Below are 57,671 nucleotides of genomic sequence, written 5' to 3'. Positions count from 1 at the left end.
TGCCTCGCCGATGTGATGAACTTCTATATTCTCGCTTCCTTCTAAATCCGCAATCGTCCTCGCAACTTTTATAATCCTATCGTAAGCCCTCGCAGATAGGTCCAATCTGCTTATTGCCGACCTCAAAACATCCTTAACATCCGATGATAAAGGACAGAACTCCCTTATCTGCTTGGAGTTCATATGGGCATTGAAAAAGATGTTCGTTCCGGCAAACCTCTTCGCTTGTATCTCCCTCGCCCTCATCACCCTCTCTCTTATCTTCGCCGAGCTCTCCCCTTGCGCCTCTTGAAGGAGCTTCTCCTGGGGAAGGCGAGGGACCTCTATATGGATATCTATTCTATCAAGCAGAGGACCGGAGATTTTCGCGAGATATTTGTGTATTTGCATGGGAGTGCAAGTGCAAGTCCTCGTGGCATCTCCGAAATAGCCACAGGGGCAGGGATTCATAGCCGCTACGAGAGTGAAGCGAGCGGGATAGGTAATCGTCAGCTTTGCTCTTGAGATGGAAACATATCCCTCTTCAAGGGGCTGGCGAAGGACTTCCAAGCTATCCCTACGGAACTCGGGAAACTCATCCAAAAATAAGACACCATTGTGGGCGAGCGATATCTCTCCGGGGCGTGGAACGGTTCCTCCCCCTGCCAAGCCAGCTGTTGATATGGTATGATGGGGGCTTCTGAAGGGGCGCTGAAGGATGATTGGCGTGCTATGGGAAAGAAGCCCAGCGACGCTATAGATTTTCGTGGTCTCAAGCGCCTCTTCAAGGCTCAAAGGCGGTAGGATTGTTGGCAGGCGTTTGGCGAGCATGGTCTTTCCGGAACCAGGCGGACCTATGAGAAGCACATTATGCTGTCCAGCTGCTGCTACCTCAAGGGCTCTTTTTGCGTGCTCCTGCCCCTTTACATCGCTAAAATCCAAATCGTAATTAAGGAGGTCATCTTGTGGGATAGGTTGGAAGGGGACGGGAGGGATTTCTATATCGCCCCTCAGGAATGCGATTGTCTCCGCGAGATTCGTGACGGGATAGGCGGTTATGCCCTCAACGAATGAGACCTCATTGGCATTAGCCTTGGGAATTATCAATTTCTTTCCCTCCCTTCTCGCCATCAAGGCGATTGGGAGGACTCCCGATACTTCCCGCACGGTCCCTTCCAAAGCCAATTCCCCAACGAGGATGAATTCATCCAAGTTGCGAGAATCAAGCTGGTCTGTGGCGGCGAGCAATCCCACTGCGATGCTTAAATCGTAAAAAGAGCCTTCTTTTCGGATGTCTGCGGGCGCGAGGTTTATTGTGAGGCGTTTATTGTAGGGGAAATCAAATCCGCTATTTTTAATAGCGGAACGAACTCTTTCCCTTGCTTCCTGCACCGAGGTATCTGGTAGTCCTACTACATGGAATTGTGGCAAGCCGAGGGAGGTGTCAGCTTCAACCTCAACGAGGTAAGCATCAACTCCCACGAGGACGCCGCTAAATGTTCTCGCAAACATCTTTCACTCTCCAAATAAATTTTTAAAAAATTATAAATTCAAGGGTAAAATAGAGCAATTATTTGGTAGCAAGTTATCTATTCAAATCTTGCGGAGATTAAATCCAAACGACCTTATAAACAAAGTTAGCTCTCCTTTTTCTTCATAATTAAATTGATTTGGGCAATGGCTTAAAGGTTGGGATTATTACATCCATAATAGATGTTTCAGGATAATAAGGGGAATAGTGAAGAGGCTATTGAGTGGGGATGGAGCGATTAAGGAGGATTTGGCGATAGCGAACTTCCTCCAATGCCCAAAGGGAACGGTTAGAAGAAGATTTCGCTTGGTGAAAAGAAAGCTCTGCAAATTTTTGAAATAATGAGCGAGCAAAACTCGCAAAAATGGACACATATATATTATGGAATACAACGAATGGAATCTTTCCAAGAGGAAGCGAGATGCTATTGACAGATAGGCAAAACTATTATATCATTTGTATGGTTTTCAAAGCAGGTTGGTTCAAGTGAGGGATGCCTTGAACGATATAACTCAGCATCAATACCAGGAAGACCTTGCCAAACAGAAGATGTATATCTTATACTTATGATAGCGCAGGAAGGCAAAGGAGTATGACCGATTATTTCGGCGGTCAAACAAGTTATAGCTACGACGCTCTTGGAGATTGACTTCCATAACTATTCCTTTTGAGAAGTTGTGAACGACACAATAAGGAGTCCTTCTCTCTATCTCGCTCAGACAAGATAGTATGAGATTACACGCTTTAATTACTCATTTTTCTCCGCCTACATTCGGGGATTTGGCGAAGAATCAAAGACAATTCTTCCTTGTGTGCCCACAGATTCCCTTCCTTCGGAACCTATTTAGAAGTAGGCGATTAGGGCGTTTCCTACTATAATAGGGATTTGAGTGCTAGGAGGGGAATGGAAATCGCCATTAGGAAGTATTTCGCGGGAGATTCGTTTCCTTCCCCATCAACCCACTCCGCAAAATGAAAGCGAGGAAGATTCTCTAAGAGCTCTCCTAATAACTTGTAAGCCAATTGCTTATCCGCTTCGTAAATCACTGGAAGGATATAGCCTGTGCCAGTCGCCCAGTATCCTCCGTTCATATACTTCCCCAATTCCGCCTTCACCAATAGCCTCTGCCAACCTTCCTCCTCCGCTATCTGCCTTGTAAACCCAAACCTTATTATTCTATCCCAATTCCTTAGATAAAATCCTTGAATGCTTTTCTTTATACTCTCCTCCACCACTAAGCCATAAGCGAGACCATTTCCCCATACATCAAATTGATGACAATCCTTGCTACCTGCCACGAAGCCCTCGATTTCAGGGTCGTATAAACGCCACAAATTCTCCCTGATTCCCCTCGCTAAATCTTTCCAATATTCAAGTAAGTCCTCTTCAAGATAGCCATTAAATAACTCAACCGCTCTCTGTAATCCTCTATAAATAACAAGACTGCTCATCAAGGCAAACCCAGTGATGGCTATGTTGTCTTGATAGCCAAAGCCTACATAGGGTCTTTGGGGGTCAATATAGACAAGACCACAGCTGAACGATATTTGCTCAAAGCTTCTCTTTATCACCCTTGCCCATCTTTCCTTTTGGGGGATATCTACGCCCCATTCCTCAAAGTAGCTGAGAAGCCTCGTCCAAGCGGCTGGAAGATGGACAGGCATCCTCTCCCCTATAGGACCATCATACCAGCCGGGAAACATTATAGGGAGACCATCAGGTTCAACCCTATCCGGCACCCTTTCCAAATCAACCACGCTATCTGTGAGAAATTCAATTATCCTCTGCAATTTATCCTTATTCGCAAGCTCAGGACAAACAATGTGGGGGAAAAGGAAATCGTCCGGCCAAATCCCATAATAATGCCCCTTGCTTGGAGCAATCGTCTTAATCCCACCTTTCAATTCAACGCTCGCATTCTCAGAGCATTCCAAAAGATAACCTCTCAGCTTATTGTAAGCCTCTTTTAATATTTGCTTGTCCCCTTCCATATCTAAGCCCTATATTTAGGCAGAAGGTTTTATCTCTATGGCGCAGCCGCCGTTTGTCTTCAAGGGGATTTTCAAGATGTCTCCCTTTCGAACTGCTTTTTTCTCGTGGATTATCTCCTCTGGACTATCGCCGTCCCTATAGATTTCCGCTATATATTCCCTTCCTTCCTCCAGAAATTCCAGCGATATATCTGCCTCCCTTGATATCCCACCGCCGCAAATCGCGCCTATGAACCACTTATTCCCGCTTCTCCTAGCTATGGTAACGAACCTCCCCGGATAGCCCTCAAGAAGCTTTGTATCGTCCCAAGTAGCGGGACAATCCTTGAGGAACTCTATTGCCTCTCCAATGCTTTCGTATGCCTCGGGCTTATCCGCGAGATGCTGGATGTTGGATTCAAAGACAACCGCTAAGGCAAGCTGATGGGCATAGGTGGTTTGCTTCCTCATATTGGAGAAAGTTACGGGAGTGTAATCCATTGGACCGAGAGCGTTGCGGGTAAAGGGAAGGGTGCAATTGTGTTCGGCTGTTGGTCCCTCAGACCATTTGTAATACTCCGCCCCCAAAACTCCCTCTCTCGTTAAGATATGAGGCCATCTCCTCCTCTCCCCGGAGGGCTTTGTTGCTCCATGATATACAACCATTAGTTTATACTGAAGGGCTCCTTTGGCGACCTTATCATACATTTGAATCCTTTCCTGACAATCGCTATCAAAGAAATCCACCTTCACCCCCTTAACTCCGATTCTGGACAGCCAGGAAAACTTGCTATGCAAATCCTCGTCCGTTTCCACTTCCTTATAATGATACCAGACGAATATCCCAATCCCCTTTTCTTTCGCATATTCAACTAATTTGGGAAGCCATTCCGCTTTCCAACCTTCATCACAGAGATAGTATTCCCATCCCATTTTATGAGCGAAATCAACATATTTGACCTGTGTTTCGTAGTCTTCCGTGCTATCTCCTGACAACCAAGACCAAGCGCTTCTGCCGGGCTTTATCCAGGATGTATCAGCTATCTCGCAATCGGGGTTGAGGTTCTCAATCAAAGTTGATTCAACTATATCTGCAAGGGAGCCAATCATTGCAACCCGCCAGGGGCTGTAGAAGGGAAGCTTGCTGACAACAGCGTTTTTCTGGTCGGGAGCGAAGACGACTTTCAAAATCCCATTTTCCTTATCCCCTTCAATATGGGAGCCACAGTAATCCCCGTAAACGGCGGCTTCGGTAAGGAGAAGCCAATTGTCCTTTACATTTAGGAGAACAGGCATACCAAAATTCCCCTCAAGCAACTCCCGATAGGAACGTTTGGGATAGAAAGCCTCGTAGTTGGGCGTGAAGGGATGCGCCCAGCCGATCGCGGACTCGGGAATCCTGAATCCGCTCGTCTCAAAGCTTATCTTCAACTCCCCCTCACCCGGGATATGATAGCGGTAGGCGACGCCGTCATTATAAGCACGTAAAACGAGATATAAAATGCTGAGCTTCTTCCCGAGCTTCAAAACGAGCTCATTGCAATGATTCTCGTAAATCTCCTTCTTCCTCCCAATCATCGGATATTTTTCCTCAATCGTTTTTCTTGTGAAGGAGAGAAGGGATAAATCGCGCGTGAAATCAGCCACGCTCGTGAAGATTCCCATTGGCGACTTCTCAATAAGCACTTCTCCATCCTTTTCCACCCAATATACCAGCTTCCCCTCCTCCAATTTGACCTTGAGCGATATCCTACCATCGGGAGATTTGACTTCCAGCTCATCAAATTCAAAGGGATTTGCCTTCATATCCATCTCCTCCTTTCCAGATTGATAGACTCTGACCCAATCAACATACAGGGGCCAGTTCTCACCAGAGCCAAGTATAATGAGATTTCTTTGCTTGTCAATTATGCTGAAGGTTCCCATAGGGGCTTGGGAGCTCGTGCCAGAGACCTGGGGAGGGTCGGGTAAAGAATCGGGAGAATAGCGCTGGATTATGAGGGGTTTGTTATCAAGAAACCAGATAACGCATCCCGGCTGCCAGAGGCAACCGATGATATGCCATTCATTCCAATTTATCCCCGGCACTTCAACCCTATTGTTGGAATTTTGGTAGTGAATTTTTGAATCCTGAGCACAATCGTGAATTGTCCCATAGAAGGCGCCATCGTATTTTTGATAGGGAGCGTGAAAAGCTTCAAAGAAATCCAATTCGTTCCAATGGGTGGGGTCGCCGAAGCAATGCTCAAGGGATAGACTCCAGAAGGAGGGCCAGCCACTGCTTTTCTCCGCCAAGGCTTGGTCAAAACGAATTTTCGCTTCAAAGTAGCCGAATCTAAAGACTCTGCCGGTCTTTCCTTTGACGCTATATGATGAGATTCCCCAATTCCAACGCCCAGCGTCAATTTTCAACATAGAGTTTTGCACTTTTATCCTTTCAGCAGAAGTAGGTGGGAAGCCCCAAGGAAGGTCAATATACCATTTATATCCCGGAGCACCCGTTGCCTTTATGTCTATCGTGTCAATTGAATTGAAATCGTCCCAGAAGACGAGCTTTGTATATCCCGCTTTCTCCGCAGGAGGTGGGAGCCTCTCATCGCTGATGATTTCAATCACATTGACGATAGCTCTATCTTTCTTGGATAGGAAATCAATTTGCAAGACGCCATCGGAGACCTTTATCCCTTTGAATATTTCCTCCTTGCCTTTGCTTTTCCCCTTAGCCCACCGAAAGACATCGTAGTTCCGGAGAACTGGTTTGTTTTGGATATATACATCAAAAAGCCTCATCCCGGGCTTATTGTGAATAAGCTCGGCAAATATCAATTTAACAGTATAGGTCCCATTTGGAAGATGGATGAGATAGCGCATGGGGGATTTGGGATTTTTTGCATCGCATCTGAAGCTTCTGATTGCCTGAGGATATCCGCAATCGGGCTTAACCGATTCCTTTGTGGAATAGGATAAGGAACCGTTCTTTAAATAACCCCAACCGTCCTTGGAGAAAGGCTTATCAGCAAGGGCACCGTCAACGGCATCTCCGCCGCAATTAACTTTTAGAACGAACATGGGAAGTCCTTGATTGGAGGGATGAACCTCACCGGAAGCGATAAAAATGGCTAAGAATGTAAGGATTAAGAATTGGCTGAGTTTCATCTTCATAATCGTTAGAATTATATTGATTATTTCGGAAGGGAGGAACAGAAAATGCCTGAAGTTATATTTTCCTTTGATGATGAGGATTTCATAACTCCTGAGGCTGATGAGGCGACGGAGTTCTGGGCTAAAACTTTAAGGGAAAGAGGAATAAGAGGTAGCTTCAATCTTGTGGGGGAGAGGGCGAGGGCTTTGCGGGAGAGAGGTAGGGAGGATTTGATAGAGCTTCTTCAATTCCACGAAATCAACTACCATTCCAATTTCCATTCACTCCATCCGACATTTCCCGAGTATCTTGAGGATTTGGATTGGGATAAGGGAGTTGAGGAAGTGATAAGGAGGGAGATAAAGGGGCTAAACGATTTGAGGGAGATTTTCTCTCAATCGCCGATTGCTTTCATGCAGCCGGGGAATAGCGCGACGCCACAAGTTCTCTACGCGATGTATCTATTGGGTATGCCAATAATGGAGGCGAGCTTTATTCATCCTTTAGATGGAAAGCTCGTTTGGTATTGCAATACCCTCAATGGGCTCACTTGGGATTTTGTGTTTGAAAGCCATTTCTATCTTGACAATCGGCTTGAGAAAATGAAGGAAAGCTTTAAACGATTGGAGGAAAAGCAGGGTTTGATAGTTTTGGGAACGCATCCCTGTATGTTGGTTACGAGCGAGTTTTGGGATAGCGTTAACTTCTCAAATGGGAAGAACACGCCAGAGGAGGAATACAAACCAGCCCCTCTGCGCCCGAAGGAATTCGTTTTAGATTTGATGAGGGATATTAAGGAGTTCCTTGATTGGCTCAGGGGAAGGGGAGATGTTGAGTTCATAACTTATAGAGATGTTTACGAGAGATACAAACCCTCTTCGGAATGGATTTCCTTAGAAGTCCTTCTCAGATTAGCGGAGGGGATTTTGGATGAACTGAACTACAAAATAGTTGAAAATCGCATCTTTTCCGCCTCGGAGATATTTTCCTTCTTCGCTTGGGCTATTTCTTATTATTCTTCTCATAAGGGCTTTCCCAATCGCATTCCTTATCGGCGGACAATAGGACCAGTAGAGGCGATGCCTTCCTTCAAAAGAGGGATGAAGGTGGGATTTGAAGACTTTATGAAGAAGTGCGAGGAGGTGAATAGGTATATTATTAGGCATAATAGGATTCCGGGGAAGATGAGAGTCAATGAGATGGAAGTGGGGGCAGGAAGTTTTGCTAAGGCTATGGCTAAATGCGTTCTCTCTTTGAGGGAAGGAAGGAATAAGGGTGAGCTAAGCATTGAGGAAGGAAGCGATTTCCCTCTAATTGAGAGGGAGCTAACGCTCCCTCATTACGAGGGAACCTGGCTTTATCCTAAGGGCTTTAAGGGGGAGAGGATAATAAAGCTGGTGAGATTACAGTCCTGGTCCGCAAAACCAGCTTTGTAAGTGTTAAGGAAGAGATTGACACGGCTTCCCTACGGGAGGTTCACAGTGACAAAGGAAGTTGGGAATGGGTTTTAAAAAATATCCTTTATCAGCCTTGCTTTGCCTAACTTGGGGAGGACTTCTACTACTTCAAATCTCATTGAGACTTCGCCAAGTCCTTCCTTCTGAAGATAAAGAAGGGCAACGTTCTCTATTTTCTCCCTCTTCTTGGCTGTGACCGCCTCAGCGGGTAAACCCCACTTATCAACATCTCCCCTCATCTTCACTTCAACGAAAACATAATCATCCTTATCTTTCGCTATTATGTCTATCTCTCCAATTTTCGTCCTGAAATTCGTTGCGATGATTTGATAGCCAAGCGACACGAGAAATCGCCTCGCTATCTCCTCTCCGAACTTTCCCTTCTTTACTTTATCACTCCCCACCTGCTTATCGGCCACCAGATGAAAAGCGCCCTCCCTGTTATCCTATCCCGGGAAAGAGGACCCCAAACGTGGCTATCATTGGAATCGTTCCTGTTATCCCCCATAACGAAATAGGAATTCGGGGGAACCTTATAGGGACCGAACTCATAATAGGGAGGCTCGTAGATGTAGGGCTCTTTCAAAGGCTTCCCATTTATGAACACCTTCCCATCCCTCACCTCCACTACCTCTCCAGGCAAACCAATCACTCTCTTCACGAAGTTTCTCTCTTGGATATCCGCTTGGGGTGGTGCGCGGAATACTATAACCTCTCCCCTTTGAGGGTCTCGGATGTGGAAGACGAATTTATCAGCCATTATCCTATCTCCAACTTTCAAAGTGGGAATCATTGAGCCCGAGGGGATAAGGAAAGCCTGGATGACGAAGGGATTAACGATTGCTACGACTATGCCTACAGCTAATGCTATTGATTCAAGGAAATCGGAACTCGCCCTGAGCCATTCCTCAGCTTTTTCCTTTACGAGCTCCCTTTTTGATACAGTGCTCGCCAAAGCGAGATAGAATTTCCTGACGAAAGCACGCCACCAAGCGAAGGGAATAGCGAGCAATAAACGAAGGAAGAGAGCCCCTCCACCTATCGCATAGAGCTTCCAGGACTCCCTTATCTCTCTCAGGATGGTTTGGAGGATACCCTCCATAAAATCTTTGTTATCTCTTTTCCTCTATACGGGCTGCTTTGCCCTTTCGCTCCCGCAGATAGTAAAGGCGAGCCCTCCTGATCTTCCCTCTCCTAACAACTTCTATCTTTGCGATGAGGGGGGAATGAAGGGGGAATGTCTTCTCCACACCTATCCCGTGATGGGAGATTTTCCTTACCGTGAATGTGGCGGATGCTCCACCACCCCTTTTCCTTATAACAACTCCCTCAAATACCTGTATCCTTTCCCTATCAGCCTGACGAATGATTTGGTGCACCCGAACGGTATCGCCAGGAGCGAAATCGGGCACATCCTGTCTCAGCATTTTCTCTTCAACCGAGCGAAGAAGCATGTCTCCTTTCATCTTCGCATCTTCCTTTCTTTGAAAGTCTTATGTTTTCTCAAAATTGATTTCAAATCCTCCAAGATTTCCCTCAAAATCTCAATATCTCCCTCCGAGAGGGAGGCGGAGGCTAAGAGCTCTGGACGGCGGAAAAGCGTCCTTTCAAGGGCGCGCCGCCTCCTCCATCTCGCTACCTCCTGATGATTTCCCGATAGCAGAACCTCGGGAACCTCCTCGCCCAAAAAATTCGCAGGGCGCGTGAATTGAGGGTGCTCCAAGATACCGGAGCTGAAGGATTCTTCCCTAACCGCTTCCTCCTCCGAGAGGACAGAGGGCAACAATCTAACTACAGCGTCAACTATGGCGAGAGCGGCTATCTCTCCTCCCGTGAGGACGAAGTCGCCCAGGGATATCTCCTCATCAACCCAATCTAAAATTCTATCATCTACACCCTCGTAGTGTCCACAAATTATAACAAGATGCCCCTCCTTCGCCAACTCTTCCGCAATTCTCTGTTTGAATGGTATGCCTTGAGGAGTTGTCAAGATGACCTTATGCCCCTCACATCCTTCTTTTGCGCATTCCCTCTTCACTTCCTCAAGCGCATTGTAAATCGGCTCGGGCTTGAGGAGCATTCCCGCTCCTCCGCCATAAGGATAATCATCGGTCGTCCTATGTTTATCTGTGGCGAAATCCCGCAGATTATGGAGATAAATCCTCGCAACGCCCTGCTCCTGCGCCTTTCGCATCATGCTCGTATTGATGTATGGCAGGAAGACCTGAGGGAATAGGCTTATAATGTCTATCCTCATCCTTCTTTTATCTCCTTCACAATCAGCTTTCTCTCCTGTGGAAACATCGCCACAATCCATTCCGCAACGAATGGAATGAGCACATCCTTATCGGTTAACAGGACACCGTGGGCGGGAGTGGAGATGATATCAACAACCTTGCCCAGATTCTCTCCTCCCTCGCTGTAAACCTCAAATCCGATGGGACTTTCCTCCTCTGGAAATATCTCCTCCTCTATCTCCAGATAGCTTTCCCTTAGGCGCCAAGCTTCTTTTATAGTATCTATTCCCTTGAACTTCAGAATCCACATTCCCTTGTGTTGCCAAGCTTTCTCAATCTCCACCTCCCTCGTCTTATATTGAGAGGAAAGAAAGCCCTTTCTCCCCTCAAGGAGCTTCACATCCCCCTTCTTAAGGGGCAATAACTTGATTTCGCCCTTCCTTCCGAAGGTAGAAAGGACCTTCCCGATGATTGGCATTGGGTTGAAGAGACCTATCTCCTTATCTCAACTACCTTATCGTCTTTGACGATTATCTGTGGAGGGGAGAAGATGGGGAGAGGCTCATTTTCTTTCGCCTCAACATAGGCTTCAAGAGTGGTGAGGAGGAACTCCTCTCCCTCGGGGATTGTGCGCAATCTCTCTATCCTCTGCTCCAAATCCTTTCTGAATTCCTCCCTCTCAGCCCTTTCCTCCTCCCATTGTCTGCGAAAGGCAGCTGCCTTTTGGATGTCAACTTTTTGGAGGTCAGCGAGATATATGCGGGATTGAAAATCAATCTTCTGCTGTGCTTCCTTGACCTTCTCAAGGAGTTCCTCCATCTCCGCCAAAGTTCTCTTGCGGAACTCCTCCGTCATAATGACCTTCACGATTACATTGCATTTAACGAGCGTGCTCATTGCAGAATCTCCAGCGAAACCTTCTTGCCGAGCTTAGCTGCAGCCGCCTTGAGGATTGTGCGAAGAGCGTTGGCGATGCGCCCCTCTTTCCCTATGACCTTCCCCAAATCCTCCTCAGCCACCCGCACCTCATAAACTATCGTCCTCTCCCCCTTAACCTCGGTTACCTGCACTTTTTCGGGTTGGTCAACTATAGCCTGCACCAATCTCTCAACTAACTCACGCATAGGCTATCTACCTCCGCTTAGAGCTTGTTTTCTCTCCAGGAATTTATCCCAGATTCCCTCTTTTTTGAGAAGGCTCAAAACTGTCTCGCTCGGCTGGGCGCCGTTGAGTAGCCATTTTATTATCTTCTCCTCGTCTAACTTGACGATAGGAGGTTCACGCAGAGGGTTATAATGTCCCAGCATCTCAAGGTAGGGACCTTGGGGTTTGCTTCGGGAATCCACTGCGACAACACGATAGGAGGGTCTTTTCTTGGAGCCCATCCGCAAGAGCCTTATCCTTACAGCCATCTTCTCAACCTCCTTTGGGATGAGAGTGTTTTAGCCAATTCCTTAGCTTCAAAGAATCGTTTCAAGAGGAGATTCACATCCTGAACCGTCGTTCCCGAGCCCTTAGCGATTCTTCTCTTCCTACTCGCATCTATTATTGAAGGATTCTCCCTTTCCTCTTTAGTCATAGATAGAACTATAGCCTCAAACTTCTTCAACATCTTCTCTTCCTGAGGCCCAACTTTGATATTGCTGGCGCCTGGTAAAAGAGAGATGATTTGCTCCAACGGACCGAGCTTATGCATTCTTCTCAATTCCTTGAGGAAGTCGTTGAGGGTGAAATCGGCGAAGGAAGCAAGGGGTTCCTCCTTAGTCTCCTCAAGCGTTGCTTCTATCTTCTCTATTAAACTGAGCATATCGCCCATCCCCAAAATGCGGGAGACGAGCCTATCGGGATGAAATGGTTCAAGGGCATCATATCTTTCCCCTATTCCGATGAACTTTATCGGCTTTTGAGTGACGAAGGAGAGAGAAAGAGCGGCGCCTCCTCTTGCATCGCCATCAAGTTTGGTCAAAATGAAACCGTCTACTCGTATCTTAGAGAAGCCCAGGGCGATGTTGACCGCATCCTGTCCCGTCATCCCGTCCAAAACCAAGAGGATTTCCTGGGGATTTATCGCCTTTTCCATCTCCTCTAATTCTCCTAATAGCTCATCGTCAAGATGGAGGCGTCCCTGTGTATCTATAATCACTAAATCATGGCCTTTCTCTTTAGCAAAGGAAACCCCATTTCTCGCTATATTGAGAGGGTCCTTGTCGTCAGAGGAGAAAACATCGCAGCCGATGGCTTTGCCCACCTTCTTCAACTGTTCAATGGCGGCGGGTCTGCGGACATCGGTGGCGACGAGGAGAGGTCTCTTGCCCTTTTTCTTGAAAAATAGAGCCAATTTTCCGGCTGTGGTTGTTTTACCTCCGCCCTGTAATCCAACGAGCATAATAGTTGTGGGAGGGTTGGGAGAGAGGTGGACTTCTTCTTCTTTCCCGAGGATATTTATCATCTCGTCCCTGACGATTTTTATGACCTGCTGGGCGGGAGTGAAGGAGGACATAACCTCCTCTCCCAAGGCTCTTTGTCGCACTTTATCCAGGAATTCCTTAACGACTTTATAATGGACATCGGCTTCCAAGAGGGATAGTCTCACCTCCCGCAGAGCAGAATCAATATCCTGCGGGCTGAGGCGGGCTTTCCCTCTCAGCTTATTGAAGATAGCTTGAAGCCTTGCGGTGAGAGATTCAAACATAGCGTCCTTATAGAATTATACAGGAATAGCGAAAATTGTCAAAACGAAAGGGTAAATCAAAGGAGACACACATCACATAATTTGACAAAAATAGAAAGTGTGCTGTCTATCGGCTAAATCAATTCCTCCACTTTTATTTTTTGTAAATATCTTTGGGAAGTCATATCCCGAAAGCGGGAATCTTTCAATCCCGAAGGGTTTTGATGAGCTCGTTTATGTCTTCTATTTTTTCCTCTTCTAAAAAGCGCTTTATTCCTTCCAATATCTCCTTTGGAGATTGGGGGTTGATGAGGCAGGCTGTTCCTATCTCTACCGCTGTGGCGCCTGCGATTATGAATTCCAGAGCATCCTCGGCGCTCATTATCCCGCCACAGCCTACGACTGGTATCTTCACTGCCCTCGCTACCTCGTAAACCATCCTCAATGCTATCGGTTTTATCGCCGGTCCAGATAAACCGCCCATTAGTGTCCCTATGCGAGATGAACGACTCCTTATATCTATTGCCATCGCTAAGAATGTGTTCACAAGCGAGAGCGCATCCGCTCCACCCTCCTCTCCCGCCAGCGCCGTCTCCACTATGTCAGGCGCCTGAGGGGTCAATTTGGGCATAATCCAAAGGGAGGAAGCCTCTTTCACCATCTTCACTATCCTCTTCACCATCTTCGCATCCTTGCCGAATTGAATTCCTCCCTTAGCGACATTGGGACAGGACAGATTCAACTCAAGTCCCGCTATCCCCTTCCCAACCAATTTCTCCGCCATAAAGGGAAAATCCTCCTCCCTCTCCCCCGATATGCTGACGATTATCGGCGCTCCGAGCTCTAAATAGGATGGCAATTCCTCCTTCATAAACCTTTCCAATCCAACATTTTGAAGACCTATTGAATTTATAAGACCCGCCGGTGTTTCCCATAGGCGTGGAGGAGGATTACCCTCCCTTGGATTCAGGGTTATCGTCTTCGTTATTATCGCACCTATATTATCCAATGGGAAGAGATGGGCGGATTCAAGGGAGAAAACACCCGAAGCAATCATTATCGGATTTCTCAATTTCAAATTTCCCAAGGAGACCGAGAGATTCAAAATACCACCTCCTCCCCGGGGAGAATCGGTCCATCTTTGCAGAGGATTTTATAGCCACGCTTAGTTCTCACGGCACAGCCTAAACAGGCTCCGAAGCCACAAGCCATCCTCTCCTCAAGGGAGATAAAGGAAGGGATGTAGATTTCCTTTGCTATCCTCACCACTTCTTTTAGCATAGGAACTGGTCCACAGGCGAAGATGACATCGTGCCCCCGAGATAGGGAAGAAAGCTTGTCCGTTGCCAATCCCTTTTCCCCAAAAGAGCCATCCTCAGTGAAGAGGAAGAGACGAGATGATTTCCTCAATTCATCAAGCAAGAAAAATTCTCTTTCGCTTTTCGCTCCCCAGATGAACGTGGGATGAATGAGATTTTTGGCGAGGAAATAAAGAGGAGCAATGCCGATTCCACCCGCCACGAGAAGGGGATTGCGGAAATCATCTTTTGGGAAGGAATTTCCCAGCGGACCAAGGACATCCAGTTTATCGCCCTCCTCAATCCTTGAGAGGAGATTCGTCCCCTTGCCGACTATTTTGATGAGGAGGGATATCTCGCCCTTATCTTTATCGGCGTCAAAGATACTAATGGGTCTGCGGAGGAGTGGGTCGTAGAGCTGAGAGCATCTGAGATTGAGGAATTGTCCCGGCTGGCAGTTCCTTGCTATATCGGGAGCAAAGAGACGGATTAGAAAGATATCCTCCTTAAGGAATCTTTTCTCCAAGACATCAGCGAGATGCACGATTTCCATATTTTTGCTTGATAATAATTTAATTCAAAGAGGGATTAAAGGCAAGAATTCTTATCATTTCATTGAATATCCCTACGCCTTCAGGGCTCGTCATTTTTTATTGCTTTGCTTCTAAAATTTGCATAACATATAGAAAATCAAAAAGGCTATCTTGCCTTATGAAGATTATGTTTAAATTTTTCTCTATCGCCCTTCTCTGCTTGTATACATTCGCTCAGGGGAAATGGCAGGTTCTCTCGGGGCAGGCCGATTTGCTGGATGATGTCCTCTATCTTGATAATTCCGTTGTCCTTTATTCCAATCCCGCTCCCCAAGATTTCGTCTTGGATGTGAGGGTGAAGATACTGGAAAAGAGGGAAAACGGAGAAGCCTGTATAATCATCGGAGCTGATGAAACCGCCTCCCATTTCTTCCAAATCTATTTAGACCAACCATCCAACTCCCTGAGGGCAATCTCAATGGGAGAAGGCAAAGCCTCTCCCTCAATCGCGAACATCCCTTTCAAGATAGAGATGGGAAAATGGTATGATTTGAGGATTATTCGCTATGGAACGAATATTCTCGCCTATTTAAATGGGAAACTCTATCTTTATCTTGAGGGCATAAAACTAAAGGGAAATATGGTGGGATTGAGGGTAGGCGATGGCAAAAGTGCCTTTTCCTCTTTTTCTTTGAAATCCTATGATTCGGCGAGGCAATATGAATTGGGTGGGCAAAAGATAGAGATATCCCTTCCTCCCATCGTTCAACCCCTTGAACCCTTCAAATTGCATGTCCGCTATGAAGGGAAATCTCCCCTTTCTTTCTCCCTTTTGGATGGGGAAAAACGTGAATATCGTAGGTGGATTTTGCGTCAAAATGAAGGGGAATTTGAATTAAGAGCGAGCGGAGCGCTAGGGACACATACGATAAAAATCAAAAATAAAGAAGGGAAGGTGTTAGAAGTGCCTTTTGAGGTTGACGCGATTACGAAGATTGAGACAAGAAGCGGTCTCTGGGACGAACTTTTTCGGAGTTTAAAGAAGACCGTCAAGAAGGACAGGTTTTTATTTAACATTGATGGCAATCCGGTGGCGATGAATCCCACTTGGCTGAGGGACCATATCCACGAGATGAAAGGCTATAAATGGTGGGAGGAAGATGTTCGCTCCGCCCTTGACCATTTCTTGAGGATACAACATCCCGAGGGCTTCTTCTACGAGATGATAATACCTCCCACCGACCCACATACCACTTACGTTGAGCCCAAGCATCGGATTATTGACGAGAAGAACAATTTAGCCTATGTGAGGCTGGAGATGGAAGCAGATATAGAGTATCTTATGGTTGAGGGATGCTATCAAGCTTGGCAGGCGACGGGCGATGATGAATGGTTGAAATCCGCATTGCCGAAGTTGATAAAGGGAATGGAGTATTGTATGAGGGACCCCAAAAGATGGGACGAAAAGCATCAGCTGGTTAAACGAACCTTCAGCATAGATACTTGGGATTTCACCTACGGTTATCCCGCGGATAACAGGAAAATAGAAGAGGGTATGCCGATGAGCATTATGCATGGAGATAACAGCGGAATGTTCTATGCCTCAATCCTCCTGGCGAAGATGCTGGCTGCTATTGGGGACGATAATGAGGCAAGTAGATGGAGGGAGATAGCAAGGCATTTCAAGGAGAGAACCAATCAAGTTTGCTGGAACGGCAAATTCTATACCCATCAAGTCCATTTAAATCATCCTGGTGCTCCGGGAGTTGATGAGAGGAAGATACTCAGCCTAAGCAATGCCTATGATATTAATAGGGGTCTGCCCGACCAATCTCAAGCTGTAAGCATAATAAGGGAATATAAAAGAAGGAGGGAAGAGACGAAGGGAGAATATTTCGCTGAATGGTTCAGCATCCATCCTCCCTATCCCGTCTTCAAGGCTCATGAGTGGATGAAGCCGGGGACATATATAAATGGAGGGATAGCCGGTTTCGTGGCGGGAGAGCTTGCGAAGGCAGCGCTTTGGCACGGAGAGGAGGAATATGGGGTTGATATCCTCAAAAGAATCGCTGAGAAGATAAAGGAGGATGGAGAAATAGCCTTCCTTTATACTCCCGATGGAAAGGACCAGGGCGGTGGTCCAAAGGGATGGTCGGCTTCGGCGGTCATCTCGGCTCTCATTGAAGGGCTGGCGGGCATAAGGGATGAGGATAAGCTGTTGAGGAAGACGACGATAGCTCCCCGCTGGATTCCCGCTAAGGAAAACGAGGCGAAAGTCGTTGCCCGGTATGGAGCTTCGGAAGCCTATCTCGCTTACTATTACCGCCATGAACCTAATAAGAAGGAGATAGAGATGGAAATCTCCTCAAGCGGTACCGTTCCATCTTTCCACATCCTCCTGCCAAAGGGGAGCAAGTTGAGGAGGATGGAGATTAATGGGGAGGAAGTGAGCGCGAGGATGTCGGTCATTGAGACAAGCGTTTACTGCGATTTCTCCCTTGATAAGCCTGTAGATAGGGCAAAAATACTCATCCAATATGAATAGAAAGGAGGAGATGAAAATGAGATTCCTTCCGTTGATGTTTTTGCTTGTTGTCCTTCCCCTTTTGGGGGAGGAAGTAAAGGGTCCAGTTGAGATTTTCGGAACGGTTTACGAAAAAGTGGACCCTGGACCACCCTTCAAAGAAGCGCCACGCCAGATTGAGGATTGGCAAGCCCCTCCTCCTACATCTCAGGAAAGGAAAGCTGGTTTCATTCCCTATACTCGTCCCGAGCCATTTGATATAAAACCCTGGAGCAAGCCGAAAAAAGAGGAGCGTATCGGGAAGCTTCAATGTTCCTTGGCACAGGGGGAAATGACCTCCCTTTGGTTTGCAGTCTATGCCCTTGAACCCCTTTCCAGCCTATCTATAAAAGTTCAGCCTCTGAAAAAGGGGTCCAATCCCTCCATTGAGATTCGCTATGCCCATTTCTGGGCACAGAGGACGGATTGGCGAGGTCGCACTTATTACATAACGCCCGAGCTTCTCCTCCCCGCAAGCAATGGCTATGTCCTCCTCCCCGCTAAGGGTGGAACATTGGAGAGACGCTCACTTGATATCCCTCAAGGCGAAAGCAGGCTTTTCTGGCTCACCATTAAAGCGTCTGAAAATCTTCCCTCAGGCGATTACCAATTCACTTTGAAAATCCAAGCGAAAGGGAAAAGCTCCCTCAATCTCCCCGTTTCCCTCCATATCTATCCCTTCCGCCTGCTGAAGCCCGAAAATAGGCGATGGCTCCTCTATAGCGATACTTGGCTTTGGGGAAATCTTCCCGACGAGAAGGTTTTGAGGATATTGAGGGGAATAAAGGAACACGGGATAGATGGCTTCACGGAACTTCCTTTCGGGAAGTTGGATTTGAGCGGATTGAAGGAAGGAGTTGTTAAATACGACGCTTCTCCCCTGATAAGATTTGCCAATCTTATGAAGCAGGTCGGATTCAAGGGACCGCATACCATTGGAGCTTGGGTGGAGGGCGAATGCGCTCAGGCTTTGGGGTTACAGGTTGACTTGAACAAGGAGTGGCCTGAGGAGCTTAAGCAGGCGGTCATAAAAGTAGCGAAGCGCGTTGTTGATACCCTCAAGCCGACGGAATTGGACTGGCTCTTCTATGGATGGGATGAACCTGGACCGGAGAACCTCGCCGCCCTTCAACAATATCGCTGTTGGTATGAGGGAGGTGCTAAGACATATGTCACATTCTACGATAGAGGGACATACGAGGTTGCGGGACAATGGATGACCGCTCCCTGTTTCAGCGTGGGGTTGATATACAGTGAAGAAATGGCAAAGTGGGTCAGGCATCAGTGCGATGTTAGAAGACAGAAGTTCTTCTGGTATGGTTCGGGCTGCTATTTGGGACAGGAGGGAAGAATCTTCCCTAATCGCTATCTAACTGGCTGGCTTTTCTATAAGACGAAGGCGGATGCCGAGGTGTCTTGGACATTCGTCCGTCCCCACGAAGACCCATTCAACGATTTTGACGGAATCAATGCGAACAAGGTTGAGCCAAAAGACCAGTGCACAACCTATCCCTGGTTCTCCCGACCCAACGATTATAGCAGTCTAATTGATATCATCCCCACTATCCAATGGGAAGCGATTAGGGAGGGGATAAACGATTATTGCTACGCTTATACATTGAGCAAGATGATTGAAGAAGTGAAAAAGAGGAAAGGGAAGGATTGGGAAAAGCTCGCCAGGGAAGCGGAGGAGACGCTAAGGGCTGTTGAGGAGAGCGTTCCATGGGGGAACGAGGTAGGTAAGAGAGGCTATTCAAATAAGGAGCTTATGGAAGCGAGGAGTCTCTTGGGGAAGGAGCTTGAGAGAGTGAGTTTGGCTCTAAAAGGGAAGAAGATTTCGGAGAAAAGCATAAAGAAAGAGATAAAGCTCAGCGTTCTTCTTTTGCCTCCCGAGATGGCGGAGATTTCAAGGGAAGTGCCTCTGCCCATTTTATCCATCCCTCAGCTCTCAACCGCACCGAAAGTAGACGGTGAAGTGAGGGAAGAGGAATGGATTGGGTCAAGCTCGGTTAACATGTTTTTTGACTCGGAAACGGGAAAGCCGATGCGGAAGGAGATAGAGACGAGGGCATATATCGGATACGATGATGGGGCGCTTTACATAGGTTTCATCTGCGGAGGAGATACTAAGAAGATGAAGATGGCGAAGTGGGCGAGGGATGGGGATGGAATATGGCAGGATGAGGGGGTGGAAATATTCCTCGCCTCGGCTGACGAGCCCCATCGCTATGCCCATATAATCGTCAATGCAAGCGGTTCAGTTTACGATGAGATAGTCTTTGACACGAGTTGGAATCCCGAGATAGAGGTTGGAACGAAGATAGAGGAGGAGAGATGGGAATGCGAGTTGAAGATACCTTGGGGTGTTTTGCCGAAGGGCAAAACACCCCAAATTCGTTTAAATCTTTGCAGAAATCATTCAGTCGTGGATGGGGAAACCTCTCATTGGGCTTGGTCTCCTACATTCGGCTGGTTCCATAATCCCTCCCGATTTGGGATAGCTAAACTCACGGCATCAAGCATAATACTGAGCGAGGTTGTGCCTCCCACTCTCTTCGGAGACGAATTCTTGAATCTAAAGGTCTTCAATAGAGGGAATGAGGAGAAAGAAATTTTGATTGATGGTAAGGCTCTCAGGGTTCCTCCGAGAGGCGAGGTCAAGGTGAGCTTGAAAGTGCCATCATCAATCGGCGAGCATAAATACAATCTTCGCTTGAAATATGACAATCAGGTTGAGGAGTGGCAGATTCCCTATGCCATCCCTGAGCCATTGAAAGCTTTCTCAAGGGTCATCCTGCCAAATGAGAGGGGTGAGGCGACGCTATCGGTCGCTCTGAGCGTCAGTGAGGAGCTGAAGGAGAAGAAGAAGCTCGTGTTGGAGGTTGATGGTAAAAGATATTGGCTTTCAATGGATAAAAGGGAGCAAACGATTAATCTTTCAATTTCTTCGTTTCCTGCAGAAATCAGCCTATATATCTCCGATTTTCCGGAAAAATACATAAAGGCAAGGTTAATGCAAGTCTAAAGGAAAGTTTACGAGAAGGATTTGGGATTAACGGACTAAGAGCCGGGATTGCTTCCTCGCTTCGCTCCTCGCAAAGACATCTTTCCCCTGTCATTGCGAGGCTTCCCTACGGGAAGCCTCGCAATCTCATGTTGTCCACCCGAAGACGAGAGTGGCTAAATCAACACAGGTTCGCAAAGCGAGAGCAATGGGTTATGTCCTAATCTGCCCCTCGCCGTAGACCACCCATTTATAAGATGTCAACTCCCTCAGCCCCATTGGTCCACGAGCGTGGAGCTTCTGTGTGGATATCCCTATCTCAGCTCCCAAGCCGAACTGCCCGCCATCCGTGAAGCGAGTGGAGGCATTTACATAAACCGTTGACGCATCCACCTCATCGCAGAATCTCTTCGCAGATGTCACATTTGAAGTTATTATAGCCTCCGAGTGCTTGCTCCCATACTTATTAATATGAGCGATAGCCTCGTCAAGGGAATCAACCACTTTAACTGCGAGGATTAGGGCGAGATATTCCGTATACCAATCCTCCTCCGTAGCTGGCTTTGCTTCGGGGAATAACTCCCTCGTCCGTTCGCATCCTCTTATCTCCACTCCCAACTCCATCAGCTTTTGGAGACAACGAGGAAGGAATTGGGGAGCGATATTTTTATGGACGAGAAGCGTTTCCATAGCGTTGCAAACCGAGGGGCGTTGACACTTCGCGTTTATCACTATTCTCTCCGCCATCTCTATATCCGCGTCCTCATGGACATAGGTATGGCAGTTTCCCACGCCGGTCTCTATCACAGGGAGGCGAGCGTTTTCCAAAACGGATTTTATCAATCCCGCTCCTCCTCGGGGTATCAGGACATCCAGGTATTCGGATTGGCGCATCAAAGCAAGGGCGCTGAGACGAGATGTATCCTCTATGATTTGCACTGCATCAGGTGGCAGAGCGGTCTCACTTAAAGCCTGGCGCATTATCTCAACTAAGCAAACGTTGGAACTAATCGCCTCCGAACCACCACGCAGAACAACGCAGTTCCCCGCCTTCAGGCATAGAGTGGCGGCGTCAACAGTTACATTCGGGCGCGCCTCATAGATTATCCCGATAACACCCAAGGGAACCCTTACTTTCTGGATGACCAATCCATTTGGTCTTTTCCAACCCTCTATTATCTCTCCAACTGGGTCGGGAAGAGCGATTACTTCCTCAATGGAATCGCAGATATCTTTTAATCTTTTTTCGTTCAAGGCGAGGCGGTCTATGAGATGGGGAGGAAGTCCTTTCTCTTTAGCTCCGTTTATATCTTTTTCATTTGCGGAAAGGATTTCCTCTTTTCTGCTCCAGAGGGATTCAGCGACCTTCTTCAAAGCCTCGTTTTTCTCGCTCGTGCTCGCAATAGCCATTTTATAAGACGCTTCCTTTGCTTTTCTCGCTTTTTCTTTCACTGCTTCCATTATGCTTTCAGGAATTTCCATAGAAAACAACCTCCTTCTCTTCGGGTTGATGGAGAAATCTTTTTCTTGAATTATTATAGCCATAAAATTTAGAATCCTCAAAGATTTTGATTTCATGGTGAGATTGCTTTGTCGCTTCGCTCCTCGCAATGGCAGTAAGAGGGTGTCATTGCAAGGGCTCTCAAAGGGAGCCCGTGGCAATCCCTTGCCGATTGTCACTGCTTTCTATAGGCAATCTCCAAACCGACATAATATATATTCCCGTTTCCACCTTCATTTATTGATTTGTCAAAAGATGAGAAAAATTGATAAAATTAAATATATAAGTGAAGCATTTGCGAGATTAAAAGGCGGTGAAATTTCTACATGAAACAAAATCAAAAAACCCTCTTTAAAAAGACACTTAGCAGAGACGAACTCAACTCCCTCGTAGATAGAGCAGCCGACCTCATAAGAACCGCAGTTGATTACAAGTTCATCCTTATCCTCCTCTTCCTCAAACATATCAGCGACCGCTGGAAAGCGGAAACTGAAGAAACAAAACGGCGACTAATTAGAGAAGGCTTGGATGAGAGCATCGCCGTTCGCGAAGCCGAACATCAAGACTATCACACCTTCCACATCCCAAAAGAACTGTTATGGGAGGAAATAACGAAGGATACTAAAGCTCTCCCCGAAAGGCTGGCGGAAGCGATAAGTGAGATTGCTAAACGCAATCCAGAGCTTGAAGGCGTCATCAATAGAATGAATTTTCTTGAATTCGCGAGAAATGAGGAGAACAGAATCCTCCTCCAAAGGCTCGTCCAGCTCTTCGACCAATACAATTTGGGTGGGGATGGAGTCTCTCCCGATGTTTTGGGCGATGCCTATGAGCATATTTTGATGAAGTTCGCCCCCCAAAGAGCTAAGGAGGGTGAAATTTACACTCCAAGGGAAATAATAAGATTGATGGTGGAGATATTGGACCCTAAGCCTGGGGAAAGCGTCTACGACCCTTGCTGTGGCTCGGGCGGTATGCTTATTGTTTCCTATCTATATGTGAAGGAAAAATATGGAAAGGAAGACGCTAATAAGCTTTTCCTTTATGGGCAGGAGAGAAATCCCGATATTCACGCTATTTGCAAGCTCAACCTCTGGATGCACGATATAGGCAATGGCTTAGTTTATTCGGGAGATACGCTGAGCTTTCCCAAAACAAAGAGGGAAGACGGAACCTTGACCCAATTTGATGTAGTCATCGCGAATATCCCCTGGAATCAGGATGGATATGGGGAGGAGACTTTAAGGGAAGTTGAGCTAAGCGAGAGGTTTTCCTTTGGTTATCCGCCTGATAACAGCGCTGATTGGGCGTGGATACAGCATATGCTCGCTTCGGTGAAGGAGGATGGAAGAATTGGGGTCGTTGTTGACAATGGGTGTCTTTTCCGGGGAGGGAAGGAGAAAGCTATAAGGCAGAAGATAATTGACTTGGATTGGGTTGAATGCGTTATTCTAACGCCGGAGAAGCTATTCTACAATACGGGAGCTCCAGGTGTGATAATGATTTTCAGGGAGAATAAACCCTCCGAGAGGAAGGGGAAGTTGCTCTTTATCAATGCCAGTAAAGAATTTATTCCCCATCCCACGATAAGGAGATTGAATTCGTTATCGGAGGAGAATATTGAAAGGATAGTGCGAGCATATAGGGAGTTTAAGGATGTCCCGGGGTTTGCGAGGGTCGTGGATAGGGAGGAAGTTGTCAGGAATGATTACAATCTTAATGTCACGCTATATGTGATGCCAGTTGAGGAAGAAGAGGAGATAGATATAGAGAGGGAATTCAGCGAGCTGAAGGAGATGGAGAGGGAAAGGGAAGAAATAGAAAGGAAATTAGAGGAATATATAAGGGAAATTATAAATTTGAAAAGGAAATGAGATTTTATAAAGAAACAAATTTCAAGGACACACAAATCGGAAGAATTCCTAAAGATTGGGAAGTGGTGAGGTTAGGAGATATAGCATCAAATGTATATTACGGAATCACAGCAAAAGCTGTGCAAGAAAGAACTCAGCTAAGAATGTTAAGAACAACTGATATCAAGAACTACAAAGTTGAATGGGATAGTTTACCCTACTGCCAAATTACTGAACAAAGAAAAGATATTCAAAGGTATTTTTTGCAAATTGACGACTTGATCGTCTCGCGCGCAGGGACTGCAGGTATGTCAGTTTTGGTTGACAAACATTTAAAAGATGTTATCTTCGGCTCATACTTAATTAAAATCAGGTTAAAAGACAATGGCTACCCCAAATATTTGCACTTCTTCTTCCGTTCAAGATTTTACTGGAACCACATACTTTCAGGGCATGCCGGCAGCACGCTTAAAAATATAAACTTACCCGTTTTAAAATCTACCCCTATTATCTTACCTCCTCTTCCCGAACAGGAGAAAATCGCTGAGATTCTCTCAACTGTTGATGAGGTAATCCAGAGAACAGAGGAGATAATAGCCAAGACGGAACGATTGAAAAAGGGATTAATGCAAGAACTTCTAACGAAAGGAATCGGTCATAAAGAATTCAAAGATACCCAAATCGGAAGAATCCCTAAAGATTGGGAAGTGGTGAGATTGGGAGATATTTCAACTATTTCATCTGGAAACACAGCACCCCAAGAGAAGAAGTACTTTGAGAAAGGTAAATTCCCATTCATTAGAGTGCAACATTTAAATGAATTAGCAAAGGGAAAATATACTGTCCATTTTGACCTTATAAATGAAAGAGCTGTTTCGGAATTAAGGCTTAAAAAATTTAAAAAGGGAGCAATCATTTTCCCCAAAAGTGGCGAATCAATAAAACTTGAAAAGAGAGCAATGCTAATAGAAGATAGCTATGTTGTTAACCATTTGGCTGTCATAAACCCACTTTCTAAAGGAGTAAATAATTTGTTCCTCTTTTATTGCCTTTGTCGCGTAAAGACAAGCGAATACTTGACGCAAACCACGATGCCTTCGCTAAACCTTGCTACAATAAAGGGATTTTTGCTTCCCCTTCCCCCTCTTCCCGAACAGGAGAAAATCGCTGAGATTCTCTCAACTGTTGATGAGAAAATTGAGATTGAAAGAAAGATAAAGGAGAAATTGGAGAGAATAAAGAAGAGTTTGATGGATTTGCTCCTAACAGGGAAAATTAGAGTGAGAATATAGGAGTATGATACATGAATGGTTGAGAAAATAACGGATGACAAAAGATTAATCGCATCTTTGCAAAAAGTTGCTTTTGTCGCTAAGCAAGTTATAGAGGAGGCCATAGCTGACCAAACGATAAGCCTCGAGCTTACACCCTATCAGCGCAAAAACTTAATATTAGGATGGTCAGAAGGACTTTTCTATAAACCAACTTTAAAGTTTAAAATCGGCTTTTCGATGGGGAGGCTTATAGACCAGATAATCAATCGCGAAGAGTCCCGTGAGGCTTTGAACATTTTAAGCGCAGCTTATAGCAAAGGCGAAGGACACTTAAGGTTATTCATTGGTATGTTAGCAGACCAGTATTTAAAACAATACGAAAAGGAACAAAAAATAGAAGATTCAATCGTGCAAGACTTGATAAATCGCTTCTTAAAAGAAATCAAGGGAGAACCATTAAAGTACTGGGCGAAAGTAATATTGCTGGGTGTTAGGTTGGAGACTGAAAAGGTAACCCCTTTCCAATGGATAGTTTTGCGAAAACCAAGGGAAGAAGATATTTGGATAGAATCACCTGTCCCAGCGTTGGTACCTGAACCTCCTTCATTATACGCGTTTACGGAATTTACCATAATGGATATAGAAATTGAAACCACTAATGGTAAAGCTCTCACGGATAAAATAGAACTAATATCTAAATTTTTAAGGCTTTTCAGAGTTGGTGGCGTCAAAACAGTGCATACTTTTATGACTTCAGAGGCACTTAGTATGGTGCCCAGCCAATCCTTTCCGTTAAACTACTTACCGCCACCAACGCCCCCTTACACAGTTAGAGAAGAAGACGAAGAAAGATTAAGGAATTTCTGGGGGAAAATAGAGAAACCCTTGCTAAATTTATATAACCCAACGCAGGCTCAAAATAACAAGTTAGAGCACATTTTCGTTGCAAATACCTTCTACGAAGATGCCCTATTGAGGGAGGGGCGCTTTGAAGAGAGAGTTGCAAAGGTAGTGATGGGTTTAGAAGCCCTGCTTATGCTTGAAGAACAAGAAGCTTCTTACCGTCTTCGCTTAAGAGCAGCTAAGCTTTTGGGATTATTAGGTTTTGATGCAGTTGATGTAAAAAATAGACTCAGGGAGGCTTATAAAATCAGAAGCGGGTATGTCCACGGGGAATTTCTCTCAAAGGAGCAAGAGAAATCTATATCAAACAAATATGGTGACCAACAAGCTTTCTTACATACTATTTTAGATTACTTAAGGCTTCTAATAATTACATCCTGCCTATGCAAAATGAGCAAAAACAAATTAGTGAAGTTATTAGACGACGCTTTCGTTGATCAAAACAAGAATGATGAACTTGTAGCCAACCTTTCCGAAGCTATTAAAATCGCTAAGGAAGTAAAGGAGTAAGACCATCTATGCCTTACACCGAAAAGGGAACTGTAGAGGATTTCATAGTTGAAGAGCTCAAAAAGCTCCGCTGGAGATACGCCGAGCCGGACGAAATAAATCAGCTCAGAGAAGATAATCTCAGCGAGCCAATCCTCACCCGCTCCCTCAAAAACGCAGTCCAGAGGTTAAATCCAAAATTCTCCTTCACCGAATCAGACCTTAGTTACATTCTTTCTTACCTAAGAAACCTCCCAGCTAATATTGTAGGAATCAAGAGTTTCCTTGATATCCTCAAAAACGGGCTCCTCGTCCCCCTTGAAAGGGAAAAGAAAGAGCAAGTTGTGAAGCTCCTTGATTTTGAAAACATCCAAAATAACGAATTCATCTTCACTCGCCAATTTACCCTTGAAGATTTGACTGGCTCCATAAGAGCCGATGTCCTCCTATTCATAAACGGCATTCCCCTTGTACTCATTGAATGCAAAAGCCCAACAAGGGAAGAAGTCGGCTGGCTTGACGCCTACAGACAAATCAAACGCTACGAGTATACTACCCCCGAGCTCTTCAAATATGTCCAGTTCTCTATCGCCACTGATGGCATAAAAACCCTCTATTTTCCAAATTCCTTTGCCGAGGAAAGCGAGGAAAAGGACCTCCTCTCCGAATGGAAAGACCCCTATCCCTTTGAGCCCACTCAATTCAAGGATGATTACCTCAAGATTACTATTTATGGTATGCTTTCACCTTTTAACCTCTTAGACCTCCTTGAAAATTTCCTCTTCATAAGACAGAAGGAGGATAGAGTTTCCAAAGTCCTTGCCCGCTATCAGCAATTCAGAGCAAGCAATAAGATTTTCCGAAGAGTCATTGATACATTAACCGGTAAGGATGATAAGAAATTCGGTCTCATCTGGCACTGGCAGGGCTCGGGGAAAACCTACACAATGGCTTTCTCCGCTTGGAAGCTTTACCATTCTCCCGAAGCGGAAAGACCGAGCATATTCGTTATGGTTGATAGAAAAGACCTTGAAGAGCAAATCGAAAAAGATTTCGCCTTCATAGGCATTCCCATTGAGAGAATCGGCTCAATCAGAGAGCTCATAGAGACATTGAAATGGGGAAGTGAAGGAAAAAGAGGAATATTTCTCGTAACTGTTGAGAAATTCAGCCCCAAGGAATTTCTTGAATTAGAGAATATTGGCGAATCGTTAAAAATAGAGAGGGAAAATGTGATAATCTTAGCAGATGAGGTGCATAGAACACAATACGGAAAGTTCCGAACCCTCTGGAGCAGTATATTCAAGAATGCCTTCGTCTTCGGCTTCACAGGAACCCCACTCTCCAAATCGGATAGAAACACATTCCAAAAATTCTGTCCGCCTGATGAGCTTTATCTTGATAGATATTCTATGGCTGATTCCCTCAGGGATGGGTTCACAGTCCCGCTCTCCTATCAAGCGAGACTGCCCGATTATCACCTCAAACTTGAGGAGCTCGAGCAGTTCGCAAGATTTGAGGAAGAGGAAATAGAGACCCTATCTCCCGAGGAAAAGAAAGAACTGAGGAAAAAAGTAAAGGTCATAAAAACCCTTGCAAAAAAGCCGGAAAGAATTAAGGCAATTGCTGAAGATATCGTTTCCCATTTCAGGGAAATAGTAGAACCCACTGGCTTGAAAGCTATGCTCGTGACAATAGATAGGGAAGCCTGCGTTTGCTACAAAAAGGAAATTGATAAGCTTCTCCCGTCCGAGGAAAGCGAGATTGTGATGACATTCAATCCAAACGATAACGAGCTAATAAGAGATTATTTTCTTAAATTTACGAAAGAGTATTCAACCACTGATATAAAACAAATCCACGAGCGCATTATCAACAATTTCAAAATCAGGGAGAATCCCAAAATCCTCATCGTCACTGATATGCTCATAACTGGCTTTGATGCCCCTATTTTGTGGTGTATGTATCTTGACAAACCCTTGAAGGAGCACAGGCTTCTGCAGGCAATAGCGAGGACAAATAGACCCTACTCAACGAAAGGCTTCGGGCTGATTTGCGATTATATCGGCGTTTTGGAGGAACTCCAAAAAGCCTTATGCCAATTTGAGGCTTCGGATTCAGCCGAGCTAAAGACGGTTATAAGGGATTTAACACAAGAAAAGAAAGATTTTGAAAGGCTTCTTAACGAAATATTGAAAATTTTTGAAGGAATAAAGAAAGAGGATACCTGGGAAAGCTTACAATCTGCATTGGAGAAATTGGTCACTTTAGAAGAGGGAAAAATTTTTGAGGAAAAGATGAGAAAATTGATGAAGTGCTATGAGATGCTCGGCGGTGAAGATTTCTTGCTGCCTTATCTCCGAGACTACGATTGGTTGGTCAAAGTATTCATCGCCTACAATAAAAAGTTCAGAAGGGCAAGCCTTGATGAATTGAAAATAGAGGAACTCTCAAGGAAAACAATTCAGAAGATACAAAGAACAATGGATGTAGACGAGATAGAGAGGGCTTTTCCGACCTTGGAGATAAATCAAGAATTCATTAAACATCTACAAAGCCAAGTTCAGAAGAATCTCGGCTCGGCAATTGATGCCATTACAAGTATGCAAAAAGATGTCAGAACACAACTCGCCAGCCATCCATCTTCCTCTTTCCTTTTAAATCTGAGCAAGGAGATTGAAGCAACATATGAGGCATTGAGGTTAAAGAGACTAAGAGTTGAGGAAGCCTATGAGAGGATTTTGGAGTTTGCGAAGCAAATATCCGATTGGAAACAGGAAGAAAAGGAGATAGGAAAGGATAAACATCCTATATTTGAGGCTATAAAATCCCGCCTTCCCCAGGTGGAAAAGGAGAAGGTTTTGGATTTCGTGAACAGGCTTCTATCAACACTTCGGGATAAAAAGCTTCTCTTTAAGGGTTGGTATTTGCAGAAATCGGTGAGCGTTCAGGTGAGAATAGAGGTTCGCATTCGTCTTCTCAGCTGGCTTAAGGATAGGGCTTATGATGAGGAACTGATTAACGGATTGCATACCGCGATAATGGAGGCTTTGAAGGAGGTTGGAGAATGAGGGAGGTATCGGTTTTCGGGCAAAATTATAAAGTTGTCGCGAGGGAAAGCAAAGAGGAATCGGCAGAGTTGAGAGATGGTTTATTGCTTTTGGAAACGGGAGGGAAAGCTGAGGATTATATAATAAAAGAGTTCCTAAGGGGTCTACTCTATCGCCAATTAGTGAAAACATTTGAGGAATTGAAGCAGAGGGGAGGGATTGAGATATATGGAAATATTGATTTTAAAGTGGTGGATAAGATAGACAGAAACCCGAAAAGGGTGGCGAAATTGAAGGGGAATAAGATATTCGTGAAGATCAATGTCGTTCTTCTGCCTTTGAGATTGGTGGAATATATCGTCGCTCATGAGATGGCTCATCTGTTCGTGAAGAGACATACGAAAAGATTCTGGAAAATCGTTGAGCGGCTGCATCCCGACTACGAAACGAGCCACAATCTCTTAGTGCAAAGTCTTCCCTTGATTGAGAAACCGCTATAAGTTTTTCTTATCTCTCTGGTTTCCAGCCGGGTTTGTATGCTTCCAATAGAGCCCAGCTTGCCATTGCCCGAGCGTAATAGCTCCCGCACTCGGGCTCATTGAAGGGATTGCGATTCGCTCCATTATGCCTATCCCTAACCGCCTTTGCGACAATCTCCGCCTCCTTGGGAAATCCATAATCCAAAAGCAAAACCGCCAATTGATATTCAAATCCCGTCATACACTCGCTCCAGTAAGATAGGGGCGACTCCGGTCGGTCTCCATCAGGCCAAGTGCAGATGAGCGTCCCGCTCTCATCCCCCTGAGCAAATGTCCTCATATTGTTGTAATGGTCGCGGAAATTCTTTCGGAAATTATATTTGAATATGTGCTGGAGCGCCCTCCGAATATGCGAGCGGTCAAGTAAATCTCCCAATCCCGCCCTATTCGCCTTGTATTGACCCACCAGTTGGTCTATCAAACAACCATTCCCCACCTGAAAGCGTGGATTGGGATTCCTATGCTCACCCGTTAAGGAAGTCATAGGCAATACCTCTCCCTTCGCCGGCTGAATTTTCTGAATATAATACCTTCCGTTGAAGAGATTCTCGTCCATCCACTTGCTTCCCTTCTCCCTCAATTCTCGACAGGTCTTGGCGAACTCCTCATCCCCTACCCTTTCCGCCATCTTCTCCATAGCGGCTAACGCAGCAAGATACCAGCTCTCGCACATAGCATTCGGTCCGAAAAACTCCACATCATATGTATTGTGCTGAACGCCCTCCATCACACCATCCTTATCCGCATCCCATCCGCCGGGAAGCCAGCAGAATTCCATCATAGATTTTATCTTAGGATACCATTTCCTGAGCCATTCAGGACTCTCCTTAAGAGACTGCATATAACAGCGAACTATCAATCCCATCTGCCCATCGGCAGCCGCTCCATTGAAGCTCTGTTTATCAAGGGGGAAGGTGAGGCGAAAACGCTCCCCTCCATTCTCCGTGACCCCATATTGAAGATGGCTCTCCAACATACTGCGATGGAGCTCGGGAAAGAGGGAGTATGTCGCCTGCTCATAATTCCAAACATGGGTGCAGGAGCCCAAACAACAGCCTCCTGTCCCTCCACATCCCTCAAATCCCCAGAAACTGCCATCCTCAAGCCTGAAACAAGTGTGACTGCGAAGGGATGTTAGGTTAAACAATGCAGCTTCTTTGAAGGCGTGGGGAGCATCCAACTTAACAACGCTGTTGACGAAGCGAACCGTCCTTGAACGCAACTCATCCAATTTGGGGATTACCTTCCTCGCCACATCAACTGCATCCTCAAATAGGGTGGCATAGAAATTCTTCACTATGGGTGAATCCCCTTCACCTCCCGACCACCAGCCTATTTCCCTCAAATCACGATAGGGGAAATGCCAAGTGATGAGAAAACGAACGGACTTGCTCTCCTTCGGCTTTAGCGAGAATAAAGCGGAAAGGGAGCTGTCCCAGGTATCTTGTGGGCTAGGAGGGCAGGGTTTATCGGGCTCGTCATCCTCAATATATCCCTTCTCCATAATCTCGTCTATTATCCCCAGAACCTCACCACCCCAGGGACGGTCCCTGAACTTCCATCTCCTTGCCACTCTCACATCTTTCCCATCGGAGAGAACAGCAATTGTCCCCCACCTTGGATTTCGCTCCTCTCTGATTTTGGAGAAAAGCATCCCCTTCCAACCTGCTACCTCGGCTCTCTCCGTTATATTGTCTTTCAAATCCACAGCTATTCCATCACATCCAACGAAATTGGTGAGGAGTAAAGTGAGGGAGCAGTCCAAGGGGGAATCGGTGCGATTCTTTAGGGTTATGGTTATCAGCCCCATTGGAAGGCTTGATGCCCATACATCCCCAGGTATCAAGGGATTGAAAGCCTCAATGGAAACCGAGACGGGAGTATATTCGTCCTCCAAGATAGCTCTTCCGAAGGGATATGATGCCTCAAATCCCTTTGGTTTCATCCTTGGGATGCCAGCCATATATTGGGGAGCGCCGAAATCTGAGGCAAGCCCCTCGGTTATATCCCCCTCCAAAATTCTCAGCTTGCGCTCGTTCCCCTTCTTCACCCAAAGGAGGAAGTGGGAATAGAGAGGACGCCAACCCCTATGGGGTCGGCTCATAAGTTGCCAATCAGTGAGTTGTCCTTTTCCTCCCAGACAGAAGAAACCCGTTCCGATGCCTCCAACCGGCATGGCGATTTCTTTCAGATGGTCAACATCGTAGCGAGACAAAACAAGCCAATCCTGATTTTCCATAGAGCTTTTACCTCCTTTACCAATTTTATTTCCCGCCATTAAACAAGGGGAGAAAAAGGCGAGAAAGATTATCAATAATTGCGAGATTCTCGCGAAGGAACTGTTCTTTTTCTTCATAAATCAACTCACCATTTTAATCGTATAGTCTCACGCGTGATGGTCAAGGGAAAAGTTAGAGGAAGCTACAGATATTTTCATTTGCGAGCCCACATAAGGCTCGCAATGACAGAAAGGATTCGTCGCTTCGCTCCTATCAATGAGAAATATCAAATGGGCTTCGCTCGCATCATTTCTTTTAAAAGAGAACTTCTTTTCTTCGCCCAATCCCTTGATTTTCTTTTTTAAATTGATATACTTAATAAAAGGTATGGAAGTTCTCTTGCTCAATCACGATTTTACACCGCTCAATGTCTGTAGCCTGAAAAGGGCGATAGGTCTTCTGTTTGTCGGTAAAGCCGATGTCATCCATTATGATGGAACCTATATTAGAACTCCCAGCGGAGCTATTCAAGCTCCTTCCGTAATAAGATTGAAATATAAAGTCTCAAGACCAATTCCCGAGTTGAAGCTAACCCGAAAGAATATCCTTGCCCGGGATAACTACACCTGCCAATATTGTGGGCAAAAGGGAGGAGAGCTCACGGTTGACCATGTGATACCAAAGAAGATGGGTGGGAAGACGGATTGGGATAATCTCGTTTGCTGTTGTAAGCGCTGTAATGCGAAGAAGAAAGATAAGACGCCAAAGCAGGCGGGAATGCGACTCCTCCGCCAGCCAAAGAAACCCTCCTTCACTCCCTTTATAAGCCTGACGAAATATCGCCTTTGTCTTGAAAGGGAGGATTGGCGTCCCTACCTCCCACCGATTTTGGATTAGAAATAATAAATTTGGGACGCCCGAAAAGAAACAAAATGAGCCCAATATCTTATGGAATTGTGTATAAACTTGACGAAGGTTGATTTCATTTTTATAATCTTCTATGCCACCCCCTAACAAGGAGGTTCTTTCTATGCAGGCTATCGTTGAAACTGGCGGAAAGCAATATAAGGTAAAGGAAAACGATATAATAGAGGTTGAGAAGATTGACTCCCCCGAGGGAGCCACCATCTCCCTTGATAAGGTCCTCTTCGTTGATACCGGCTCGGAACACTTATTCGGCTCACCTTATGTTCCGGAGGCAAGGGTCATCGCTCGTGTTTTGAAGCATTTCAAAGGAGAGAAAATCCGCGTCTTTAAATATAAGCCCAAGAAAAATTACCGAAGGAGAAAGGGACATAGACAGCTCCTGACCCGATTGGCAATTGAGAAAATAGAGATAGGAGGTGAGTAGTAAATGGCGCATAAGAAAGCTGGAGGTTCATCTCGTAATGGAAGGGATAGCGCAGGAAAGAGATTGGGAGTGAAGGAGTTCGCCGGTGAATTCGTAAAAGCTGGCTCCGTCCTCGTCCGCCAGAGAGGAACTAAGTTCCACCCAGGGAAAAATGTGGGAGTTGGCTCCGATTACACCCTCTTTGCTTTGATTGACGGCTATGTGAAGTTTGAGAAGAGCAAAGGAAAGACCAAAGTAAGCGTCTATCCCGATGGGCAAGGGGGATGAGAAAGCATTCCCCCTCAATCCAAACAGCCTCAATTCGTAGATGAGGCGGTAATCTTCGTTGCAGGGGGAAGGGGTGGAGACGGTTGCGTTTCATTTAGGAGGGAAAAATTCGTCCCTTTAGGCGGTCCAAACGGTGGGGATGGTGGCAAAGGGGGAGATGTCATCCTTGAAGCAGACCCTCATCTTTCAACTCTAATAGATTATCATTACAAAAGACATTATAAAGCGGAAAGGGGGCAACACGGGCGAGGGAAAGACCAGCATGGAAGGTCAGGGGAAGACCTCGTTTTGAAGGTTCCCGTTGGAACGATGGTTTATGATGTGGAAACAAATCAATTGATAGCCGACCTCACCACTCCCTACCAAAGAGTTGTGGTGGCAAGGGGAGGCAGAGGTGGAAGGGGAAACACCCACTTCGTGAGCCCAACAAACCAATCCCCAAGAATAGCGGAAAAGGGAGAGGAAGGGGAGGCTAAATGGATAAGGTTGGAGCTCCACCTTTTAGCGGATGTGGGGATAATTGGGCTTCCCAATGTGGGGAAATCCACCCTATTATCTCGTGTCTCATCAGCTCATCCGAAAATCGCTCCCTATCCCTTTACTACTATTCATCCCGTTTTGGGAGTTGTTCGGGTGGGAGAGTTGCAGTCTTTCGTAATGGCTGATATACCCGGTTTGATTGAGGGAGCACATCAGGGCAGCGGACTGGGGATTTCCTTTCTGCGCCATATAAGGCGTTGTCGGCTTCTTCTCCATCTCCTTGACGCATCAAGTGATGACCTCCTCAAAGATTACAACATAGTAAACAACGAGCTAAAGCTATACGATGAAAAGCTCGCTGAGTATCCCCAGATAGTAGCGATTAATAAGATAGACCTGGTATCTTCTGAAGAGATAAGAAAAAAGGTCAGGAAGTTGAGGGAGAAGGGAATAGAGCCATTTTTAATAAGCGCCCTTAAGGGAGATGGTTTGCAGAAACTAATTTATGAGATAAACAATAGGCTAAAGTCTCTCCGAGAAAACGGGCAGATAGATAATCCTTAAAATTTGACTCTTAAGGCAATTCCCCCGCAATGACAATGGGTAGGAATGTCGTCGCGAGGCTTTCCTTCGGAAAGCCGTGGCAATCTCGTCTTTTTGAAAAGAAGAAATAAAAGTTGCCTCTTACTAGTGTGTTGAGAAAGAGTTAGGCATTGTCCTTGCAGCGAAAAAAGCCAATATCCCTTTCCGATAAGCGAATTCATAGAGGAGCGTGAGGGAACATCCTTCAAAATCATCAACTCCGTTGAAAAAGACAAAATTTTTAAGAATGCTTCTTATTGGCAAAAACTTTTAAGTGCAAGAAGATAAACTCCTTTCAAACGAACCTTTCTTTTCTCAGGAACCTTCTCATTCGTTCCACACGCCGGCGAAAAGGAATTGGTTCCCCATCAAAGGGAAGAACCCGGAAGATAGCTTTTGTCATCCCCTTTTTAACTCTTCCTTTTGAGAATCAAATTGCACATCTCCTTACAAAATATGTCTTCTCGCGAAAACTTGTTCACAAATTTGAGTTTTTCTGTTAAAATTTTAAAAAACATTTGAAGGAGGTTTTTAGAAATGCGAAGAGCGGTTGTAGGAATTTTGTTGTTGGTGGGAAGCACGTTGCTCGTTTTGGGAGCAACCATTCCCAAGGACATAATGGCGGTTCTTGAGAAAATAGACAAGAACAACGCCAACTATAAGACGGCTAAAGCCTCCCTTCAGCTCATTATAAAGATGGGACCGATGTCTCAAACGCTCAAGGGAGAGTTGTTGATGGACAACACCAAGGGTAAGTTCAAGGCGAGTATTGGAGAAGGTGCCATGCTCTCCACAATAGTCTATGACGGTGAATACATCTGGACCTATTCTTCTACGGATAATGAATACAGCAAGAACCTAGTCCCATCCCAAGCAGTACAGGAAGGCATCTTCTTCTTTATGCCGATTTCCATAGCTCTATCCCCAATCTGCAAGAAGACCTTCACTAGCCAGAACTTCCTATCCACATTGGGGAAATCCTCTCTGGGCAAAACAATTCTCAACAAGAAAAGCGCCCACCTCATCACTTTCACTGACAAGGAGGATGGCTCTGTAATCAAGATAGTGGTTGACGCCAAGGAATATAAAGTCCTTCAAGTCTCGTTTATTCCTCCCGGAGGACAGGGAGAGATGATTTACAAAGTTATATCCCTTCAAGCCAATCCTTCTTTCCCCGAGGGAACATTCGCTTTCACACCACCTCCAGGCGCAAAGGAATATGTCCCTCCTAAGGAGGAGAACTTGGAAGGACAACTCGCTCCCGATTTCACCCTCCAATCCCTTGATGGGAAAACCTATAAGCTCTCCGACCTAAAGGGTAAAGTCGTGCTCATTGATTTCTGGGCAACTTGGTGCCCTCCCTGTCAGGAAGAGCTTCCCATTATTGAGAAATTACATAAGGAATTCAGCGGCAAGGGGTTGGTCGTCTTGGGAATAAATGATGAGGATAAGGTGACACTTCAACAATTTGTCAACCAACAGAAGTTGACCTTCACAAATCTCTTGGATTCGGAAGGAGCTGTGGCCAGAGCATACAAAGTTACCTCTATACCTCGCGTCATCCTGGTCGACAAGAATGGAAAAATCGTAAAGGATATAACAGGCTATAACCCCCAAAACGAGAAAATATTGAAGGAGTTGATTACGAAATTATTGGGAGATTAGTCCCTTTCCTCGCTTTTCTCCTCTTGCTCTTCGGATGCGCCCCTAAAGTCAACTTGGAGGGAAAGCAAGCTACGGATTTCTCCCTCAAGGCTTTGGATGGGAAACTTTATAAGCTATCTGATTTGAAGGGTAAAGTCGTGCTCATTGATTTCTGGGCAACTTGGTGCCCTCCCTGTAGGGAGGAGCTCCCGATAATAGAGAAATTGCACCAGGAATTCAAGGATAAAAATCTCGTCGTTCTCGGTATAAGCAATGAGGATAGGGATACGATTGCGGATTTCCTTAGAAATAATCCGCTCACCTTTCCCATACTCGTTGACGAAAAGGGAAATGTGGGAAAGAGCTATAAAGTGGTTGCTATACCCAGGTTGCTCCTTATAGATAAGACTGGTAAAATTAGAAAGGATATACTCGGATATAAGCCACAAAACGAAGACATTTTGCGGGAGATGATAGAGGGATTATTAAAAGAATAATTTTTCTTTTCCCATTAATCCTTTTTATCTTCGGCTGTTCTACTCGGAGGGCGAAAACCCCTCCACCGAAGCCTATTGTTCTCCCTTCCGATGTCCAAGCCGCTTTGAACAAGATGGAATCGGCGATGAAGAATCTGAAAAGCGTTCAGTTCACTTCCAATCTTACCCTTACCTATAGAGGGAAAAAGCTCAGCAAAACGGAAAAGAGCTCGGCTGATGTCTATATGCAGAAGCCACTCCTTTTCCGAGTTGAAGCCCAGCAAGAAGGACAGAAGACGATTCTCTTCGTTTGCGATGGAAATCAGCTCTATTATTACAATCATCAAACGAACCGCTACAGCTCCTTCGAGCCCACACCGGAGAGGATTGAGAAGGCAACCGGATTCTCTCTTCTGTCCTTCGTCCTCACTCCCAATTTACAGCAAAAGCTCCTCGTGGGAATCGTCTCCGCTTCCCTTGAGAAAACTCCACCAAATTCCTCCTATTCACTCATCTCCCTAAAGGGGAAAAACGACGAGAATATCTTGATATATATAGATAAGAAAACCTCGCTTCCCCTTAAAACACAGATAATCACCGAATACGCCACGATGGAGGAAATCGTTTCCAACCTGAAACTCAACTCCCTTATCCCTCCCTCCACCTTCAAATTCAAGCCTCCCAAGGGCGCTCTTAGAGTGGACTTTCGATTATGAGAGAGAAGGTCCAAACCGCTGTTATAAAAGTGGGAACGAGCACTCTAATGGGTGAAGGCGAAGAGATTGACGAAGATTACATCGCCCAATTGGCGGAGGATATAGCGGAGGTCTATAGAAGAGGAGTAAAGGTCATTCTGGTTACATCGGGAGCTATTAGAGCGGGTTTATCCCATCTTAAGCTCTCCGACAGCTTCTCCCTTCCCTTCGTTCAAGCTATGGCGGCGATTGGTCAGGGAATCCTTATGAGGATGTATGAATCCGCCTTCTCACGCTATGATTTGACGATAGGTCAAGTCCTCTTGACACACGATGACCTAGCAACGAGAGACCGCTTCCTCAACGCCCGCAATACCCTCCTTTCTCTCCTTCAGCTCGGGGCTATCCCGATAATAAACGAGAACGACACGGTCGCAACGGAAGAGATAAAGTTCGGCGATAACGATATATTGGCGGCGATGGTATCCGCAACAATCTCAGCTGATTTGCTCCTCCTCTTATCCGATGTTGAGGGACTGCTTGATGAAGAGGGAAAGCTGATCCCAAGAATTGATTCTCTCACCCCCGAGATTCTCTCGCTGGCTGGTCCAGCGGGTAGATGGGGAAGGGGTGGGATGAAATCCAAATTGGAATCCGCGAGAATAGCAACTGCCTCTGGCGTTGATGTGGTTATCGCAAAGGGAAGGGAAGAGGATGTGGTTCAAAGAGTCATTTTGAATAAAGAACCCTTGGGGACATTCATTCCAGCCAAAAAGAAGATGCAAGCGAAGAAGCGCTGGCTGACATTCATCTCCCGCCCTAAGGGCAAGCTCCTCGTTAACGAAGGAGCAATGAAAGCTATAGTTGAGGAAGGGAAGAGCTTGCTCCCCGTGGGAATCATCGGCATTGAAGGGATATTCAAGAGGGGGGATGTGGTGAGAATCATCTGCGAGGGAAAGGAATTCGCACGAGGGTTGACGAACTACGATTCATCGGAGTTGAGACTCATCATGGGACATCATTCAAAGGAAATAGAGAAAATACTCGGCTATAAAGGCTACGAAGAAGTCGTCCATAGGGACAATCTCGCAATAATTCCCTGACGATTAGGGATTTTTTTATTCGGCACGATTATTTCTTTATTTACCCTTTCAATGACAACTGGACTGACTGTAATTGCGAGCCTTCTGCGAAGCAGAAGGCGTGGCAATCTCGTATTTAATCATGGAGAAGGAATGAAAATTGCCATGTCCTCCTTCGTCGGACTCGCGTCTTTGGATATAGATTTTTATCCGAGACATTTTGTTTTTCGTTATTTTAACCCCCTTCATAACAATTTGAAAGAATTAGGTTTTTTAAGAACCAATTTTAATCTGGTTCATCGTCATGATAGAAAGGGCTGATGCACATTACGAAATGACGATATCAATCTCACAAAAAACTTTACAAGGCTTTTCCTTCTCCTTATATTTTCCCTTGAGGTGAATTATCCATGCTTAAAGTTGGCGTTGTTGGATTGAGAAGAGGACATTCCTATTTCCTCGTCTTCAGCCATCTTCCCGAAACAGAGGTCTATGCCGTCTGCGACCCCGACGAGGAGCTCCTGAGGTTCTTTGAGAAGCAATACAATGTGAAGCGAACTTATAAAGATTTCGCCGAGTTCATCCAAGACGATTTTGATATAGCGGTCATTTGCTCGCCCCTTCCCTTACATTATCAACAATCCGTAACAGCTCTTGAGGCAGGCAAAAATGTCCTCTGTGAGGTAACTTCCGCTATGACAATAGAGGAATGCGAAAGCCTAATAAAGACAGTTGGGAAAACGAAGAAGAAATATATGTTAGCGGAAAATTACAACTATATGCCCTTCGTTGAAACTTGGAAGAAGATAATAAAAGAGGGAGTGATTGGCAAAATAATTTATGCTGAGGGAGAGTATGTCCACGATTGCAGGTCAATTATGCGAGATGCCAAGGGAAACCTAACCTGGCGCGCCTCCCTCATCCCCATCCTCTACTGCACCCATAACCTCGGACCACTCCTCTATTTAATGGAAGACGCCTGCATCTCCGCCATCGGGCTCTCCACGGGCGTCAATGTAGCCCCCGAGCTCGGAGCAATGGATATGAATGTCGCTATTTTTGAAACGGAGAAGGGTGCCGTCTTGAAATTCCTCGCCGGCTTCTCCATAGCAAAGGAACCGATGCATCTCTTCTTCTCAATTTACGGAACCAAAGGATTCCTTGAAACCGACCGCTACAATTGGTCCACTCATACCCTTCTTTACACCGAGCATATCCCCAATCTTCAGGGCTACATCTCAATCAATTCCCCCACTACCCATCCCAATGCTCCAAGGGAAGCCCTCTTGGGAGGACACGGCACAACGGAATACTTCCTCGCGAGGGATTTCGTAAGAAGCATATTGGAGGATACAAGACCTCCAATTGATGTCTACGAGGCTGTGAAATATACAATCCCCGGGATTTGCGCAGCTATATCACTAAAGGAGGGAGGAAAGAAGGTTGAAATTCCTAAGCTTTGGTAAATTTTTGTTTCTTTTGATTTTTCTGTCCATCGCTTTACCAAAGGAGAAGAGCCTTTTATATGGAGTGAATGTCGTTTGGGGAGTCTCGGGAAGCAGTTGGGGAGCTGACTTTCGCTTCAGGGTTCCCACTCTCATAAGCTATATGAAGGCGGGAGGTGTGACCTGCACGAGATTGGGGATATCCTGGGCAGATGTTGAGGGAAAGAAAGGAAAAAGGGATTGGTCATATACTGATAAGTTCGTTGACCTCGTCACGAAAAACGGATTCGAGATAATCTGCTGTTTCTGCACAACCCCTGAATGGGCTTCGGGGCTCTCAGAGGAAGAGAAGGAGTTGTTCCATAAGAGGGGATTTAGCAATCTCATAGGGGTGGTGGCGCCCAAGGAGGAATACTACGATATCTTGGAAGATTTCGCCGAGGAAACGGCAAGGCGATATAAGGACAAGATAAAATATTACGAGTTCTGGAATGAGCCCGATGGAATGGGAATGCCCTTCATAGATAAAGACGAGAATGGAAAGCCGAAGGATATAAGATTTGGCGGGGACCCAAAGGTCTATACTGAACTGCTAAAGAGGGTTTACAGAGGGCTAAAGAGGGGAAATCCAAATTGCATCGTCTCCGTGGGAGGGCTGGAAAGCAGGACAGCTTTCCTCCAAGGGATTTACGAGAATGGAGGGAAAGCGTACTTTGACGCAGTTGCGATTCATCCATATTCTGAAGACGGCATAAGGACCAAGTGGATAGATGAAATAAGGGATTTGATGGTAAAAATGGGCGACGGCGATAAGCCCATCTGGATTACGGAATATGGATGGGCAACAAACGATTGGGAAAGACAGGCAAGGCTCTTAAGGGAAAGCTTCGCTGAGATAAAGAAGCGCCCCTATATAAAAGTCGCCACATTCCACACTCTCAATGATTGGCGGGGAAATGAGGCTGACCCCAATAGCCTCATCCCTATGGGGCTTTTAACATATGACCTCCGCCCGAAACCCGCTTATTGGGAATTCAAGAGAATAGCTCACGGCTGGGAATGAGCCTTCTTGAACAGTTCTGCGAGATGGTCTGGACGAAGGGGAACATATTCCTTCCCTAACTCATCCCATAATCTCTTAATCAGAGAAGGAGACATTGGATAGCATTGGACGAAGATATGCATAAAGGCGGGACGAATATTCGGAGTGAATTTCTTGGTCTCCCCTATAAGAAGGTAGAAGCTTTTCTTCTCCCCTCCTTCGGGGTCAAATGTCGTGAGTGAGCGGAAGACAGGAACGCCTGAGGGGAGGAGAAAAACAGCCTTCTCATAGGAATTGATATCGGGAACGCGTCCGTAGTCAGCCAATATGCACTTCAAGTTAAGCTTCTCCCCATAGATTTTCAAATATCTCTCTCCTTCGTGATGGGTCCAAAGGCAATCCAATCCCATTTTCCCCATATAAGCCCTCGTCAATCTAAGAAAATCCTCCCATATTTCCTTTTTATTTTCATATTCGTCGGCATAGATATCGGTAAAAGCATAGCCAACCCCGAAGGCACAGACGAAATAATCGTTTATTCCCGCTTTGGAATAATAATAATCCATAACATCGGGAATCAAATCGTAAACAGTTGGTCCAACGCTCCAAGTCAAAGGTAAAGTCCCCCTCAGAGGGTCATCCCAATACCTCCAAAGGAAGAAATCATACCAATTTATAGGAGCATCCCCGTCCGAGACGAGGAAAGTGATGTATATTTTATCCTCAAGGGAGGGACATTCCGCTGAAGTTTGCTTGTATTCCACCCGCCTCGTCCCGCTATGAACACTCAAATTCGGGATATGAGACCAAGCCAAAAATTTAGCATATCTGCTCCACAATCCAACCCCTGGCGCCTCCTGTATCCCTACCCCCTTTCCAGCATAGGGAACGCCTATTATCCCGATATTGGGCGGAGCGGAAGCAAGCACCTCCTCAATCACCAATTGCTCCTCTAAGGGATCCCCTTCTGGCGTATCCCCATCTACCTCACCGCTAATCCAGAAGGTAAAAGCCCTGAATTCAATGGCGTAATCCCTCATCACAACCCAGCTATGAGGGATGGATACCAAAAATTGATGATTCAATTTTGACCAAAGATTTTTATACGCCCATCTGTAGACCTCCCAATTCTTCCTCCACTTCCCCCTTAAATCCCAGAGAACGGGAAGAGACAAGCGGGAAGCCAAGCGAGGGGATGCAATAACCACTCTTTCTATTCCCGCAAGCATCGTCCCTGCATCCACGCTGGCAGGCACCTTCGGGTCATAAATCACCATCCCTCTAATCTTGTTCCTGAAACGAGAAAGTAGAGAAAAAGGATTTTTCACCCTCTCAATCTCGCTTATATCTCCCCTTTCCCTCAACCATTCAAGCCAGCGCTCATCAATGGGATTGAAGATAAGATATATGGAAGGCGAATCCCTATTCACTATCCCTTGCAGTGATGTTAAAAGAAGCTTCTCATCATCTGCTAATTCCCTCACATCGCTGACGATAAGCCTTTTCTGGGGAGGAGAGCTGTGGGGGAAGACGGAGGGAAAGGAAACGAGCTTACCTTTGATTTTATTTCTCACTCTCTCCCGATAATCTCCCTCAGCGAGCCTTATAATTTCCCCTCTTTTTTGCTTGGAAATCAAACCCTTCTCCGAAAGAATATAAAGGACCGAATGAAGGTAAACTTGGCGCAGGTCTAAAAGCGGTTGCCTTTCGCTTGTATCGAAAAACCTTCCCAGCTCCGAGGGAATCCTTCCTTTATTGGGATTGAAGACCTGCCCAAGCAAGATATCAATCGCACCTCTAAATTGCCTGCAATTATGTTTGATAACCGCTATGGCGGGATAGAATTTCCCGTTCACCCTGTAGCCGGCGATTGGCAAAACCATATCTTCTTTGGGAAGGCTCTCGGGGTCCAATGTTTGACTTAATACAGTCTCATATTTTTTCCAATCTATGAATTCAAGTTCCAAAGGGTCTTTATTTTTGAGATAGACCATCTTCTCGTTCCCTTGGGGCGTCCAAAAACCGCCTATCCCAAGACCTTTATGAGATAGCCATTCATCCTTATGCCCCCTATCTTCCCAGGGAGCCGCCATCAGCTCAAATCCTCCATTGGGCAGAAGTTCTTTATTTTTCCCCTTCACTTTTAAGGAAACATCATCAATCAATAGCTCGCCCGAAGAAGAATATAGAGCCAATATAACATCTACTCTCTTTGTCTCCTTTGGGACTATCACATCTTGGGAAATGAAGAGCCATTTGTCCTTCTTCTGAGGGATGGATGGTCCATCCTGTCCGAGGAAATTTCCCTTCTCATCCCAAAATCTCAAAAACAACCTATCCCCCACCCTATCCTCACCGATGTTGCCGCTGATGACCTTGACCCAAGCCGAAAGGGTATAGATATCAGCTTCCCTATCAATATAAGCCGATCTTATGATTGTCCAATTTTCGCTTCCCTTTCTTAAATAAAGGGCATATTTCCCACTATGGGGCTGAGGAGTCCTTTCGGCATGGTCTTCCTCCCTCAAAGCGAACTGCCAATCCTTAGCACCCTTAGCGAGGCAGGGATGGCAGAAGGGAACGGAGACCGCTATTATGCTTCCACCTTTGGTATGAAAGGCTATAATGTTATCTATTGTATCAAGAGGGAAGGTGTTGCCATAGGGATAAATCAAGATACAGTATTTTTTGGAATTGAATACCTTGGGATTCGCTAAATCGTTAGCGTCTAATAAATCGGTGGGGATGCCGAACGCCTGGAGATACTGGGCAATGGAACGGGGATGAAGAGAGGGATTAGCTCCGAAGCGAGGGAAAAGGGGCTGAGAGAATATGGCAACTTTGGGATGGCAGTAAACAAGAGAAGATAGCAATAAAAGAAGGAAGGGAAAGAGTCTCTTCTCTTTATTGAAGATGGAAATAGATAAGGGCATTTTATCTCGTTAAAATTATAACTGATATGAAGAGGATATTGGAGATTAAAGTAATTCCAAGCGCAGGAAAAGAGGAGATAATAGAGGGAGAACCATTGGTTGTGAAGGTAAAGGAGCCAGCGGAAAAGGGCAAGGCAAACGAGGCAATTATCAGGCTTCTTTCCCGCCATTTCGGAGGAAAAGTAAGGATAATCAGGGGCGAAACCAAGAGAAGGAAAATAGTGGAAATAGAATCGGAGTAGAAGCGACAAAGTAAGTTTTGGCGTTTCAAGAAACACAATTCTCATGAAGTCCTAAAAAGCCAAGAAGAGGGATTTTAACCCATTAGCGATAGAGATGTTGTCTCAAGATTTGATTTCTCTTGCTTTTTCCGTGATTATCGGGCAGGGGAATTAATGAGAAATCTTTATAGTAAATCCTTTATTATGGAATTATAATCAGGGATATCTCTCAGCCTTTAAGGGGCGGGTCATTAGGTCTATCACAGCTTGGCGTGGGTCTTTTTCCTTGAACAGGACATTGTAAATCTCGCAGGTTATGGGCATCTCCACACCCAAACTCATAGCCAAATTATAAGCCGCTCTCGTCGTTGGCTCGCCCTCTGCCACCTGCCCAATCTCTCTCTTAGCCTCCTCCAAGCTCCTTCCTTTTGCAATCAGCTCTCCCAATCTTCTGTTTCTGCTCAAGGGACTCGCGCAGGTCGCTACCAAATCGCCCAATCCCGCCAATCCGAAGAAGGTCTGAAGGGATGCTCCCAACCTCAACCCCAATCTTATCATCTCCGCCAATCCCCTCGTCATTAAAGCCGATTTGGTGTTATCTCCGAATCCCAACCCATCGTTTATACCCGCTCCTATCGCTATGATGTTCTTCAAAGCACCTCCCAATTCCACCCCGATTATATCCTCGTTCCTGTAAACTCTGAAATAATGAGTTGCGAAAAGCTCCTGAACGAAGCTTGAGAGGCTCTCTTCTCCCGCAACAACGCTCGTCGTGGGAATCTCCCTCACTATCTCACCCGCCAAATTAGGTCCAGAAAGGACGAGTAACCTCTCCTTCAAAGAAGGCATAATCTCCAAGATGACCTCCGACATCCTCTTTCCGCTTTCCTCCTCCAACCCCTTAGCAGCGCTCACAACAATAGCACTCCCTATATCGCAATGGGAAAGCCTCTCTACAACCTCCCGCATGGCGAAAGAGGGAACCGCTAGGACTATAACATCCTTCCCTTCAACCGCTTCGTCAATCTCAATCGTAGCCCTTATATTCAGTGGTAAGATGATGCCGGGAAGATAGAAGCGATTCTCGTTCTTATCATTAATCCAATCCGCGACCTCCTTTCTCCTCGCCCATAAAAGGACATCCTCTCCCTTTTTCCCTAAAAGAAAAGCTAACGCGGTTCCCCAAGAGCCAGCTCCCAGTATCCCGATTCTCATCAGATGAACGTCTTGAATTGGATTCTTTGTAGGAAGGCGAAGGGACCAAGGATAGCCCAAATCGAGCCTATAACATAATCACCGAGGATGAGCCCGAGGAAGAAAGGTATCGCCCTCCTGTGAAGCTTCATCCCCCCAGCGCGCAGGATGATAATCTTCAAGAGCCAGGAGATGAAGAAGGAGAACCAGAAGTAATCCATAGCGAATGAGACGGCAAGGGCATAGCCAGCGGGATGAAATGGCCACCACCATAGATTCCATCTCGCTATTCGCAGTAGAATAACGAATATGAATCCGATGGAGAAGGCTATAACTCTATCTTTCTCAACTAGCTTGCCGTAGTTCATCCAATCAGCCAAGTTATTAAAGGATTCCCAACCGAGCCAACTTTTATATCCCATACATTTAGCCTGTGCTCCATCTTCATAGCAGACGAAGAGGTTAAAGAAATAGGCAGAGAGAAGGGCGAGGAAGGTGGCAAAGAAGATGACCCAAAGTATCCGTTTCTGCTCAATCCTGGCGACATCAGCCATCTTAAAGGCTTCAAGCTGGGCAGGCATTGGATGATTTCTATAGCATCTATTTATCCAATAGAGGGACCAAAGAACTGTTGAGTTCTGTTTTCCTATGAACTTTGAGCCCATAAGCGTTCCCATAATGTTCTCGGGGTTGACGAAGTAAATCTCGTGGGGAGTTCCCAATTCTGCCCTTACCCTTGACATAGCCAAAGCTAAGAGGAAATAAATCGTGAAGAAAATCAGCGCTGCCCAAATGGCGAGCCCCGCCTTATAGGCGAAGACTAAGAGGACAACCCAGCCGAGGAAGAAGCCGATTACCGCAGTGCGATAGGATATGGGCTCCCCGGAATCGTCAAGCTGTCCCTTGCCGAAAGCCTTCTTTATAACTCCCCAAAGGAAGCTCTTCGTCCCCCAGAGCGCCACTAAAGCAAGAGCGAGCCAAGCCCCGGAGGCTTGTTCACCAAAGAAGGGAAAACCACGCATAGACCCTTCCCAACCCGTTGCCCTTCCCAAAACCTGAAGGAGCTTTCTAAAGACATAGAAGAACCAGCAGGAGAAGGAGAGGTCGGCTGGAATGAAGAAGGCAAGACCAATGGCAAAGGGATATTTTGATAAAGGAGTCCAACCTATAGCGTTCCAAGGAGAAGTCGTTACATACTGCCCCAAGTCGTTAGCGGGGTCCCAAGCGCTTACGGGGAGGCGAGGGATATAGGGGAGGAGTGATGCTATCCCATTAATTGAACCGACAACGAAGGCAACGGCGAAACCAACCCATAGAAGGCGGTTCTTGAAGAGGGGAACCTCACCTCCTCCCCTCGCTATCTCCAAGGGGAGCTGGATGATGGGGAAGGAAAGCTTCTCCTGCTCCGTCCATTGCTTTCGCACCATCACATTGAGGCAGAGCATCATAAAGACCAAAGCCATAACATATATGCTCCAATAAAATAGAGGCTTAGCCCAGATGTGAAAATGGCGTAGAAGGTAATGGGTAGCGCCTCCACCATAGAAAGCCTCCAGGGCTTCTTTATCTGACACGAAGAGCCATTTCGGTAGGTACTTGAAGAACAACTTCTTCCATTTGTTTTCCGGTGTGGCATAGTAGTAAGGGTGACCGAGGACGCCGAAGAGGTTCTGAATCGTATCGTGCCCCGCCATGGTCATGGACATAACGAGCATTATGTAAATTACGAGCAGTTCTCCACCGTTTAGGGGACGGATATTGACCCGTTTAGGCAAGATATATAGAAAGTAATCAAAAACAGCGAGGAAAATCAGTATTTGGTAAAGGCGAAGCGGCGTGTTGTAGCCAAGAACAATTACCCAGAGAAGGTCAAACAGGGAGAAAAGGAAGAAGAGGAAAAAAGGATGGACGGCACCCTTGTGGTAAATGAAGAGATTGAATACCACAAGGGTGAAGAGAAAAAACACTGGAGTGATGAAGAGGGGGAGGCAGGAACCATCTAAGGTATACCACCTCACCTCCATCACGGTTACCCAATAAACATTAAGGGGAATGAGAAGCGCCCCTATTAATATCGCTCTCGGAGTAACCGCTTGCTCTTTCATTATTAAGGTTTAATTACTGCCTTTATGACTTTATCCTTATTTTGGTCCACGAATTCCAATGCCTCCTTTGTTTCCTCAAGGGAGAAGCTATGCGTTATGAGAGGCTTGGCGTCAAGCTTCCCCTCCCCCAAGAGCTTGACTGTGAGGGCATGGACATTCGCATATCGGAACACGCCTCTCACATCAAGCTCCCGCATATGGGCAATTTCAAGCATCGGCATAGGATAGACCTCCTCGGAGGTCACTCCCACAAGGGTGATAACTCCTCCGGGCTTTGTTATGTAAGGAGTGATTTGAGTTGTAGCCGTTTGCCCGGCGCATTCAAAAGTCGCATCAACTCCTCGTCCGTTCGTCAGCTCGTTGATTTTCTTGACAACATCCTCTTCTTTCGCGTTAATCGTGTAGGTAGCTCCCATTTTAGAAGCCAGCTCAAGACGGTTGGGAACGACATCCGTGATTATAATGGGGGAAGCGCCGAAAGCCTTAACTACCTGGAGGGTACAGAGACCAATGGGTCCCGCTCCCAGGATTGCCACCGTATCCCCTGCGGAGACGCCAGAGCGCTTCGCCGCCTGCATGCCCACCGAGAGGGGCTCAACCATGGCTCCCTCTTCAAAGGAGACGCCTTCAGGAAGGATGAATGTGAAATCCCAGGGGACAACAGCGTACTCAACGAAGAACCCGTCATAGGGAGGGCATGAGAGGAATTTCATATCCGGGCAGAGATTGTATTTTCCTCCCTTGCAATACTCGCATTTTCTGCAGGGAATGCCCGGCTCAATCGCCACCCTATCGCCAACCTTCCTCTCCTTCACATTCTTTCCCACCTCAACGATTTCCCCAGCGGATTCATGCCCCAATATCAAGGGCTTCTCTACAACAAACTTCCCTATCTTACCTTCTTTGTAGAAATGGATATCGGAGCCACAGACTCCCACCGCTTTAATTCTTATCACAACCTCATCTTCCGCCGGCTCTCTCACATCCACCTCCTCAATCCTCAAATCAAATGGCTTATAAAGGACAGCAGCTTTCGCCTTTCTCATAATCAATCACCTCCTTTTTGAAATTTTATCAATAAACCCGCCATAGTAAAGCATTTTTTTCTTATATCATTCCGTTTTCTCTCATCCAGTTTACTGCTCGTTCCATTGTTTCTTCGGGAGTGTATCTCGGCTTATAGCCGAGCTTCTCGGTTATCTTTTTTATGCTCGGACACATATGTGCCTTGAAATGAAAATTCGCCCCAACATCGGGATTGATTTCCTCCGAATATTCCCTCCAACTATGCCACTCTATCGGTATCTTCACTCCATAAATCCGCCCATATGTCTCAACAAATTCCTTCGCCGTGAGGGCATAAGCGGAGCCCACATTGAATATCTCATCCGCCGAATCATCAGGATTCATAACCGCTAAGAAGTAACCCCTCGCCACATCCTCCGCGTCGCAAGGACCAATTAGGGTATTGCCGGGCTCGGGAAGGGGAACGGGCTCACCTCGCTTGTGGGCGAGATGACGCTCCAAACTCCTCCCTCCATAACAATCAAGGGGAATCTTGCCCGGTCCACAGATGTTGGGAGGCATAATCGCTGTGAACTTTATCCCATCCCTTTTCGCCCTTCCCTTTAGCTCCAACATCTCGGAATATCTCTTCGCATATCCAGGAAAAATGCAGGGAGATTGCGTCTCCTCGGGCGTCGGCACTAACTTCGGCTCTCCGAACATCCAAACCGAGCCACATAGGATGAACTGCTCAATATAGGGGAGCGCTACTTTATAAACAGCGGGAGCATAACTCCCCAATATGTCTATCAAAACATCTGGCTGAATGGATTTGAAGATTTCCTCCCAATCTTTAAGATTCTCATCGTAAAACTTCCTAATGAATTTGACCCTCTCCCATTGGGGTTTAGAGGGAATGGGCTGTTCGCCACGGGCGAGGACGAAGACTTCATAGCCCTCGTCAACAAGCATTTCCGTTAAATTCTTTCCGATATGACCTGTTCCTCCTATGATGCAAATCCTTTTCATCTTATTGCCTTCCTTTCTCGTTTGTTTTTAAAATTTTAACATCAATCGGAGGTGAGATTAATGAGAAAATTCCCATTCTTTCTCATCTTATCGCTTGCTTTGTTGCAGGTTGAGGGCAAAGAGAAAAGCAAGATAATCCTTAACGAGAACGAGTTCTATGACAAAGTCTACGCCTGCTGGCTGGGGAAAGCGATTGGCGGGACCCTCGGTATGCCATTTGAGGGACAAAGGGAAATGCACAATCTAACCTTTTACGAACCAGTCCCAAAGGAACCCGTTCCCAACGACGATTTGGACCTCCAATTGCTCTGGCTCAAGGCTTTGGAGGAGAACGGACCAAACATCAATGCCCATACACTCGCCCAATACTGGCTTAAATATGTAGTCGTTGATTGGAACGAATATGGAATCGGGAAGAAGAATATAAGAAAAGGGGTTTTGCCTCCCCTGAGCGGTCATTTCAACAACCCCTGGCGCGATAGCAATGGCGCTTGGATTCGCTCGGAAATTTGGGCTTGCCTATTCCCAGGCGTTCCCTCCCTCGCCGCGAAATATGCTTTTGAGGACGCCTGCGTTGACCACGGCGTCGCCGAGGGAACCTATGCGGAGGTCTTTATGGCGGTTTTGGAAAGCGCCGCTTTCGTGATTAGCGATAGGGATGAGCTTCTAAGAATTTCCCTCAGCTATATTCCCAAGAATTGTGGCGTCGCCGAGAGCGTGAGGACAGCCATAAGGGCGTGGAGGGAAGGGCTGGATTGGAGAACCGCAAGGGAAAGGGTCGTTGAGGCATCAAGGAAAACAGGATGGTTTATGGCTCCCCAGAATGTAGCCTTCGTCATCTTGGGATGGCTTTACGGGGAGGGAGATTTCGGCAAATCAATATGCATTGCGGTGAATTGCGGTGATGATACGGATTGCACTGGCGCTACTTTGGGGGCTCTATTGGGAATCCTCAGGGGAACTAAGGGAATACCAAGGGAATGGAGAGAGCCGATAAGCGAGAACATCGCAAATGTGGCGATTGGCGGTTTCACACCCCCTAAAACGATAAGGGAACTGACGGAAAGAGTCGTGAAGATGGCGAAAATCTCCCTCAAATATTACAATGCCCCGGTGGAGATATCCTCATCACCCTCAAATCTCAAAGCCCTCAAGGAATGGAAGTTGGTTGACGATAAAGAGATAAAGACTCTCTGGAGCCGTTCGCCATATAAGATTGATTTATCTTCTCATAAGCTACAAGCGACGATAGATTATAAGGGGGAACCCCGGCTTGAAGTAGAGAAGGATAAGAACATAACGCTGGCGCTTAGAAGCATATCGGGAGGAAAAGAAAAGGTAAAAGTGATTTTTGAAGTGGAAGATGGAGTGAGGGTAACGCCGAGTTCTCTTTTCGTCCAGCTTCCCGCTGAGCTCAGGCTCAGCTTAAGAGCCGAGGAGATAAAGAAGGAGGAGATAAGGGGAAAAATCTCGGTTCTCTCTCTAAAAGGAGAGTTGCTGGGGGAATTCCCGCTCGCCTTCGTTGCAAGGATTTCCGTGAATAAGGATGATTTCGCCTTGGCGAGATATGGAGTAACTGCCACTTCCGATTCAGAATTGGACTGGGAAAGGGGATGCACGAACAAAGTCAACGATGGGATAATAGCGGGAGAGAACGATTTTGAAGGGAAAAGATGGCATTCCGCCTTAACTCCCCACCCTCATTGGGTAGCCCTCCATCTTCCAAAGGAACACGAATTAGGAAGAGTGATAATCTACTTCGCTGACCCAAAAGGACATCCAGTCGATTTTGATGGAGAGGTCAGCCTTGATGGAAAGGAATGGAAAACGATTTTCTCCGTTAAGGGATATGGAAACAAGAGGAAATTTGAATATAAGTTGGAAAAGCCTGTCCTAATAAAGCATTTCAGATTAATGATTTATAAATCCGCAAGCGATATATGGAAAGACGCAGCGCAGGTGAGCGAGATTGAGCTTCTGCCCGATTGAAGGGTTCTTCCCGAAGTTACTTTGATTTCTCAAACAATTCGTTGGCTCTCTTCATGAGCGAAACTATATTTGGCGTGCGCTCGGGGTTAACATCGTATGCGTCATTTGGGCTCATCCAGTTCCAAATGAGGGTGATGGGGATATTAAGTTTAACTACCTCATCAAAAACATTTTTCAAGAAAAGGGAATCGGGATTCTTCTCGTAGTCATCTCCCGTTTCCCCTATATAAATCGGCTTGCCAATCCTATCCGCTACCCTCTTTATTGTCTCCAAAACCTTCGCCGAATTCTCGTCCTTATTGCCGAAGCGAAGATTGCCATCGCGAGGATAGAAGTGAATGCTTATGATATCCACAGGGTCGGGATGGACATCCCTCAAGTAGGTCTCGAACTCCTCTACGCTATCCTCAGTCCAATCCCCCTTTCCCTTTGCCAAACGAAGATGCTGGGCAGCGGGTCTCGGAATGCTGAAACCGCTCCCAATCAAATGGTTCTTATCAAGGCTCTTAATGAAGCTTGCCCATTCCTTGATGAATGGAATCATCTCATCCGTTGTGAAATGGTCCCTCCTTAGACGCATATAGGAGGTGCCAAGCTCAATCCAATTTCCACTTGAAAAGCCGTAGGGATTCATAAAAGCGAGGTCGGCTAAAAGGTTCATCTCGTTCGTAAGCTCCCAAAAGAGAATCGTCGGCTCATCCTTGTAGCGTGAGACGATTTGATAAGTGTAAAGCCAGAGATACTGGCGGGAGCGAGAATCGGGATTATTCAGCATATCCTGAACGCATTCGCCCGCCATATCGGGGAAGAGAAAGATGTTCCAATTCAATGTCGGTATCAGGTAGACACCATTCTTCTTAGCGGTATCAACCAGCTCATCAAAAGCCTTCCAGTAAATGTTCTCTCTTGCCCAATGACGCATATCCCTTGGATAATAACCAACCCCTGAGAAGCGAATGACCTTAAATCCTTGCTTAGCGCATTCCTCAATCGCCCTTACAGCCTGCTGTTTATCCTCGCCACCGGATAGGAAACGGAGGAAGAGGTCAAATTTGTTCACCGCAACTATGCGAAAGGGTTTCTCCCCAAGATATAAATCGGCTCCCACTCGCCTGAGATAAGTCTTTTCCTCCCCAAAACAAAGAACGGGGAGAAGAAAGACGAAAATGATTCCCGCCTTCTTCAATTTCATCCCTCCTTTATAGTCCATTCAACTTTTTGAGGAAATTAATCCATCCGTCTGCCATCTTTCCAAAAAGTAGCGAGCTATAGGAATTCTGGTAATTAAGGAAGGATTTTTGGGGAAGATAAATTGATAGTCCCTGTGCGTTTGATTTGTTCAGCTGACCATTGTAAATAACCACTTTACTTTTAAGATTCAACACCGCTTCTGCTTCCCCACTTGCCCCACTAACCTTCTCCTTTACGAGCTGAGCGAAATGGAAAACATCCCTATAATCGTCATCGGAGAAGCGTTGAGCTGATTGAATTGCTGAATCAATGGAACCTGATGGATACAAAGAGGCGAGCTTATTCCCCAAAGAGCTTATAGTGGAGGCGAAATCCATTAGAGAGGAGGTTGAGACCAATGATAGAGTTACTTCCCAGTTGGAATTTTTGTAGTAGTTTATATAAGCGTCAACGATAGCTTGACCTAATTGGGTCGCGTCCATAGAAGGAGTTGCCCGAAGGGAAGACAAGAAGGCGTCGTAAGCCCAACCATCCCACGGCTCATCTTCTTGGGAGGCGCATACATAATTCACCCAATCATTGACCTCGGTTGCAACCTCCACCATCTGCATAAGGCAGGCATCCATCCCCAAGAGGTCTATCTTAACGCCCGCCTTCTCCAAAGCAATCCTCAGTTCATCAGTATCCAAAGCGTCATTGCTTGAATCATCAAAACAGATTGCCCTCGGCTGAATCCTCCGCGCTGCTGGCTTCCACCCTGAGCCGTGATTCCAAAGAATCAGACAATAATGTTTAGCTGGATAATTCGCCACCGCCCATTTTATGAAATTGGCTAAAACATCAGGGTCGCCGGTATTCTGGTCGGGCAAACTTTGCACGACAGGCGAATTTATCATTTCACGGTCGTTATCTCTTTGGATGTAATATCTCTTGCATCCTTTTCCCGTATCCCATTGCACCAGGATGGCGATATTTGAGCTTGAGCCCACGCTCTCCATCTGGTTGATATTATAAGCAGCGATACTCCCCATATTGTTATCCGACGCTATATAGACCATAACAGTCCACATTCTATCCCCGCTCGGAGTGCTTCCTGTCCGATGGTCAAATCCAAGCCAATCCAATAGGTCCCCACATCCCGAGAGGATTAAAAGAGATAACGCGAAAAGAAGAGATATTCTCCTCTTGGTCAAAATTTTCTCCTCCTTTTCATTCTTTGAAATACAGATATAAACCAAAGGCGCCGAATATGATATTTGGCGCCCAAGCAGCTAAGAATGGAGGCAAAAGATGATTTGCACCCAACATCCTGAAAAGCAGGTATGCATTATAGTAAATGAAAAAGAGCAAAATAGCAATCAAAAAACCCCCCATACTTCCTCCCTTCCTTGCATAGCGATGGGAGAATGGAGGTGCTATTAAGGCTAAAATCAGGCAAGCAAAAGGAATGGCAAATTTACAATGATATTCCATCAGCATATTCCCTACCCCCCTTACCCCGCTTTTCTTCCAAGTCTTTATCTCCTTCAATAGCTCCCTTGCGCTCATCTCCTCAGGCGTTTTATGGGTTAGCCAGATGTCCTGGAAAGGTCGTTCAAGGGAAAGCTCCGCATTGTCAAACTTCACCTCCTGCCTTACATATCCCTTGTCATCCAGCTGATGGAGAATGCCATCGTAAAGGTTCCATACATTGCTATCTCGTCCGCATTCCCCCCAGGACGCGGTATAAAGATTGGGAAACCGCTTTCCCTGCCTTTCCATCACTAATATGTTATAAAGCCTCACTTCGTCCCCCAACTTTTCCACTCTATCTATGTAGAAAGTGTATTTATCACTTTGAAAGAACACCCTCTCAAGGGGGATAGGCGTTGTTTGACCGAACCAGACCATCCGGAGAATTCTCTGCGCCCTCCTATTACCTATTGGAACCAATTCCTCATTTAGAAAAAAGGAGAAAATGCTTGCAAATAGACCAGCGTATAGGAAAGGGAGGAATATTCTTCGGAGAGACAATCCCGCCATTCTCATAGCGGTGGTCTCCCCTTCCCTTCCCAATCTCGCCACTGCTAATGAGGAGGCGAAGAGGATTGCGGGAGGGATTGAGAGAGTTAAAAAGGAGGGAAGTTTGTAGAGGATGAGCATCCATAAATCTGAAAGGGTGATAAGCCTTTGAGCTAAGGGATTGATGAGAATGAAAATCAGGTTGCCCACCAAGATAACAGCGAAAATCCCCACTCCTCCTAAAAATGGGACAACCATTTCGCTCATCAAATATCTCTGATACAATCGCAACACAAAAATATTATAACAGAACTACTCCTATTTGTCATTTTCATGTATGTAAGATACATCTGCCTACTCCCCACGATGCCCTTTATAATTAACAAACAAATCAATCTCACTTTAGCATAAACAAGAAAAGGGGCGAGCCTAATTTATAAAAAATTGATATTGACTGATTTAGGCTTTTCCTTGATAATAGATTAAAACTAACATAAAGGAGGGATGTTGCTTTGGCGAAAAAGGAGATCGGAGTCGGTCTCGTAGGCTATAAATTTATGGGCAAAGCCCATAGCAACGCCTACAGACAGGTCCCCTTTTTCTTCCCCGATGTCCCCTGCAAGCCCGTTATGAGGGCTATCGTGGGAAGAACGGAATCAGCTGTAAAGGAAGCAATGGAGCTCTACGGCTGGGAAAGCTATGAGACATCCTGGCAGAAGCTCTTGGAGAGGGATGATATAGACCTCATTGATATCAGCACTCCCGGCGATACCCACGCCGAGATAGCAATCGCAGCTGCTAAGGCAAAGAAGCATATCTTTTGCGAAAAACCACTCGCAAACACTATTGAGGAGGCAAGAGCTATGCTCAAGGCGGTTGAGGAAGCGGGAGTAATTCATATGGTCAATTTCAATTATCGCAAGTGCCCTGCTGTGGCGCTCGCTAAGCAACTCATTGAAGAAGGACGCATAGGGCAAATCTATCACTTCCGTGGACAGTATCTACAGGACTGGATAGTTGACCCCTCCTTCCCCCTCGTCTGGCGCTTGGATAAGAAGGTCGCTGGCTCGGGCGCTTTGGGAGACCTCGGCGCCCACCTCATTGACCTCGCCAGATATCTCGTTGGCGAGATAACAGAGGTCGTAGGTATGTGGGAGACTTTCATCAAGCAGAGACCTATTCCCACCGAGACGGGCGCCCTCGCTGCCGTAGCCGGTAAGGAGATGGGAGAGGTAACTGTTGATGACGCCACGCTTTTCCTCGCCCGCTTTGAGAACGGAGCACTCGGCTCCTTTGAAGCCACCCGCTTCGCCCCCGGTCATAAGAACTACAACTTCTTTGAGATAAACGGCTCAAAGGGGTCTATCCGCTGGTGCTTTGAGAATATGAACGAATTGGAATTCTTCTCCCGTGAGGACCCACCTCACATCCAGGGCTTCAGAAAGATTTTAGCCACCGATTCCATACATCCCTATATGAAGGCTTGGTGGCCAGCAGGACACATAATAGGCTACGAGCATACCTTCGTCCATCAGGTATACGACCTAATGATCGCCATTGACAAAGGAGAACTGCCCACTCCTAACTTCTACGATGGAGTTAAATGCCAGGAAGTCCTCGCCGCCGTTGAGAAGTCCATACAAGAGAAAAGATGGGTTAAAATTGAAGAGGTTTAAAGATATTTAAAAAGGAGGTGCCATAAATGAAGATAGGCATTTTTACGGTTTTGATGTCCGATAAGCCTTTTGAAGAGGCGCTTGATTACTTCAAGGAACTCGGCTTGGAAGCAGTTGAGATAGGATGTGGAGGATATCCCGGCGATGCTCACTGCAAGCCAGCGGAACTCCTTGAGGACGACGCTAAGAGGAAGGCTTTTCTTAAGGCGATTGAGAAGAGGGATTTGGTCATCTCCGCGCTCTCCGTCCACGGCAACCCCATCCATCCCGACAAGGAGATAGCTAAAAAATTCCTTGAAGACCAGCACAGGACGATTGAGCTCGCGGGAAAGCTCGGCGTGGAGAGAGTGATAACCTTCTCCGGTTGTCCGGGCGACCATCCTGGGGCGAAATATCCCAACTGGGTGACCTGCCCTTGGCCTCCCGATTTCCTGGAAATTCTCAAGTATCAATGGGAGGAAGTTGCTATTCCCTTCTGGAAAGAGGAGGTAGCCTTCGCCAAGAAGCATGGAGTGAAGATGATTTGTCTTGAGATGCATCCCGGCTTCATCGTCTACAATCCCGAGACGCTCCTGAAGCTGAGGGAAGCGGTTGGCGAGGAAATAGGAGCCAACTTTGACCCAAGCCATCTCTTCTGGCAGGGCATTGACCCAGTAGCTGCGATTAGACAGCTCAAGGGAGCCATTTATCACTTCCACGCTAAGGACACGAAAGTAGACCCGATAAATACCTCAATAAACGGTGTTTTGGACACGAAGCCCTACACGGAGGAAATCAAACGCTCTTGGATTTTCCGCACGGTTGGCTACGGACACAATTACGATGTATGGAAGGATATAGTCTCCAATCTGAGGCTTGTCGGCTACGACTGGGTGCTATCAATTGAGCATGAGGACAGCTTGATGTCAGTGAGCGAGGGCTTGAGGAAGGCGGTTGATTTCCTCAAGCAAGTGGTTATACAGGAGCCGCCGCCCAAGGTATGGTGGGCGTAAAATAAGGCTATCGGAGGTGAAAAGAAAGGGGCGGGTTGGGGACTTCGTCCCCAACCC

Annotated in this window: 48 protein-coding genes (1 of these 48 running past the window's edge); 24 read left to right on the top strand and 24 right to left on the bottom strand. The window is 46.1% G+C overall.

What is annotated here, in order from left to right; genetic code table 11:
- Positions 1 to 1,491, bottom strand: partial view of a YifB family Mg chelatase-like AAA ATPase gene (locus H5T88_09485; protein ID MBC7330575.1) — the 5' portion only. Its footprint begins 36 nt before the window's first position; only the first 1,491 of its 1,527 coding nucleotides appear in the window; it begins with the start codon at positions 1,489 to 1,491; its stop codon lies off the left edge, out of view.
- 554 nt (positions 1,492 to 2,045) lie between these two features.
- Between H5T88_09485 and H5T88_09480 the strand changes: the two genes are divergently transcribed.
- Positions 2,046 to 2,159 (top strand): RHS repeat protein, encoded by a 114-nt coding sequence (locus tag H5T88_09480; GenBank protein ID MBC7330574.1) that lies wholly within the window; start codon positions 2,046 to 2,048, stop codon positions 2,157 to 2,159.
- A gap of 224 nt (positions 2,160 to 2,383) precedes the next feature.
- On the opposite strand, the gene H5T88_09475 is transcribed toward H5T88_09480, so the two are convergent.
- Both H5T88_09475 and H5T88_09470 read right to left on the bottom strand, forming a co-directional pair.
- Complete coding sequence (locus H5T88_09475; GenBank protein MBC7330573.1) at positions 2,384 to 3,445, bottom strand: hypothetical protein; 1,062 nt, start codon at positions 3,443 to 3,445, stop codon at positions 2,384 to 2,386.
- A 72-nt stretch (positions 3,446 to 3,517) separates the two neighbouring features.
- Entirely contained in the window at positions 3,518 to 6,643 is a 3,126-nt protein-coding gene (locus H5T88_09470) for a glycoside hydrolase family 97 catalytic domain-containing protein (GenBank protein ID MBC7330572.1), read from the bottom strand.
- A gap of 45 nt (positions 6,644 to 6,688) precedes the next feature.
- On the opposite strand from H5T88_09470, the gene H5T88_09465 reads away from it, so the two are divergent.
- Positions 6,689 to 8,059, top strand: a complete 1,371-nt coding sequence (locus H5T88_09465) for a hypothetical protein (GenBank protein ID MBC7330571.1) — start codon at positions 6,689 to 6,691, stop codon at positions 8,057 to 8,059.
- Between the two features lie 71 nt (positions 8,060 to 8,130).
- On the opposite strand, the gene H5T88_09460 is transcribed toward H5T88_09465, so the two are convergent.
- From H5T88_09460 to H5T88_09410, 11 genes are all read right to left on the bottom strand, one after another.
- Positions 8,131 to 8,484, bottom strand: coding sequence for a YraN family protein (locus H5T88_09460; GenBank protein ID MBC7330570.1), 354 nt, complete (start codon positions 8,482 to 8,484; stop codon positions 8,131 to 8,133).
- Positions 8,466 to 9,182 (bottom strand): signal peptidase I, encoded by a 717-nt coding sequence (gene lepB, locus H5T88_09455; protein MBC7330569.1) that lies wholly within the window; start codon positions 9,180 to 9,182, stop codon positions 8,466 to 8,468. Before lepB ends, H5T88_09460 begins: the two co-directional genes overlap by 19 nt.
- 10 nt (positions 9,183 to 9,192) lie before the next feature.
- On the bottom strand, positions 9,193 to 9,546 hold the full coding sequence (gene rplS / locus H5T88_09450) for a 50S ribosomal protein L19 (protein ID MBC7330568.1): 354 nt from the start codon (positions 9,544 to 9,546) through the stop codon (positions 9,193 to 9,195).
- A complete protein-coding gene (gene trmD, locus H5T88_09445; GenBank protein ID MBC7330567.1) occupies positions 9,543 to 10,337 on the bottom strand; it encodes a tRNA (guanosine(37)-N1)-methyltransferase TrmD in 795 nt (264 codons plus the stop codon). Before trmD ends, rplS begins: the two co-directional genes overlap by 4 nt.
- On the bottom strand, positions 10,334 to 10,795 hold the full coding sequence (gene rimM / locus H5T88_09440; GenBank protein ID MBC7330566.1) for a 16S rRNA processing protein RimM: 462 nt from the start codon (positions 10,793 to 10,795) through the stop codon (positions 10,334 to 10,336). The genes trmD and rimM overlap by 4 nt, the downstream gene beginning before the upstream one ends.
- A 14-nt stretch (positions 10,796 to 10,809) precedes the next feature.
- A complete protein-coding gene (locus H5T88_09435; GenBank protein MBC7330565.1) occupies positions 10,810 to 11,214 on the bottom strand; it encodes a hypothetical protein in 405 nt (134 codons plus the stop codon).
- Positions 11,211 to 11,441 carry a KH domain-containing protein gene (locus H5T88_09430; GenBank protein ID MBC7330564.1) on the bottom strand — a complete coding sequence of 77 codons (231 nt, stop codon included), beginning with the start codon at positions 11,439 to 11,441 and terminating at the stop codon, positions 11,211 to 11,213. Before H5T88_09430 ends, H5T88_09435 begins: the two co-directional genes overlap by 4 nt.
- A gap of 3 nt (positions 11,442 to 11,444) precedes the next feature.
- A complete protein-coding gene (gene rpsP, locus H5T88_09425) occupies positions 11,445 to 11,729 on the bottom strand; it encodes a 30S ribosomal protein S16 (GenBank protein ID MBC7330563.1) in 285 nt (94 codons plus the stop codon).
- Positions 11,720 to 13,009, bottom strand: a complete 1,290-nt coding sequence (ffh, locus tag H5T88_09420) for a signal recognition particle protein (GenBank protein MBC7330562.1) — start codon at positions 13,007 to 13,009, stop codon at positions 11,720 to 11,722. Before ffh ends, rpsP begins: the two co-directional genes overlap by 10 nt.
- Positions 13,010 to 13,193: 184 nt before the next feature.
- A complete protein-coding gene (locus H5T88_09415; GenBank protein ID MBC7330561.1) occupies positions 13,194 to 14,093 on the bottom strand; it encodes a dihydroorotate dehydrogenase in 900 nt (299 codons plus the stop codon).
- Positions 14,090 to 14,839 carry a dihydroorotate dehydrogenase electron transfer subunit gene (locus tag H5T88_09410; protein ID MBC7330560.1) on the bottom strand — a complete coding sequence of 250 codons (750 nt, stop codon included), beginning with the start codon at positions 14,837 to 14,839 and terminating at the stop codon, positions 14,090 to 14,092. Before H5T88_09410 ends, H5T88_09415 begins: the two co-directional genes overlap by 4 nt.
- A gap of 167 nt (positions 14,840 to 15,006) precedes the next feature.
- Here H5T88_09410 and H5T88_09405 point away from each other — a divergent pair, with 167 nt between their 5' ends.
- Together H5T88_09405 and H5T88_09400 are read left to right on the top strand one after the other, a co-directional pair.
- Positions 15,007 to 17,364, top strand: a complete 2,358-nt coding sequence (locus tag H5T88_09405) for a hypothetical protein (GenBank protein ID MBC7330559.1) — start codon at positions 15,007 to 15,009, stop codon at positions 17,362 to 17,364.
- The gene (locus tag H5T88_09400; GenBank protein ID MBC7330558.1) at positions 17,357 to 20,407 is read left to right on the top strand and encodes a hypothetical protein; all 3,051 of its coding nucleotides are present in this window, start codon (positions 17,357 to 17,359) and stop codon (positions 20,405 to 20,407) included. Before H5T88_09405 ends, H5T88_09400 begins: the two co-directional genes overlap by 8 nt.
- A gap of 192 nt (positions 20,408 to 20,599) precedes the next feature.
- Here the strand turns inward: H5T88_09400 and H5T88_09395 are convergent, their stop codons facing one another.
- Positions 20,600 to 21,931, bottom strand: coding sequence for a glutamate-5-semialdehyde dehydrogenase (locus H5T88_09395; protein ID MBC7330557.1), 1,332 nt, complete (start codon positions 21,929 to 21,931; stop codon positions 20,600 to 20,602).
- Positions 21,932 to 22,213: 282 nt separating this feature from the next.
- Between H5T88_09395 and H5T88_09390 the strand changes: the two genes are divergently transcribed.
- The 5 genes from H5T88_09390 to H5T88_09370 are packed head-to-tail and all read left to right on the top strand — an operon-like array spanning position 22,214 to position 29,956.
- The gene (locus tag H5T88_09390) at positions 22,214 to 23,761 is read left to right on the top strand and encodes an N-6 DNA methylase (GenBank protein MBC7330556.1); all 1,548 of its coding nucleotides are present in this window, start codon (positions 22,214 to 22,216) and stop codon (positions 23,759 to 23,761) included.
- Positions 23,758 to 25,032: a restriction endonuclease subunit S gene (locus H5T88_09385; GenBank protein ID MBC7330555.1), complete on the top strand. Its 1,275-nt coding sequence runs from the start codon at positions 23,758 to 23,760 to the stop codon at positions 25,030 to 25,032. Before H5T88_09390 ends, H5T88_09385 begins: the two co-directional genes overlap by 4 nt.
- Before the next feature lie 15 nt (positions 25,033 to 25,047).
- Entirely contained in the window at positions 25,048 to 26,427 is a 1,380-nt protein-coding gene (locus H5T88_09380; GenBank protein ID MBC7330554.1) for a hypothetical protein, read from the top strand.
- An 8-nt stretch (positions 26,428 to 26,435) separates the two neighbouring features.
- Positions 26,436 to 29,477, top strand: a complete 3,042-nt coding sequence (locus H5T88_09375) for an HsdR family type I site-specific deoxyribonuclease (protein MBC7330553.1) — start codon at positions 26,436 to 26,438, stop codon at positions 29,475 to 29,477.
- The gene (locus H5T88_09370; GenBank protein MBC7330552.1) at positions 29,474 to 29,956 is read left to right on the top strand and encodes a DUF45 domain-containing protein; all 483 of its coding nucleotides are present in this window, start codon (positions 29,474 to 29,476) and stop codon (positions 29,954 to 29,956) included. The genes H5T88_09375 and H5T88_09370 overlap by 4 nt, the downstream gene beginning before the upstream one ends.
- Positions 29,957 to 29,963: 7 nt before the next feature.
- Here H5T88_09370 and H5T88_09365 read toward each other — a convergent pair whose 3' ends face one another.
- Positions 29,964 to 32,234: a hypothetical protein gene (locus tag H5T88_09365; protein MBC7330551.1), complete on the bottom strand. Its 2,271-nt coding sequence runs from the start codon at positions 32,232 to 32,234 to the stop codon at positions 29,964 to 29,966.
- A gap of 156 nt (positions 32,235 to 32,390) precedes the next feature.
- Here H5T88_09365 and H5T88_09360 point away from each other — a divergent pair, with 156 nt between their 5' ends.
- The 11 genes from H5T88_09360 to H5T88_09310 all read left to right on the top strand — a co-directional run bounded on the left by H5T88_09360 (position 32,391) and on the right by H5T88_09310 (position 41,299).
- Positions 32,391 to 32,579, top strand: a complete 189-nt coding sequence (locus tag H5T88_09360) for a hypothetical protein (GenBank protein ID MBC7330550.1) — start codon at positions 32,391 to 32,393, stop codon at positions 32,577 to 32,579.
- Positions 32,580 to 32,601: 22 nt separating this feature from the next.
- The gene (locus H5T88_09355) at positions 32,602 to 33,111 is read left to right on the top strand and encodes an HNH endonuclease (protein MBC7330549.1); all 510 of its coding nucleotides are present in this window, start codon (positions 32,602 to 32,604) and stop codon (positions 33,109 to 33,111) included.
- Positions 33,112 to 33,244: 133 nt separating this feature from the next.
- Entirely contained in the window at positions 33,245 to 33,565 is a 321-nt protein-coding gene (gene rplU / locus H5T88_09350) for a 50S ribosomal protein L21 (GenBank protein MBC7330548.1), read from the top strand.
- Positions 33,566 to 33,568: 3 nt separating this feature from the next.
- Positions 33,569 to 33,832 carry a 50S ribosomal protein L27 gene (gene rpmA / locus H5T88_09345; GenBank protein ID MBC7330547.1) on the top strand — a complete coding sequence of 88 codons (264 nt, stop codon included), beginning with the start codon at positions 33,569 to 33,571 and terminating at the stop codon, positions 33,830 to 33,832.
- Positions 33,833 to 33,838: 6 nt separating this feature from the next.
- A complete protein-coding gene (gene obgE / locus H5T88_09340) occupies positions 33,839 to 34,876 on the top strand; it encodes a GTPase ObgE (GenBank protein ID MBC7330546.1) in 1,038 nt (345 codons plus the stop codon).
- A 555-nt stretch (positions 34,877 to 35,431) separates the two neighbouring features.
- Positions 35,432 to 36,559: a redoxin domain-containing protein gene (locus H5T88_09335; GenBank protein MBC7330545.1), complete on the top strand. Its 1,128-nt coding sequence runs from the start codon at positions 35,432 to 35,434 to the stop codon at positions 36,557 to 36,559.
- 23 nt (positions 36,560 to 36,582) lie between these two features.
- The gene (locus H5T88_09330; GenBank protein MBC7330544.1) at positions 36,583 to 37,035 is read left to right on the top strand and encodes a TlpA family protein disulfide reductase; all 453 of its coding nucleotides are present in this window, start codon (positions 36,583 to 36,585) and stop codon (positions 37,033 to 37,035) included.
- A gap of 125 nt (positions 37,036 to 37,160) precedes the next feature.
- The gene (locus H5T88_09325; GenBank protein MBC7330543.1) at positions 37,161 to 37,730 is read left to right on the top strand and encodes a DUF2092 domain-containing protein; all 570 of its coding nucleotides are present in this window, start codon (positions 37,161 to 37,163) and stop codon (positions 37,728 to 37,730) included.
- Positions 37,727 to 38,812 carry a glutamate 5-kinase gene (proB, locus tag H5T88_09320; GenBank protein ID MBC7330542.1) on the top strand — a complete coding sequence of 362 codons (1,086 nt, stop codon included), beginning with the start codon at positions 37,727 to 37,729 and terminating at the stop codon, positions 38,810 to 38,812. The genes H5T88_09325 and proB overlap by 4 nt, the downstream gene beginning before the upstream one ends.
- A gap of 389 nt (positions 38,813 to 39,201) precedes the next feature.
- Entirely contained in the window at positions 39,202 to 40,257 is a 1,056-nt protein-coding gene (locus H5T88_09315) for a Gfo/Idh/MocA family oxidoreductase (protein MBC7330541.1), read from the top strand.
- A gap of 13 nt (positions 40,258 to 40,270) precedes the next feature.
- Positions 40,271 to 41,299 (top strand): cellulase family glycosylhydrolase, encoded by a 1,029-nt coding sequence (locus tag H5T88_09310; GenBank protein MBC7330540.1) that lies wholly within the window; start codon positions 40,271 to 40,273, stop codon positions 41,297 to 41,299.
- Here H5T88_09310 and H5T88_09305 read toward each other — a convergent pair.
- Positions 41,284 to 44,211: a hypothetical protein gene (locus H5T88_09305; GenBank protein MBC7330539.1), complete on the bottom strand. Its 2,928-nt coding sequence runs from the start codon at positions 44,209 to 44,211 to the stop codon at positions 41,284 to 41,286. The two genes, H5T88_09310 and H5T88_09305, sit on opposite strands and share 16 nt — an antisense overlap.
- Positions 44,212 to 44,237: 26 nt before the next feature.
- Between H5T88_09305 and H5T88_09300 the strand changes: the two genes are divergently transcribed.
- Positions 44,238 to 44,453 (top strand): DUF167 domain-containing protein, encoded by a 216-nt coding sequence (locus H5T88_09300; protein ID MBC7330538.1) that lies wholly within the window; start codon positions 44,238 to 44,240, stop codon positions 44,451 to 44,453.
- Between the two features lie 195 nt (positions 44,454 to 44,648).
- Here H5T88_09300 and H5T88_09295 read toward each other — a convergent pair whose 3' ends face one another.
- The 4 genes from H5T88_09295 to H5T88_09280 all read right to left on the bottom strand — a co-directional run bounded on the left by H5T88_09295 (position 44,649) and on the right by H5T88_09280 (position 49,765).
- Entirely contained in the window at positions 44,649 to 45,647 is a 999-nt protein-coding gene (locus tag H5T88_09295; GenBank protein ID MBC7330537.1) for an NAD(P)-dependent glycerol-3-phosphate dehydrogenase, read from the bottom strand.
- Positions 45,647 to 47,731 (bottom strand): hypothetical protein, encoded by a 2,085-nt coding sequence (locus tag H5T88_09290; protein MBC7330536.1) that lies wholly within the window; start codon positions 47,729 to 47,731, stop codon positions 45,647 to 45,649. The genes H5T88_09295 and H5T88_09290 overlap by 1 nt, the downstream gene beginning before the upstream one ends.
- Before the next feature lie 2 nt (positions 47,732 to 47,733).
- On the bottom strand, positions 47,734 to 48,777 hold the full coding sequence (locus tag H5T88_09285) for an NAD(P)-dependent alcohol dehydrogenase (GenBank protein MBC7330535.1): 1,044 nt from the start codon (positions 48,775 to 48,777) through the stop codon (positions 47,734 to 47,736).
- Positions 48,778 to 48,838: 61 nt separating this feature from the next.
- On the bottom strand, positions 48,839 to 49,765 hold the full coding sequence (locus tag H5T88_09280) for an NAD(P)-dependent oxidoreductase (GenBank protein MBC7330534.1): 927 nt from the start codon (positions 49,763 to 49,765) through the stop codon (positions 48,839 to 48,841).
- Positions 49,766 to 49,825: 60 nt separating this feature from the next.
- Between H5T88_09280 and H5T88_09275 the strand changes: the two genes are divergently transcribed.
- On the top strand, positions 49,826 to 51,754 hold the full coding sequence (locus H5T88_09275) for an ADP-ribosylglycohydrolase family protein (protein ID MBC7330533.1): 1,929 nt from the start codon (positions 49,826 to 49,828) through the stop codon (positions 51,752 to 51,754).
- Positions 51,755 to 51,770: 16 nt separating this feature from the next.
- Here the strand turns inward: H5T88_09275 and H5T88_09270 are convergent, their stop codons facing one another.
- From H5T88_09270 to H5T88_09260, 3 genes are read right to left on the bottom strand one after another with little or no spacing between them, the layout of a single operon-like run.
- Positions 51,771 to 52,946, bottom strand: a complete 1,176-nt coding sequence (locus H5T88_09270) for a cellulase family glycosylhydrolase (GenBank protein ID MBC7330532.1) — start codon at positions 52,944 to 52,946, stop codon at positions 51,771 to 51,773.
- 7 nt (positions 52,947 to 52,953) lie between these two features.
- Positions 52,954 to 54,138, bottom strand: a complete 1,185-nt coding sequence (locus tag H5T88_09265) for a hypothetical protein (protein ID MBC7330531.1) — start codon at positions 54,136 to 54,138, stop codon at positions 52,954 to 52,956.
- Positions 54,139 to 54,154: 16 nt separating this feature from the next.
- Entirely contained in the window at positions 54,155 to 55,237 is a 1,083-nt protein-coding gene (locus H5T88_09260; GenBank protein ID MBC7330530.1) for an LptF/LptG family permease, read from the bottom strand.
- 266 nt (positions 55,238 to 55,503) lie between these two features.
- Between H5T88_09260 and H5T88_09255 the strand changes: the two genes are divergently transcribed.
- Together H5T88_09255 and H5T88_09250 are read left to right on the top strand one after the other, a co-directional pair.
- Positions 55,504 to 56,622: a Gfo/Idh/MocA family oxidoreductase gene (locus H5T88_09255; protein MBC7330529.1), complete on the top strand. Its 1,119-nt coding sequence runs from the start codon at positions 55,504 to 55,506 to the stop codon at positions 56,620 to 56,622.
- A gap of 26 nt (positions 56,623 to 56,648) precedes the next feature.
- Positions 56,649 to 57,614: a sugar phosphate isomerase/epimerase gene (locus H5T88_09250; protein MBC7330528.1), complete on the top strand. Its 966-nt coding sequence runs from the start codon at positions 56,649 to 56,651 to the stop codon at positions 57,612 to 57,614.
- The last annotated feature ends 57 nt before the right edge of the window (positions 57,615 to 57,671 follow it).

The organism is bacterium, assembly GCA_014360495.1.
In the GTDB taxonomy this organism is placed as follows: domain Bacteria; phylum Armatimonadota; class JACIXR01; order JACIXR01; family JACIXR01; genus JACIXR01.
Note: the sequence above shows the minus strand (reverse complement) of the source record. Positions and strands in the feature narration are given on the sequence as shown.

Bases quoted from the DNA above. Each gene is read 5' to 3' on its own strand.
- H5T88_09470 (MBC7330572.1), bottom strand. From the start codon at position 6,643: ATGAAGATGAAACTCAGCCAATTCTTAATCCTTACATTCTTAGCCATT.
- H5T88_09465 (MBC7330571.1), top strand. From the start codon at position 6,689: ATGCCTGAAGTTATATTTTCCTTTGATGATGAGGATTTCATAACTCCT.
- lepB (MBC7330569.1), bottom strand. From the start codon at position 9,182: ATGGAGGGTATCCTCCAAACCATCCTGAGAGAGATAAGGGAGTCCTGG.
- rplS (MBC7330568.1), bottom strand. From the start codon at position 9,546: ATGAAAGGAGACATGCTTCTTCGCTCGGTTGAAGAGAAAATGCTGAGA.
- trmD (MBC7330567.1), bottom strand. From the start codon at position 10,337: ATGAGGATAGACATTATAAGCCTATTCCCTCAGGTCTTCCTGCCATAC.
- rimM (MBC7330566.1), bottom strand. From the start codon at position 10,795: ATGCCAATCATCGGGAAGGTCCTTTCTACCTTCGGAAGGAAGGGCGAA.
- H5T88_09435 (MBC7330565.1), bottom strand. From the start codon at position 11,214: ATGAGCACGCTCGTTAAATGCAATGTAATCGTGAAGGTCATTATGACG.
- H5T88_09430 (MBC7330564.1), bottom strand. From the start codon at position 11,441: ATGCGTGAGTTAGTTGAGAGATTGGTGCAGGCTATAGTTGACCAACCC.
- rpsP (MBC7330563.1), bottom strand. From the start codon at position 11,729: ATGGCTGTAAGGATAAGGCTCTTGCGGATGGGCTCCAAGAAAAGACCC.
- ffh (MBC7330562.1), bottom strand. From the start codon at position 13,009: ATGTTTGAATCTCTCACCGCAAGGCTTCAAGCTATCTTCAATAAGCTG.
- H5T88_09410 (MBC7330560.1), bottom strand. From the start codon at position 14,839: ATGGAAATCGTGCATCTCGCTGATGTCTTGGAGAAAAGATTCCTTAAG.
- H5T88_09405 (MBC7330559.1), top strand. From the start codon at position 15,007: ATGTTTAAATTTTTCTCTATCGCCCTTCTCTGCTTGTATACATTCGCT.
- H5T88_09400 (MBC7330558.1), top strand. From the start codon at position 17,357: ATGAATAGAAAGGAGGAGATGAAAATGAGATTCCTTCCGTTGATGTTT.
- H5T88_09395 (MBC7330557.1), bottom strand. From the start codon at position 21,931: ATGGCTATAATAATTCAAGAAAAAGATTTCTCCATCAACCCGAAGAGA.
- H5T88_09390 (MBC7330556.1), top strand. From the start codon at position 22,214: ATGAAACAAAATCAAAAAACCCTCTTTAAAAAGACACTTAGCAGAGAC.
- H5T88_09385 (MBC7330555.1), top strand. From the start codon at position 23,758: ATGAGATTTTATAAAGAAACAAATTTCAAGGACACACAAATCGGAAGA.
- H5T88_09380 (MBC7330554.1), top strand. From the start codon at position 25,048: ATGGTTGAGAAAATAACGGATGACAAAAGATTAATCGCATCTTTGCAA.
- H5T88_09375 (MBC7330553.1), top strand. From the start codon at position 26,436: ATGCCTTACACCGAAAAGGGAACTGTAGAGGATTTCATAGTTGAAGAG.
- H5T88_09370 (MBC7330552.1), top strand. From the start codon at position 29,474: ATGAGGGAGGTATCGGTTTTCGGGCAAAATTATAAAGTTGTCGCGAGG.
- H5T88_09365 (MBC7330551.1), bottom strand. From the start codon at position 32,234: ATGGAAAATCAGGATTGGCTTGTTTTGTCTCGCTACGATGTTGACCAT.
- H5T88_09360 (MBC7330550.1), top strand. From the start codon at position 32,391: ATGGTCAAGGGAAAAGTTAGAGGAAGCTACAGATATTTTCATTTGCGA.
- H5T88_09355 (MBC7330549.1), top strand. From the start codon at position 32,602: ATGGAAGTTCTCTTGCTCAATCACGATTTTACACCGCTCAATGTCTGT.
- rplU (MBC7330548.1), top strand. From the start codon at position 33,245: ATGCAGGCTATCGTTGAAACTGGCGGAAAGCAATATAAGGTAAAGGAA.
- rpmA (MBC7330547.1), top strand. From the start codon at position 33,569: ATGGCGCATAAGAAAGCTGGAGGTTCATCTCGTAATGGAAGGGATAGC.
- H5T88_09335 (MBC7330545.1), top strand. From the start codon at position 35,432: ATGCGAAGAGCGGTTGTAGGAATTTTGTTGTTGGTGGGAAGCACGTTG.
- H5T88_09325 (MBC7330543.1), top strand. From the start codon at position 37,161: ATGAAGAATCTGAAAAGCGTTCAGTTCACTTCCAATCTTACCCTTACC.
- proB (MBC7330542.1), top strand. From the start codon at position 37,727: ATGAGAGAGAAGGTCCAAACCGCTGTTATAAAAGTGGGAACGAGCACT.
- H5T88_09315 (MBC7330541.1), top strand. From the start codon at position 39,202: ATGCTTAAAGTTGGCGTTGTTGGATTGAGAAGAGGACATTCCTATTTC.
- H5T88_09305 (MBC7330539.1), bottom strand. From the start codon at position 44,211: ATGCCCTTATCTATTTCCATCTTCAATAAAGAGAAGAGACTCTTTCCC.
- H5T88_09300 (MBC7330538.1), top strand. From the start codon at position 44,238: ATGAAGAGGATATTGGAGATTAAAGTAATTCCAAGCGCAGGAAAAGAG.
- H5T88_09295 (MBC7330537.1), bottom strand. From the start codon at position 45,647: ATGAGAATCGGGATACTGGGAGCTGGCTCTTGGGGAACCGCGTTAGCT.
- H5T88_09290 (MBC7330536.1), bottom strand. From the start codon at position 47,731: ATGAAAGAGCAAGCGGTTACTCCGAGAGCGATATTAATAGGGGCGCTT.
- H5T88_09285 (MBC7330535.1), bottom strand. From the start codon at position 48,777: ATGAGAAAGGCGAAAGCTGCTGTCCTTTATAAGCCATTTGATTTGAGG.
- H5T88_09280 (MBC7330534.1), bottom strand. From the start codon at position 49,765: ATGAAAAGGATTTGCATCATAGGAGGAACAGGTCATATCGGAAAGAAT.
- H5T88_09275 (MBC7330533.1), top strand. From the start codon at position 49,826: ATGAGAAAATTCCCATTCTTTCTCATCTTATCGCTTGCTTTGTTGCAG.
- H5T88_09270 (MBC7330532.1), bottom strand. From the start codon at position 52,946: ATGAAATTGAAGAAGGCGGGAATCATTTTCGTCTTTCTTCTCCCCGTT.
- H5T88_09255 (MBC7330529.1), top strand. From the start codon at position 55,504: ATGGGCAAAGCCCATAGCAACGCCTACAGACAGGTCCCCTTTTTCTTC.
- H5T88_09250 (MBC7330528.1), top strand. From the start codon at position 56,649: ATGAAGATAGGCATTTTTACGGTTTTGATGTCCGATAAGCCTTTTGAA.